Origin of the sequence: Bradyrhizobium sp. HKCCYLRH1034, from assembly GCF_051168375.1 — a bacterium.
Taxonomy (GTDB): domain Bacteria; phylum Pseudomonadota; class Alphaproteobacteria; order Rhizobiales; family Xanthobacteraceae; genus Bradyrhizobium.
In genome coordinates, this window is the sequence record NZ_JBNPUW010000007.1 from 400606 (window position 1) to 456093 (window position 55488).

The 55488-nt window shown below is 64.9% G+C and carries 53 protein-coding genes, 3 tRNA genes and 1 pseudogene (1 of these 57 only partly in view); 16 read left to right on the forward strand and 41 right to left on the reverse strand.

Translation table 11 applies throughout. The features are described 5' to 3' along the window. From nuoN to ACQR0W_RS19615, 17 genes are all read right to left on the reverse strand, one after another. On the reverse strand, positions 1 to 382 hold the start of the coding sequence (nuoN, locus tag ACQR0W_RS19535; protein ID WP_316170114.1) for an NADH-quinone oxidoreductase subunit NuoN. 1046 nt of this gene lie to the left of the window's left edge; 382 of the gene's 1428 nt are visible here — the first part of the coding sequence; it begins with the start codon at positions 380 to 382; its stop codon lies beyond the left edge, outside the window. 29 nt (positions 383 to 411) lie between these two features. Continuing rightward, on the reverse strand, positions 412 to 1920 hold the full coding sequence (locus ACQR0W_RS19540; protein ID WP_315711560.1) for an NADH-quinone oxidoreductase subunit M: 1509 nt from the start codon (positions 1918 to 1920) through the stop codon (positions 412 to 414). After that, positions 1917 to 3989, reverse strand: a complete 2073-nt coding sequence (gene nuoL / locus ACQR0W_RS19545; RefSeq protein ID WP_316170113.1) for an NADH-quinone oxidoreductase subunit L — start codon at positions 3987 to 3989, stop codon at positions 1917 to 1919. The genes ACQR0W_RS19540 and nuoL overlap by 4 nt, the downstream gene beginning before the upstream one ends. 65 nt (positions 3990 to 4054) lie before the next feature. Further along, the gene (nuoK, locus tag ACQR0W_RS19550) at positions 4055 to 4363 is read right to left on the reverse strand and encodes an NADH-quinone oxidoreductase subunit NuoK (protein WP_315711558.1); all 309 of its coding nucleotides are present in this window, start codon (positions 4361 to 4363) and stop codon (positions 4055 to 4057) included. Beyond that, positions 4360 to 4998: an NADH-quinone oxidoreductase subunit J gene (locus ACQR0W_RS19555; RefSeq protein ID WP_015666525.1), complete on the reverse strand. Its 639-nt coding sequence runs from the start codon at positions 4996 to 4998 to the stop codon at positions 4360 to 4362. The genes nuoK and ACQR0W_RS19555 overlap by 4 nt, the downstream gene beginning before the upstream one ends. A gap of 9 nt (positions 4999 to 5007) precedes the next feature. Continuing rightward, the gene (gene nuoI, locus ACQR0W_RS19560; RefSeq protein WP_006611003.1) at positions 5008 to 5496 is read right to left on the reverse strand and encodes an NADH-quinone oxidoreductase subunit NuoI; all 489 of its coding nucleotides are present in this window, start codon (positions 5494 to 5496) and stop codon (positions 5008 to 5010) included. Between the two features lie 7 nt (positions 5497 to 5503). Then, complete coding sequence (gene nuoH / locus ACQR0W_RS19565) at positions 5504 to 6574, reverse strand: NADH-quinone oxidoreductase subunit NuoH (RefSeq protein WP_315711556.1); 1071 nt, start codon at positions 6572 to 6574, stop codon at positions 5504 to 5506. 10 nt (positions 6575 to 6584) lie between these two features. Next, complete coding sequence (nuoG, locus tag ACQR0W_RS19570) at positions 6585 to 8654, reverse strand: NADH-quinone oxidoreductase subunit NuoG (RefSeq protein WP_315711555.1); 2070 nt, start codon at positions 8652 to 8654, stop codon at positions 6585 to 6587. 99 nt (positions 8655 to 8753) lie between these two features. Then, the gene (gene nuoF, locus ACQR0W_RS19575) at positions 8754 to 10079 is read right to left on the reverse strand and encodes an NADH-quinone oxidoreductase subunit NuoF (protein WP_315750890.1); all 1326 of its coding nucleotides are present in this window, start codon (positions 10077 to 10079) and stop codon (positions 8754 to 8756) included. A 22-nt stretch (positions 10080 to 10101) separates the two neighbouring features. Then, complete coding sequence (locus tag ACQR0W_RS19580; RefSeq protein ID WP_315711550.1) at positions 10102 to 10317, reverse strand: hypothetical protein; 216 nt, start codon at positions 10315 to 10317, stop codon at positions 10102 to 10104. After that, the gene (gene nuoE / locus ACQR0W_RS19585; protein WP_172109602.1) at positions 10314 to 10925 is read right to left on the reverse strand and encodes an NADH-quinone oxidoreductase subunit NuoE; all 612 of its coding nucleotides are present in this window, start codon (positions 10923 to 10925) and stop codon (positions 10314 to 10316) included. Before nuoE ends, ACQR0W_RS19580 begins: the two co-directional genes overlap by 4 nt. Positions 10926 to 10939: 14 nt before the next feature. Then, positions 10940 to 11899: an FkbM family methyltransferase gene (locus ACQR0W_RS19590; protein ID WP_315750889.1), complete on the reverse strand. Its 960-nt coding sequence runs from the start codon at positions 11897 to 11899 to the stop codon at positions 10940 to 10942. Beyond that, on the reverse strand, positions 11899 to 13095 hold the full coding sequence (locus ACQR0W_RS19595; protein ID WP_315711546.1) for an NADH-quinone oxidoreductase subunit D: 1197 nt from the start codon (positions 13093 to 13095) through the stop codon (positions 11899 to 11901). The genes ACQR0W_RS19590 and ACQR0W_RS19595 overlap by 1 nt, the downstream gene beginning before the upstream one ends. A gap of 55 nt (positions 13096 to 13150) precedes the next feature. Beyond that, on the reverse strand, positions 13151 to 13531 hold the full coding sequence (locus ACQR0W_RS19600; protein WP_316170112.1) for a four helix bundle protein: 381 nt from the start codon (positions 13529 to 13531) through the stop codon (positions 13151 to 13153). Positions 13532 to 13574: 43 nt separating this feature from the next. Next, positions 13575 to 14180, reverse strand: a complete 606-nt coding sequence (locus ACQR0W_RS19605) for an NADH-quinone oxidoreductase subunit C (RefSeq protein WP_315750887.1) — start codon at positions 14178 to 14180, stop codon at positions 13575 to 13577. 12 nt (positions 14181 to 14192) lie between these two features. After that, complete coding sequence (locus ACQR0W_RS19610) at positions 14193 to 14777, reverse strand: NuoB/complex I 20 kDa subunit family protein (RefSeq protein ID WP_173424458.1); 585 nt, start codon at positions 14775 to 14777, stop codon at positions 14193 to 14195. Further along, positions 14774 to 15139 (reverse strand): NADH-quinone oxidoreductase subunit A, encoded by a 366-nt coding sequence (locus tag ACQR0W_RS19615; RefSeq protein WP_008964559.1) that lies wholly within the window; start codon positions 15137 to 15139, stop codon positions 14774 to 14776. Before ACQR0W_RS19615 ends, ACQR0W_RS19610 begins: the two co-directional genes overlap by 4 nt. Before the next feature lie 589 nt (positions 15140 to 15728). Here ACQR0W_RS19615 and ACQR0W_RS19620 point away from each other — a divergent pair. Beyond that, positions 15729 to 15929, forward strand: coding sequence for a hypothetical protein (locus ACQR0W_RS19620; protein ID WP_315711542.1), 201 nt, complete (start codon positions 15729 to 15731; stop codon positions 15927 to 15929). 194 nt (positions 15930 to 16123) lie between these two features. Here ACQR0W_RS19620 and ACQR0W_RS19625 read toward each other — a convergent pair. Then, positions 16124 to 16200, reverse strand: a tRNA-Asp gene (locus tag ACQR0W_RS19625). Between the two features lie 685 nt (positions 16201 to 16885). Between ACQR0W_RS19625 and pepT the strand changes: the two genes are divergently transcribed. Next, positions 16886 to 18142 carry a peptidase T gene (pepT, locus tag ACQR0W_RS19630; protein ID WP_315750885.1) on the forward strand — a complete coding sequence of 419 codons (1257 nt, stop codon included), beginning with the start codon at positions 16886 to 16888 and terminating at the stop codon, positions 18140 to 18142. A 17-nt stretch (positions 18143 to 18159) separates the two neighbouring features. Here pepT and ACQR0W_RS19635 read toward each other — a convergent pair whose 3' ends face one another. Further along, the gene (locus tag ACQR0W_RS19635; protein WP_316235165.1) at positions 18160 to 19017 is read right to left on the reverse strand and encodes a class I SAM-dependent methyltransferase; all 858 of its coding nucleotides are present in this window, start codon (positions 19015 to 19017) and stop codon (positions 18160 to 18162) included. A 112-nt stretch (positions 19018 to 19129) separates the two neighbouring features. Then, positions 19130 to 19741: a hypothetical protein gene (locus tag ACQR0W_RS19640; RefSeq protein ID WP_316235166.1), complete on the reverse strand. Its 612-nt coding sequence runs from the start codon at positions 19739 to 19741 to the stop codon at positions 19130 to 19132. A 148-nt stretch (positions 19742 to 19889) separates the two neighbouring features. Between ACQR0W_RS19640 and ACQR0W_RS19645 the strand changes: the two are divergent. Next, a pseudogene (locus ACQR0W_RS19645) lies at positions 19890 to 20718 on the forward strand (metallophosphoesterase family protein). Here the strand turns inward: ACQR0W_RS19645 and ACQR0W_RS19650 are convergent. The 7 genes from ACQR0W_RS19650 to ACQR0W_RS19680 all read right to left on the reverse strand — a co-directional run bounded on the left by ACQR0W_RS19650 (position 20657) and on the right by ACQR0W_RS19680 (position 28757). Beyond that, positions 20657 to 21142 carry a Crp/Fnr family transcriptional regulator gene (locus ACQR0W_RS19650; protein WP_315827293.1) on the reverse strand — a complete coding sequence of 162 codons (486 nt, stop codon included), beginning with the start codon at positions 21140 to 21142 and terminating at the stop codon, positions 20657 to 20659. The pseudogene ACQR0W_RS19645 and the gene ACQR0W_RS19650 overlap by 62 nt on opposite strands. Positions 21143 to 21478: 336 nt before the next feature. Next, positions 21479 to 21555: transfer RNA gene (locus tag ACQR0W_RS19655), tRNA-Val, on the reverse strand. Between the two features lie 185 nt (positions 21556 to 21740). Next, the gene (gene lon / locus ACQR0W_RS19660) at positions 21741 to 24164 is read right to left on the reverse strand and encodes an endopeptidase La (protein WP_315711533.1); all 2424 of its coding nucleotides are present in this window, start codon (positions 24162 to 24164) and stop codon (positions 21741 to 21743) included. Positions 24165 to 24491: 327 nt separating this feature from the next. After that, on the reverse strand, positions 24492 to 25766 hold the full coding sequence (gene clpX, locus ACQR0W_RS19665) for an ATP-dependent Clp protease ATP-binding subunit ClpX (RefSeq protein WP_012044595.1): 1275 nt from the start codon (positions 25764 to 25766) through the stop codon (positions 24492 to 24494). Between the two features lie 444 nt (positions 25767 to 26210). Beyond that, positions 26211 to 26843, reverse strand: a complete 633-nt coding sequence (locus ACQR0W_RS19670; RefSeq protein WP_315711531.1) for an ATP-dependent Clp protease proteolytic subunit — start codon at positions 26841 to 26843, stop codon at positions 26211 to 26213. Positions 26844 to 27141: 298 nt separating this feature from the next. Further along, entirely contained in the window at positions 27142 to 28500 is a 1359-nt protein-coding gene (gene tig, locus ACQR0W_RS19675) for a trigger factor (protein WP_315711530.1), read from the reverse strand. A gap of 172 nt (positions 28501 to 28672) precedes the next feature. Beyond that, positions 28673 to 28757: transfer RNA gene (locus tag ACQR0W_RS19680), tRNA-Leu, on the reverse strand. Between the two features lie 174 nt (positions 28758 to 28931). Here ACQR0W_RS19680 and ACQR0W_RS19685 point away from each other — a divergent pair. Next, positions 28932 to 30236: a multicopper oxidase family protein gene (locus ACQR0W_RS19685; RefSeq protein ID WP_315751124.1), complete on the forward strand. Its 1305-nt coding sequence runs from the start codon at positions 28932 to 28934 to the stop codon at positions 30234 to 30236. A gap of 27 nt (positions 30237 to 30263) precedes the next feature. After that, positions 30264 to 31346: an enolase C-terminal domain-like protein gene (locus ACQR0W_RS19690; RefSeq protein ID WP_316175244.1), complete on the forward strand. Its 1083-nt coding sequence runs from the start codon at positions 30264 to 30266 to the stop codon at positions 31344 to 31346. A 177-nt stretch (positions 31347 to 31523) separates the two neighbouring features. On the opposite strand, the gene ACQR0W_RS19695 is transcribed toward ACQR0W_RS19690, so the two are convergent. Continuing rightward, a complete protein-coding gene (locus ACQR0W_RS19695) occupies positions 31524 to 33023 on the reverse strand; it encodes an NAD(P)H-hydrate dehydratase (RefSeq protein ID WP_316170106.1) in 1500 nt (499 codons plus the stop codon). 538 nt (positions 33024 to 33561) lie between these two features. Here ACQR0W_RS19695 and ACQR0W_RS19700 point away from each other — a divergent pair. From ACQR0W_RS19700 to ACQR0W_RS19710, 3 genes are all read left to right on the forward strand, one after another. After that, positions 33562 to 33900 (forward strand): P-II family nitrogen regulator, encoded by a 339-nt coding sequence (locus tag ACQR0W_RS19700; RefSeq protein WP_009027873.1) that lies wholly within the window; start codon positions 33562 to 33564, stop codon positions 33898 to 33900. Positions 33901 to 34122: 222 nt separating this feature from the next. Then, positions 34123 to 35532, forward strand: a complete 1410-nt coding sequence (glnA, locus tag ACQR0W_RS19705; RefSeq protein ID WP_006611030.1) for a type I glutamate--ammonia ligase — start codon at positions 34123 to 34125, stop codon at positions 35530 to 35532. Between the two features lie 218 nt (positions 35533 to 35750). Further along, complete coding sequence (locus tag ACQR0W_RS19710) at positions 35751 to 36143, forward strand: COG4315 family predicted lipoprotein (protein ID WP_315711527.1); 393 nt, start codon at positions 35751 to 35753, stop codon at positions 36141 to 36143. Positions 36144 to 36569: 426 nt separating this feature from the next. Here ACQR0W_RS19710 and ACQR0W_RS19715 read toward each other — a convergent pair whose 3' ends face one another. From ACQR0W_RS19715 to ACQR0W_RS19725, 3 genes are all read right to left on the reverse strand, one after another. Then, positions 36570 to 37145: a hypothetical protein gene (locus ACQR0W_RS19715; protein WP_410051243.1), complete on the reverse strand. Its 576-nt coding sequence runs from the start codon at positions 37143 to 37145 to the stop codon at positions 36570 to 36572. A gap of 58 nt (positions 37146 to 37203) precedes the next feature. Beyond that, positions 37204 to 37812: a hypothetical protein gene (locus ACQR0W_RS19720; RefSeq protein ID WP_315750875.1), complete on the reverse strand. Its 609-nt coding sequence runs from the start codon at positions 37810 to 37812 to the stop codon at positions 37204 to 37206. Positions 37813 to 37894: 82 nt separating this feature from the next. After that, on the reverse strand, positions 37895 to 38665 hold the full coding sequence (locus ACQR0W_RS19725) for a gamma-glutamyl-gamma-aminobutyrate hydrolase family protein (protein ID WP_316170105.1): 771 nt from the start codon (positions 38663 to 38665) through the stop codon (positions 37895 to 37897). Between the two features lie 234 nt (positions 38666 to 38899). On the opposite strand from ACQR0W_RS19725, the gene ACQR0W_RS19730 reads away from it, so the two are divergent. After that, entirely contained in the window at positions 38900 to 40048 is a 1149-nt protein-coding gene (locus ACQR0W_RS19730; RefSeq protein WP_315711522.1) for an AI-2E family transporter, read from the forward strand. Between the two features lie 18 nt (positions 40049 to 40066). On the opposite strand, the gene ACQR0W_RS19735 is transcribed toward ACQR0W_RS19730, so the two are convergent. The 4 genes from ACQR0W_RS19735 to ACQR0W_RS19750 form a co-directional block, all read right to left on the reverse strand. Beyond that, a complete protein-coding gene (locus ACQR0W_RS19735; RefSeq protein ID WP_315711520.1) occupies positions 40067 to 41236 on the reverse strand; it encodes a M20 aminoacylase family protein in 1170 nt (389 codons plus the stop codon). A 161-nt stretch (positions 41237 to 41397) separates the two neighbouring features. Beyond that, positions 41398 to 41946: an HD domain-containing protein gene (locus ACQR0W_RS19740; RefSeq protein WP_316170104.1), complete on the reverse strand. Its 549-nt coding sequence runs from the start codon at positions 41944 to 41946 to the stop codon at positions 41398 to 41400. A 37-nt stretch (positions 41947 to 41983) separates the two neighbouring features. Continuing rightward, positions 41984 to 42286, reverse strand: a complete 303-nt coding sequence (locus tag ACQR0W_RS19745) for an antibiotic biosynthesis monooxygenase family protein (protein WP_315711517.1) — start codon at positions 42284 to 42286, stop codon at positions 41984 to 41986. 68 nt (positions 42287 to 42354) lie between these two features. After that, a complete protein-coding gene (locus tag ACQR0W_RS19750; RefSeq protein ID WP_315711515.1) occupies positions 42355 to 43578 on the reverse strand; it encodes a GGDEF domain-containing protein in 1224 nt (407 codons plus the stop codon). Positions 43579 to 43968: 390 nt separating this feature from the next. Between ACQR0W_RS19750 and ACQR0W_RS19755 the strand changes: the two genes are divergently transcribed. Continuing rightward, positions 43969 to 46068, forward strand: a complete 2100-nt coding sequence (locus tag ACQR0W_RS19755; RefSeq protein ID WP_316170103.1) for a LamG-like jellyroll fold domain-containing protein — start codon at positions 43969 to 43971, stop codon at positions 46066 to 46068. A gap of 96 nt (positions 46069 to 46164) precedes the next feature. Here ACQR0W_RS19755 and rpsI read toward each other — a convergent pair whose 3' ends face one another. The 3 genes from rpsI to ACQR0W_RS19770 form a co-directional block, all read right to left on the reverse strand. Continuing rightward, complete coding sequence (gene rpsI / locus ACQR0W_RS19760) at positions 46165 to 46647, reverse strand: 30S ribosomal protein S9 (protein WP_172109671.1); 483 nt, start codon at positions 46645 to 46647, stop codon at positions 46165 to 46167. Between the two features lies 1 nt (position 46648). Next, entirely contained in the window at positions 46649 to 47113 is a 465-nt protein-coding gene (gene rplM, locus ACQR0W_RS19765) for a 50S ribosomal protein L13 (RefSeq protein ID WP_315711511.1), read from the reverse strand. A gap of 158 nt (positions 47114 to 47271) precedes the next feature. Continuing rightward, complete coding sequence (locus tag ACQR0W_RS19770) at positions 47272 to 47700, reverse strand: PaaI family thioesterase (protein ID WP_315827182.1); 429 nt, start codon at positions 47698 to 47700, stop codon at positions 47272 to 47274. Between the two features lie 70 nt (positions 47701 to 47770). On the opposite strand from ACQR0W_RS19770, the gene ACQR0W_RS19775 reads away from it, so the two are divergent. From ACQR0W_RS19775 to ACQR0W_RS19785, 3 genes are all read left to right on the forward strand, one after another. Next, positions 47771 to 48592 carry an enoyl-CoA hydratase gene (locus ACQR0W_RS19775; protein WP_315750868.1) on the forward strand — a complete coding sequence of 274 codons (822 nt, stop codon included), beginning with the start codon at positions 47771 to 47773 and terminating at the stop codon, positions 48590 to 48592. A gap of 239 nt (positions 48593 to 48831) precedes the next feature. Beyond that, complete coding sequence (locus tag ACQR0W_RS19780) at positions 48832 to 49416, forward strand: CoA-binding protein (RefSeq protein ID WP_315711509.1); 585 nt, start codon at positions 48832 to 48834, stop codon at positions 49414 to 49416. Between the two features lie 225 nt (positions 49417 to 49641). Beyond that, the gene (locus tag ACQR0W_RS19785; protein WP_315750864.1) at positions 49642 to 50925 is read left to right on the forward strand and encodes an O-acetylhomoserine aminocarboxypropyltransferase; all 1284 of its coding nucleotides are present in this window, start codon (positions 49642 to 49644) and stop codon (positions 50923 to 50925) included. 330 nt (positions 50926 to 51255) lie between these two features. Here ACQR0W_RS19785 and ACQR0W_RS19790 read toward each other — a convergent pair whose 3' ends face one another. After that, positions 51256 to 51450: a hypothetical protein gene (locus tag ACQR0W_RS19790; RefSeq protein WP_315827183.1), complete on the reverse strand. Its 195-nt coding sequence runs from the start codon at positions 51448 to 51450 to the stop codon at positions 51256 to 51258. A 318-nt stretch (positions 51451 to 51768) separates the two neighbouring features. Here ACQR0W_RS19790 and ACQR0W_RS19795 point away from each other — a divergent pair, with 318 nt between their 5' ends. After that, positions 51769 to 52107, forward strand: a complete 339-nt coding sequence (locus ACQR0W_RS19795; RefSeq protein ID WP_315750861.1) for a hypothetical protein — start codon at positions 51769 to 51771, stop codon at positions 52105 to 52107. A 111-nt stretch (positions 52108 to 52218) separates the two neighbouring features. Here the strand turns inward: ACQR0W_RS19795 and ACQR0W_RS19800 are convergent, their stop codons facing one another. Continuing rightward, the gene (locus tag ACQR0W_RS19800; RefSeq protein ID WP_315711505.1) at positions 52219 to 52851 is read right to left on the reverse strand and encodes an RraA family protein; all 633 of its coding nucleotides are present in this window, start codon (positions 52849 to 52851) and stop codon (positions 52219 to 52221) included. Positions 52852 to 52980: 129 nt separating this feature from the next. Here ACQR0W_RS19800 and ACQR0W_RS19805 point away from each other — a divergent pair, with 129 nt between their 5' ends. Both ACQR0W_RS19805 and ACQR0W_RS19810 read left to right on the forward strand, forming a co-directional pair. Continuing rightward, positions 52981 to 53880, forward strand: a complete 900-nt coding sequence (locus tag ACQR0W_RS19805; protein WP_315711504.1) for a LysR family transcriptional regulator — start codon at positions 52981 to 52983, stop codon at positions 53878 to 53880. A gap of 171 nt (positions 53881 to 54051) precedes the next feature. Beyond that, a complete protein-coding gene (locus ACQR0W_RS19810) occupies positions 54052 to 54960 on the forward strand; it encodes an amino acid ABC transporter substrate-binding protein (protein WP_315827184.1) in 909 nt (302 codons plus the stop codon). A gap of 174 nt (positions 54961 to 55134) precedes the next feature. On the opposite strand, the gene ACQR0W_RS19815 is transcribed toward ACQR0W_RS19810, so the two are convergent. Beyond that, entirely contained in the window at positions 55135 to 55458 is a 324-nt protein-coding gene (locus tag ACQR0W_RS19815; protein ID WP_316170102.1) for a transcriptional regulator, read from the reverse strand. Between the last annotated feature and the right edge of the window lie 30 nt (positions 55459 to 55488).

The following is a 55488-nucleotide window of genomic DNA, read 5'->3' on the forward strand; positions in this document are numbered from 1 at the left end:
TGATCAGGTCGCCGGTCGAGATCAGCACCAGCATGCCCAAGGTCGAGAGCAGCACGAGGATCGCATATTCGAAGATGCGACGATCGGGCTTCGACAGGAACTCCGCCGACATGATCAGGGTCGCGATCGAACCGATCAGCGCCAGGATCTTCAGGAAGCGCGCATAGCTGTCAGCGATGAAGCTGCCGCCGAAGGCCTGGCCGCCCGGCTGCCTGAGCACGAGGATGCCGACCACGATCAGCAGAGCGACCGCCAACCACGTGACGAGCCCCGTCGTCTCCTGCCCGCGAAACGCGCCCAGCATCAACAGCGCCATGGCCCCCACGGCCAACAACAGCTCCGGCAGCACCACCCAAAGCTGAGGCCCAAGATTCTCGATCATCGTCTGTGTCCCGACCCCTCAAGGTCTCATCATTGGAGCAGCGCGGCGGCCTTCACGGCCGTCACGGCGGTATTGTAGTTGTTGACGAGCTGCTGCACCGACGCCGCCGACATGTCGAGGATCGGCTTCGGATAAACGCCGAACAGGATGGTCAGCGCCACCAGCGGAAACAGGATCACGCCCTCACGCAGGGTGAGATCTTTGATGCTGGCGAGCGACGGCTTGGTCAGCGCACCGAACACCACCTTGCGGTAAAGCCACAACGCGTAGGCCGCCGAGAGGATGACGCCTGATGTCGCGAAGAACGCGGTCGGGATCGACACCTTGAAAGTGCCGAGCAGGGTCATGAACTCGCCGACGAAGCCGGACGTGCCGGGCAGGCCGACATTGGCCATCGTGAACACCATGAACACCAGCGCGTAGACCGGCATCCGGTTCACGAGGCCGCCGTAGGCCGCGATCTCGCGGGTATGCATGCGGTCATAGACCACGCCGACGCAAAGGAACAGCGCGCCCGAGACGATACCGTGCGAAATCATCTGGAACACGCCTCCGGCGACACCCTGCATGGTGCCCGCGAAGATGCCCATGGTGACGAAGCCCATATGCGCCACCGATGAGTAGGCGATCAGCTTCTTGATGTCCTCCTGCATCAGCGCGACCAGCGAGGTGTAGATGATCGCGATCGCCGAGAGCGTGAACACCAGCGGCGCGAAGTCGTGCGAGGCCAGCGGGAACATCGGCAGCGAGAAGCGCAGGAAGCCGTAGCCACCCATCTTCAAGAGGATCGCGGCCAGGATCACCGAGCCCGCGGTCGGCGCCTCGACGTGCGCGTCCGGCAGCCAGGTGTGCACCGGCCACATCGGCATCTTCACCGCAAAGGAGGCGAAGAACGCCAGCCACGCCCAGGTCTGCAAGGACCGCGGCACCGCCGTATGCATCAAGGTCGGAATGTCGGTCGTGCCGGCGTTCCAGTACAGCGCCATGATGGCGAGCAGCATCAGCACCGAGCCGAGCAGCGTGTAGAGGAAGAACTTGAACGAGGCGTAGACCCGGCGCGGACCGCCCCAGACGCCGATGATCAGGAACATCGGGATCAAGCCGCCCTCGAAGAACAGATAGAACAGCACGAGGTCGAGCGCCGAGAACGTGCCGACCATCAGCGTTTCCAGGATCAGGAACGCCATCATGTATTCGCGCAGCCGGTTGGTCACCGACTTCCAGCTCGCGATGATGCAGAACGGCATCAGGGCGGTGGTCAGGATCACGAACGGCAGCGAGATGCCGTCGACGCCCATGTGGTAGCTGATGCCGGCCGCCAGCCAGTTCGACTTCTCGACGAATTGGAAGTCGGTCTGGGCGGGATCGAAGCGCAGCACCAGGATCACCGACACCCCGAACGTGATCAGCGTGGTCCACAGCGCGATCCAGCGCGCATTGCGCCTAGCCGCCTCGTCGTCGCCGCGGACCAGATAGATCAGCAGCGCACCGACGATCGGCAGGAAGGTGACGACGGAGAGAATTGGCCAGGTGGTCATTGCTGGCCCCCCATGAACATGAACCAGGTGATCAGGCCGGCGACGCCGATCAGCATGGCAAAGGCGTAATGATAGAGGTACCCGGTCTGGATCTTGACGACGTTGCGCGTGATGTCGAGCACCCGCGCCGAGACACCGTCCGGACCGAAGCCGTCGATGACGAAGCCGTCGCCCTTCTTCCAGAGGAAGCGGCCGAGCCACTTCGCCGGACGGACGAAGATCACGTCATACAGCTCGTCGAAGTACCACTTGTTGAGCAGGAACTTGTAGAGCAGCGGCTGCTGCGCGGCGAGCTCCTCCGGGATGTCCGGACGTCTGACGTAGAAGATGTAGGAGACCACAAATCCCAGCACCATCATGACGAAGGGAAGCTGAGCGAGCCAGGCCGGCATGTGCTCCATGTCTTCGAGAATGTGCGGGTTCATCTTCATCGACTCGCCGAAGAAGTGCTCGACGCCATGGGGATCGGTGAACACGCCCTTGAACGGGAGGCCGGCCAGAATCGAGCCTGCCGCGAGCACGCCGATCGGGATGAGCATCCAGATCGGGCTCTCGTGTGCGGCATCATAATGATGCTGATCGTGCGGCGTGCCGAAGAAGGTCTTGAACACCAGGCGCCAGGAATAGAACGAGGTCAGGCCGGCGGCGACAATGGTGAGGAAATACGCGTAGGTCGCGAACGGATTGTGCGCGGCGTACGCGGCCTCGATGATCGCATCCTTGGAGAAGAAGCCTGCGAAGCCGGGGAAGCCGGTGAGCGCCAGGGTGCCGACCGTCATCACCGCGAAGGTGTATGGGATCTTGCGCCACAGGCCGCCCATGTTGCGGATGTCCTGCTCGTGATGCATCGCGTAGATCACCGAGCCAGAGCCCAAGAACAGCAGCGCCTTGAAGAAGGCATGCGTGAACAGATGGAACATGCCGACCGAATAGGCCCCTGCTCCCATCGCCACGAACATGTAGCCGAGCTGCGAGCAGGTCGAGTAGGCGACGATGCGCTTGATGTCGTTCTGCACGAGGCCGACGGTCGCAGCGAAGAACGCCGTGGTCGCGCCGAAGAACATCACGACGGCCTGGGCGTTCGGGGCGAGCTCGAACAGCGGCGACAGGCGCGCGACCATGAAGACGCCGGCGGTGACCATGGTCGCGGCATGGATCAGCGCCGAGACCGGGGTCGGACCTTCCATCGCGTCCGGCAGCCAGGTATGCAGCAGGAACTGTGCCGACTTGCCCATGGCGCCCATGAACAGCAGCAGGCAGGTCAGGGTCAGCGCGTCGGCATGCCAGCCGAGGAAGTTGATCGTCTTGCCGGCAAAGCTCGGCGCGGCGGCGAAGATGGTCTCGAAGTCGGTCGACTTCGCCAGCAGGAACACGGCGAAGATGCCGAGCGCGAAGCCGAAATCGCCGACGCGGTTGACGACGAAGGCCTTGATGGCGGCAGCGTTGGCCGACGGCTTCTGGAACCAGAAGCCGATCAGCAGGTAGCTCGCCAGACCGACGCCCTCCCAGCCGAAGAACAGTTGCACGAGGTTGTTCGCGGTCACCAGCATCAGCATCGCGAAGGTGAACAGCGACAGATAAGCGAAGAAGCGCGGACGGTTCGGATCCTCGTCCATATAGCCGATCGAATAGAGGTGGACGAGCGAGGACACGCTGGTCACAACGACCAGCATCACCGCCGTGAGCGTGTCGACACGCAGCGCCCAGGACACCTGCAGCTCGCCGGAATTGATCCAGGGCAACAGCTCTTTCACACCCGCCTCGTGGTGCATGAAGCCGACGCTGATCAGCATCGCCCAGGACAGGCCGGCCGACACGAACAGCAGCGCCGTCGTGATCACCTGCGCCGCCCAGGTGCCGGAGGCCGGCGGCTCGGCGACATGATGGTCGTCGTGTCCGTGGCCGTGATCGTCATGCGCGTGCGCGTCGGCGGCGCCGTGGTGATGACCGTCGTCGTGATGATGCTCGACCGTATCACCGCTCGGATGGCGCGCATGCGCGCCGAGCAGCGCGATCAGGCCGGCCAGGATCGCGCCCAGCAGCGGCAGAAAGACAATGGCCTGGATCATTCGCCCGTTCCCTTACGCATGACCTTGCCGGCGAGCCGGCCCCCATCTGTGCGGATCATGCGCCCTTAGCCCTTCATCATATTGACGTCTTCGACCGCAATCGAGCCGCGGTTGCGGAAGTAGACCACCAGCACGGCAAGGCCGATCGCGGCTTCCGCCGCCGCAACTGTCAAAACCAGCAGCGCGAACACCTGCCCGACGATGTCGCCCAGGAATGTCGAGAACGCCACCAGATTGATGTTCACCGCAAGCAGGATCAGCTCGACCGACATCAAGATGACGATGATGTTCTTGCGGTTCAGGAAGATGCCGAGGATGCCGAGCGTGAACAGCATGGCCGCGACGGCGAGATAGTGCCCCAATCCGATGGTCATTTCACCCACTCCGCCGCGTCCGTGTCCTGCAGCCCCTGCCCGACCGCGACCTTGCGGACCGCCATCGCCATCTCCGGCGTGCGCGCGTTCTGGACGTTGATGTCCTGGCGCTTGACGCTCGCCTTGTGGCGCAGCGTCAGCACGATCGCGCCGATCATCGCCACCAGCAGGATCATGCCGGAGAGCTGGAAGTAATGGATGTACTTCGTATAGAGCACGAGGCCGAGCGCCTCGGTATTGGTGACGTTGGTCGGGATCGCCGCGGTGATCGCCTTCGGCGTCGTCGGGTTGATGACCCAGTAGGACACCGTCAGCAGCAGCTCGAACAGGAAGATGCCGCCGATGACCAGTCCGATCGGCATGTACTGCAGGAAGCCCTCGCGCAGCTCCGTGAAGTCGACATCGAGCATCATGATCACGAACAGGAACAGCACCGCGACCGCGCCGACGTAGACGACCACGAGGATCATCGCCAGGAATTCGGCGCCCATCAGCACGAACAGGCCGGAGGCGTTGACGAAGGCGAGGATCAGATAGAGCACCGAGTGAACGGGGTTCTTCGAGACGATCACCATCACGGCCGAGGCCACGCAGACCGCCGCGAAGAGATAGAAGAAGAGCGCAGGAAGGATCATCGGACGGCCTCAGCGGTACGGCGCGTCGAGCGCGATGGCTTTGGAGATCTCGCGCTCCCAGCGGTCGCCATTCGCGAGCAGCTTGGCCTTGTCATAATACAGCTCCTCGCGGGTCTCGGTCGCGAACTCGAAGTTCGGTCCTTCGACGATGGCGTCGACCGGACAAGCTTCCTGGCACAGGCCGCAATAGATGCACTTCACCATGTCGATGTCGTAGCGCACCGTGCGGCGGGTGCCGTCGTTGCGGCGCGGACCGGCCTCGATCGTGATCGCCTGCGCGGGACAGACCGCCTCGCACAGCTTGCAGGCGATGCAGCGCTCTTCGCCATTGGGATAGCGCCGCAACGCGTGCTCGCCGCGGAAGCGCGGCGAGATCGGGCCCTTCTCGAACGGATAGTTCAGGGTCGGCTTCGGCTGGAAGAAGTAGCGCATCGCGAGGAAGAATGCGGAGACGAACTCCTGCAGCAGCAGCGACCGTGCGGTGGCGGAAATGTTCATGACAGCCTCATTTCGGCGCGATGCCGGCGAAGTGCAGCACGCCTGCGACGATGACCACCATGGCCAGCGACAGCGGCAGGAACACTTTCCAGCCCAGTCGCATCAACTGGTCGTAGCGGTAGCGCGGCACGATCGCTTTCGCCATCGCGATCAGGAAGAACATGAAGAACAGCTTGAGCGAGAACCAGATGACGCCCGGCACCCAGTTGAACGGCGGCAGATCGATCGGCGGCAGCCAGCCGCCCAGAAACAGGATCGTCGCCAGCGCGCACATCGTGGTGATCGCGACATACTCGCCGAGCATGAACAGCAGATACGGCGTCGAGCCGTATTCCACCATGAAGCCGGCAACGAGCTCCGATTCCGCCTCGACGAGATCGAAGGGCGGACGGTTGGTCTCGGCCAGCGCCGAGACGTAGAACACCACGAACATCGGGAACAGCGGCCAGACGTACCAGTTCAGGATCGTCAGCTGCGGCAGGCCGATCAGGCTCGCAAGCCCGCGGGCATGCTGCGCCTCGACCACCGCCGACAGGTTCAAGGTGCCGGCGCAGAGCAGCACGGTGATGATGACGAAGCCGATCGAGACCTCGTAGGACACCATCTGCGCCGCCGAGCGCAGCGCCGCCAGGAACGGATACTTCGAGTTCGACGACCAGCCGGCCATGATGATGCCGTAGATCGACAGTGACGAGATCGCGAAGATGAAGAGAATGCCGACATTGATGTCGGCGATCGCCCAGCCGAGATTGGTCGGAATCACCGCCCAGGCCGCCAGCGCCAGCACGCAGGAGACCAGCGGTGCCAGCAGGAACACGCCCTTGTTGGCGCCGGCCGGAATGATCGGCTCCTTGAGCACGAACTTCAGCAGGTCTGCGAACGACTGGAACAGGCCCCAGGGCCCGACCACGTTGGGACCCCGGCGGATCTGCACCGCCGCCCAGATCTTCCGGTCGGCCAGCAGGATGTAGGCGATCGCGACCAGCAGGACGACGAGCAGCAGGACGCTCTGCGCGACCATGATGATCAGCGGCCAGAGGAAGCCGGTCCAGAACGAGCTTGCGAAGAAATCAGCCATCAGGTCACGCTCACTCCGCTGCCGTCAGCATCTGCCCGGAAGCCAGACGGGAACATTCCGCCATGACCGCCGATGCGCGCGCGATCGGATTGGTGAGATAGAAGTCGTCGATCAGCGGCTTGAACGGTGCCTTCTCGAGGTTGCCGCCCTTGCCAGCCAGGGTCTTGATGTCGGCGATCTTGCCCGCCTCGATCTGGTCGACGCGGCCAAGATGCGGCACGGCCTTGATGATCGCAACGCGCAGCGCGGCCAGCGAGTCGTAGCCGAGCTTCCTGCCGAGCACGTCGGACAGCGCCCGGATGATCGCCCAGTCCTCGCGTGCCTCGCCTGGCGGGAATGACGCCCGGCCCGTCATCTGCACCCGGCCCTCGGTGTTGACGTAGAGCCCGGACTTCTCGGTGTAGGCAGCCCCCGGCAGGATGACATCGGCACGATGGGCACCGCGGTCGCCATGGGTACCGATGTAGACGACGAAAACGCCCTCGGGCACATCGACCTCGTCGGCGCCGAGCAGGAACATCACGTCCATGGTGCCGAACGTCGTCATCTGCGCAGCCGTGAGGCCGGTGCCGTTGAAGCCGATGTCGAGGGCGCCGACCCGCGAGGCGGTGTCGTGCAGCACGGCAAAGCCGTTCCAGTCGTCGCGCACGGCGTTGACGTCCATCGCGATCTTGGCGGCCAGCGACAGGATCGCGCCGCCATCGTGGCGCGCCGCGGCGCCGGCGCCGACCAGCACGATCGGGTTCTTGGCGTTGCGGAAGGTGGTCGCAAACGAGTGCTTGCCGGCGGCGACGTCGCTCAGCGAGTCCGTGCCCGCGCCGATGTGCTCATAGGCATAGGTCAGGTCGGCCTTGGGACCGACCACGCCGACCTTGAGCTGGCCCGAGCGCCAGCGCTTGCGGATGCGGGCGTTGAGCACGGCCGCTTCCTTGCGCGGATTGGCGCCAATGATCAGGATCGCGTCGGCCTGCTCGATACCCGCGATGGTCGGATTGAACAGATAGGACGCACGGCCGAGCTTGGCATCGAAGCTGTCACCGCCTTGCACCGCGACGTTGGTCGAGCCGAGCTTGGCGAGCAGATCCTTGAGCGCGAACATCTCTTCGACCGCGGCGAGATCGCCGGCGATCGCGCCGATGCGCTTGCCGTCGATGCGCGACAGCTTGGTGGCAATCGCCTTGAACGCCTCCGGCCAGGAGGCGGCGCGCAGCTTGCCATCCTCGCGAACGTAGGGACGATCGAGCCGCTGCGTGCGCAGGCCGTCGACGACATGGCGGGTCTTGTCGGAGATCCACTCCTCGTTCACGGCATCGTTGATGCGCGGCAGGATGCGCATCACCTCGCGGCCGCGGGTGTCGACACGGATCGCCGAGCCCACGCCATCCATGACGTCGATCGACTGCGTCTTGCCGAGCTCCCAGGGGCGTGCGGCGAAAGCGTAGGGCTTCGAGGTCAGCGCACCGACCGGACAGATGTCGACCAGATTGCCCTGCAGCTCCGAACTCAGCGCCTGCTCGAGATACGTCGTGATCTCCATGTCCTCGCCACGGCCGATCGCGCCCATTTCCGGCACGCCGCAGACTTCCGCCGAGAAGCGGACGCAACGCGTGCACTGGATGCAGCGGTTCATCGAGGTCTTGACCAATGCGCCGAGATACTTGTCCTCGACGGCGCGCTTGTTCTCGGCGAAGCGGCTGGTGTCCACACCATAGCCCATCGCCTGGTCCTGCAGGTCACACTCGCCGCCCTGGTCGCAGATCGGGCAGTCCAGCGGATGGTTGATCAGAAGGAATTCCATCACGCCTTCGCGCGCCTTCTTGACCATCGGCGACCGCGTCGAGATCTCCGGCGGCTCGCCCTTCGGGCCCGGCCGGCAGTCGCGCACGCCCCAGGCGCAGCTCGCGACCGGTTTCGGTCCGCCCTTCACCTCGACGAGGCACATCCGGCAGTTGCCGGCGATCGACAGCCGCTCATGATAGCAGAAGCGCGGGATCTCGGCGCCCGCCGCCTCGCACGCCTGCAACAGCGTGTACTCCGGCGGCACATCGATCTCTTTGCCATCGATGATGATCTTGGTCATTGCCTCACATCTCTCTCAAACCACGGACCACCGCGCCGCTGCGCACCGTGAGGGCGCGAGCGCGGGGAAAACGTTGCTGGCGAACCGGGCCGCCATCACCTACTCCGCCGCTACCATGCGCGCGGGATCGCGCACGCCCACGTCGTCGACATCGGCCTTGTGCGAATACTGGTCAATGCGCGCCTCGATCTCGTGACGGAAATGCGTGATCAGCCCCTGGATCGGCCAAGCTGCCGCGTCGCCCAGCGCGCAGATCGTGTGGCCCTCGATCTGCTTGGTGACTTCGAGCAGCATGTCGATCTCGCGCTTGTGCGCCCGGCCCTCGGCCATGCGCGTCAGCACGCGCCACATCCAGCCGGTGCCCTCGCGGCACGGCGTACACTGGCCGCAGCTCTCATGCTTGTAGAAGTAGGAAATGCGCGCGATCGCTCGGATCAGGTCGGTCGACTTGTCCATCACGATCACGGCCGCGGTGCCGAGGCCGGAGCGCAGCTTCGACAGGCTGTCGAAATCCATCGGCGTATCGATGATCTGCTCGGCCGGCACCATGCGCACGGACGAGCCGCCGGGGATGACCGCCTTCAGATTGTCCCAGCCGCCACGGATGCCGCCGCAATGCTTCTCGATCAGCTCGCGGAACGGGATGCCCATCGCCTCTTCGACGTTGCAAGGCCGCTCGACGTGACCGGAGATGCAGAACAGTTTTGTGCCGACATTGTTCGGACGGCCGATGCCGGCAAACCACGCGGCGCCGCGGCGCAGGATGGTCGGCGCCACCGCGATCGACTCGACGTTGTTGACGGTGGTCGGGCAGCCATAGAGGCCGACGTTCGCTGGGAAAGGCGGCTTCAGCCGCGGCTGGCCCTTTTTGCCTTCGAGGCTCTCCAGCAGCGCGGTCTCCTCGCCGCAGATATAGGCGCCGGCGCCATGCGCGACATAGAGATCGAACGGCCAGCCATGGATGTTGTTCTTGCCGATCAGGTTGGCCTCATAGGCCTGATCGATCGCCGCCTGCAGCCGCTCGCGCTCGCGGATGAACTCGCCGCGCACATAGATGTAGCAGGCATGCGCGTTCATCGCGAAGCTGGCCAGCAGGCAGCCCTCGACGAGATGATGCGGATCGTGCCGCATGATCTCGCGATCCTTGCAGGTGCCGGGCTCGGACTCGTCGGCGTTGACCACGAGGTAGCTCGGCCGACCGTCGGTCGATTCCTTCGGCATGAACGACCATTTCAAGCCGGTCGGGAAGCCGGCGCCGCCGCGGCCGCGCAGGCCGGAAGCCTTCATCTCGTTGATGATCCAGTCGCGACCTTTTTCGATCAGCGCCTTGGTGCCATCCCAGCTGCCGCGCCGGCGTGCGCCTTCGAGGCCCCAATCATGCAGGCCATAGAGGTTGGTGAAGATGCGGTCCTTGTCGTCGAGCATGATCAGACGGCTTCCTCGGGTGTCAGCGGTTCGACTGCATGGTGGCGATGAAGGCGGCGCAGCCGCCGAACACCAAGGCCCACAGCAGACTGGACTCCAGCGTCGCATTGAGCGCGAACCGCTGCAGCACGAAAATGAAAGCGGCGGCTGCGAGCGTATGCAGTGCCACGTAGCGCCAGTTCTTCATTGCGGCGCCCTCTTCGGTCAGGGCCGCAACGCGGGTGCGATTGCGGCTCATGTCTTCTCCTTCAGCGTGGTCGGCCCGCCCGCCGGCGCCGAGAACTGGCGGCCATTCTGCGGACCCGGCGTCGGCAGGTTGCCGGTCGCGAAGCCGTCGAGCACCTTGCCGAAGCTCTCCGGCGTCAGGTCCTCATAGGTGTCCTTCCAGACCTGCACCATCGGCGCGTTCACGCAGGCGCCCAGGCACTCGACCTCTTCCCAGCTGAAGTCGCCGTCCTTCGACAGGTGGAAGGGATCGTGATGGATGCGATGCTTGCAGACCTCGATCAGTTCTTCGGCGCCGCGCAGACGGCACGGCGTGGTGCCGCACACCTGCACATGCGCCTTCTTGCCGACCGGCTGCAGCTGGAACATCGTGTAGAAGGTCGCCACCTCGAGCACGCGGATGTAGGGCATGCCGAGCATGTCGGCGACGACGCGGATGGCCGCCTCCGACACCCAGCCCTCGTTCTGCTCCTGCGCGCGCCACAGGATCGCGATCACGGCCGAGGCCTGGCGGCCTTCCGGATATTTCGCGATCTGCGCTTTGGCGAAGGCAAGGTTCTCGTCCGTGAACGCAAAGCTCGCGGGCTGGACTTCCTTCGGGGCAAGACGGCGGACGGACATGGCTCTTCAATCTTTCATTGCATGCGGCGCGCGGCACTTGCATTGAGCGCTGCGACGCGATTCTGCCAGAAGGCACTTGCAGTTCCGAACACGTTATAGCCGACGTGGGCGGACGCCTTGATCCGGTCGAGGATCGACAGCTCCGTCACGGTCTCGAGGCGGCCGCTTGCGGGGTCGTAGACCATCAGTTGCATCGGCGTCTGATCGAGGATGTAGCGCGAGACCGTATGGTTGCGATCCTGGCCGTGCTCCTCGCACAGGATCATGCTGTCGGTCGCGAGCAGCCGCGCCCCGCCCTTGATCGCCTCGATCTCGACGCCCTCGACGTCGAGCTTGATCAGGTACTTGCCGGAAGCGGCGACCTTGCCGTCGTCGATCAGATCGTCGAGCGCCATCACCGGCACCTGCTCACCGCCAGCGCTGTCGCCAGCGATACTGAAGGCCTCGTGCTTGGTACCGGTGAGATGCGCGACGCCGCGGCGTTCGCCGATGGCGCACTTCATCACTTCGAAGCGGCCGCCGTTGATCTGCGCATTGTTCGCGAGCTTGGCGAAGTTCGCCGAGGACGGCTCGATCGCGATCGCCTTGTGCGCGCCGTAGGGCGTGCTCGACACCAGCACCGACCAGTAGCCGTAATTGGCCCCGCCGTCGATGAAGGTGTAGTCGACATCGACAGTGCCGAGAAAAAGGAACTCGAGTTCGTCCTCATAGTGATAGTCGCGGTTGAGCAGCTTGCTCCAATAGCCGTCGCCATAGGGAAACTCGAACACGGCGTCCGGGTTGAGCTTCACCGCGATGTCGCGTTCGGGCAGCGCCAGGCGCAGCAGATTGGCGCAGCGGTTGTAGCCGCGATGCGAGAAATGCGAGGAAATCTTCGAGCCGGTCGACAGCGCCAATGCAGCCGTGCGCTCCCAGAGGTTCGCTCCTTCGAGCGCTCCAGAAGCACGATCGAACTGGATCGGCGCATGGCCCATCAGCGGTCCACCTCTCCGAACACGATGTCGAGCGAGCCGAGAATGGCCGAGACGTCGGCGAGCAGATGGCCGCGGCAGATGAAATCCATCGCCTGTAGATGCGCGAAGCCCGGAGCGCGGATCTTGCACTTGTACGGCTTGTTGGTGCCGTCGGCGACGAGATAGACGCCGAACTCGCCCTTCGGCGCCTCGACGGCCGCATAGATCTCGCCTGCCGGCACGTGCACGCCTTCGGTGTAGAGTTTGAAGTGGTGGATCAGCGCTTCCATCGAGCGCTTCATCTCGCCACGGCGCGGCGGAGCGATCTTGTTGTCGGTGATCATCACCGGGCCCTGCCCGTCGGGTGCTCGCAACTTTTGGATGCACTGCTTCATGATACGCACCGACTGGCGCATCTCTTCCATGCGGATCAGATAGCGGTCGTAGCAGTCGCCGTTCTTGCCGATCGGAACGTCGAACTCCATCTCGGCATAGACGTCGTAGGGCTGCGACTTGCGCAGGTCCCAGGCCGCGCCCGAGCCGCGCACCATCACGCCGGAGAAGCCCCACTCCCAGGCCTGCTTCAGGGTCACGACGCCGATGTCGACGTTACGCTGCTTGAAGATGCGGTTGCCGGTGAGAAGCCGGTCGAGATCGTCGACCACCTTCAGGAACGGATCGCAGAATGCGTCGATGTCGTCGATCAGCTTCGGCGGCAGGTCCTGGTGGACGCCACCGATGCGGAAGTAGTTGGCGTGCATGCGCGAGCCGGAGGCGCGCTCATAGAACACCATCAGCTTCTCGCGCTCCTCGAAGCCCCACAGCGGCGGGGTCAGCGCGCCGACGTCCATCGCCTGGGTGGTGACGTTGAGCAGATGCGACAGCAGCCGTCCGATCTCGGAGTAGAGCACGCGGATCAGCTGGCCGCGGCGCGGAACCTCGATGCCGAGCAGGCGTTCGGCGGCGAGGCAGAAGGCATGCTCCTGATTCATCGGCGCGACGTAGTCGAGCCGATCGAAATAGGGCATCGCCTGCATGTAGGTCTTGGTCTCGATCAGCTTCTCGGTGCCGCGATGCAGCAGGCCGATATGCGGATCGACGCGCTCGACCACCTCGCCGTCCAGCTCCAGCACCAGACGCAGAACGCCATGGGCCGCCGGATGCTGCGGGCCGAAATTGATCGTGAAGTTGCGGAGGGCCGGGCTCTGCTCGTTCATGCTGAAGCTCCCGCTTCCTGGCGAGTAGCGAATGGCGAATAGCGAATAGCGAACGTCATTTCGGCGACTTGTCCTGTAACGACCGGATGAGCGCGCGAACCATCTTGCCCAAGTTCTCGCATTGCGTGAGCGAGGCTTTCAGGTCCGACGACGGCAAAAGGCCAACACGCTCCGCCAAGATCAGATGTGTTTCGAGTTCTTTCAGTGAGCCTTGCGCGATTCGCAAAGACTGGACGAAGCTGCCGGTGTTCTCTCGCCCGTGCCCCTCGGCGATGTTGGCGGCAATCGAACCTGATGACCGCCTGATCTGTGACGTCAGTCCGAACTGCTCCTCGCGAGGAAATTGGCGCGTCAGCCGATAACACGCCTCCGCAAGGGACATGGCATCCTGCCAAACCCGGAGGTCGCGATATGAATTTATCGGCTGCGAGGTCAACCATCATCCCTATTCGCTACTCGCTATTCCCTATTCGCCCAATTCACTTCGTCGCCTTCTCGTCGCCGGGCAGCGGATAGTCCGCACCTTCCCAGGGCGACAGGAAATCGAACTTGCGGAATTCCTGGTTGAGCCGCACCGGCTCGTAGATGACCCGCTTCTCCTGATCGTCGTAGCGCACCTCGACGAACCCCGTCGTCGGGAAGTCCTTGCGCAGCGGATGGCCGTCGAAGCCGTAATCCGTCAGCAGGCGGCGCATGTCCGGGTGGCCGACGAAGATCACGCCGTAGAGGTCGTAGGCCTCGCGCTCGAACCAATCGGCGCCCGGAAAGACATCGATCAGCGACGGCACCTGCGTCGTCTCGTCGGCCTCGGCCTTGAGCCGGATGCGCGCGTTCAGCGTCGGTGACAGGAAGTGATAGACAACATCGAAACGTTTGGCGCGCTCAGGATAGTCGACCGCCGTGATGTCGGTGATGTTGACGAAGCGGAGAGCCGGATCGTCGCGCAGATGTGTCACGACCTCGACGATCCGGGCGGACTCCACGTTCACCGTGAGCTGATTGAAAGCGACCGTATGGCCGATCGCGGCGCCCGGGAGCGCGCTTACGATCGTCTGCCCAAGGGCGTCGAGCCTGCCGTCGTCCATAACGAAAAACCTTCAGCGTTCGATGGTGCCGGTGCGCCGGATCTTCTTCTGCAGCAGCAGCACACCGTACAGCAGCGCTTCGGCGGTCGGCGGACAGCCGGGCACGTAGATGTCAATGGGAACGATGCGGTCGCAGCCGCGGACCACCGAATAGGAATAGTGATAGTAGCCGCCGCCATTGGCGCACGACCCCATCGAGATGACGTAGCGCGGCTCCGGCATCTGGTCGTAGACCTTGCGCAGCGCCGGCGCCATCTTGTTGGTCAGCGTGCCGGCGACGATCATCACGTCGGACTGGCGCGGCGAGGCGCGCGGCGCGAAGCCGAAGCGCTCGACGTCGTAGCGCGGCATCGAGACCTGCATCATCTCGACGGCGCAGCAGGCCAGGCCGAACGTCATCCACATCAGCGAGCCGGTGCGGGCCCAGGTGATGAGATCGTCAGCGGTGGCAACGAAGAATCCCTTGTCCGACAGTTCGTGCCTGACCTCGAGGAAATACGGGTCGTTGGCACCGATCGGCCTGCCGGTCGCGGGATCGAGAATGCCCTTCGGGGCCGGAGCGATCGCCGGCCCGGTCGAGGACGTGGTCGGGCTCAATCCCATTCAAGCGCGCCTTTCTTCCATTCGTAGGCAAACCCGACCGTCAACACGGCCAGGAACACCAGCATCGACCAGAAGCCGGCCGCGCCGAGCTTGCCGAATGCGACTGCCCAGGGGAACAGGAAGGCGACTTCGAGGTCGAAGATGATGAAAAGGATGGCAACCAGATAGAAGCGGACGTCGAACTTCATGCGGGCGTCGTCGAACGCATTGAAGCCGCACTCGTACGCGGAGAGCTTCTCGGGATCGGGCTGCTGGTAGGCGACCAGGAACGGCGCGATCAGCAGCACCACCCCGATGATGGCTGCGACACCTATGAAAACGACGAGGGGGAGATAGTTCTGAAGGATGCCGGTCATCGGCGCCACTTTCCTCTGCGGTTTCGGTGCAAACCGCAGACTCGTTGCATTGGAATTGGTCGAAGCCTTAGCGCAGCGCACCAAGCCGCGCAAGACAAGCCGTCTCGCCGGTGTCATCCCTCCCCACATTGCGGAAACCCGGACACACCGAGCAACGGCGCCGCGGATGACGCGTGCAGGAGCCGCATTGCAGACCCGCAGCATTACGGTGCCGCACGGTCCAACGCAGGACGCTGAGGCGATCAGCAATCGCGAGGACGCACGCCGGTGTGCGCAGGCTGGCTGGTCGGAGACGGATGCGGATCAGCGCTCGATCGGGAGATCCAAACGAGGAGACGGGACCGTCACCCGATAGGCTTCCGTTACCGCGGGAGATGGTCACGAAGGGCCGCCGGATCAAGATCATCCACGGCCGCCGTCGATACCGGCACCGCCGCGCGCTGTTAGCCCCGGCCGCATACTCCCGATTGCCGCCGCGGCGGCTGCAACCGATGAAACCATTTTGAGGAAACGAAGAAACGGGATCGAAACAAAGCGGGGGTACATGTCCAGGCAACAAAGTGGCGCTCTGAGACGCCGGGAGGCTGACATGAACCACTCGCTGCATTCCGCAGACCGATCGACCCATCTGAAGATCGTCGTCGTTGCCCTGGTCGCCGGCATCGCGGTGACCGCTTTCGGCATCGCGACCCGCGCCAACGTCGACTACAGCCAGACGGCATCGCACGTCGTGAAGGCAGGCAAGCCGGTGACCATGACGAGTTCCAGCGACTCGATGGTCGTCCGCTGAGGCCACTGCTCCGCTGCCATCTGACAGCAATCGCAGGCCACCCGCCGGGTGGCCTTTTTCATGCCCGATCGGAAAATCGGCGACGGAGCACTTGCAGTCCGGCGGAGCGCCAGGTCGTAGACGGGAAGGGATCGCGCGGCAGCGCTGCTTGCGCCAGCGGACAGATCACATCAAAAGCTAAGCCATTGAAAACATGGCGCGAGAGACGGGGCTCGAACCCGCGACCTCCGGCGTGACAGGCCGGCGCTCTAACCAACTGAGCTACTCCCGCGTGATCGCGAAATCCGCGGAGGAGTGCGACTTAAAGGGGCGATGTTTCGAAGTCAAGGACAATGAACCGACAGCTGTGCGAAGTCCTTGATGGGGGAGCAATGCAGGACGCCCGATCTCCTTGGCTGGGCCCAGGCAGCCAACGTTAGTCGCCGCACGATGATGGGCCAAATCGACCTGTCCTGCGTCTCTCCTTCCGGACCGCGGCAACCCCGCCCCGCGGCGGCGCTGGCGGTCGCTTCGCGACGACGTCGCAGGCCGGATATGGCAAAATGGGCGCCAAGTCCGACCGCGCATGCTTCCGACCGGGCATATTGAAATTTCCGGCCGCGGTCCCCGCCGAGGCGCACTTGCTGACCAGGAAGCGAGTGAGAGGAGATTCCTCGCGGACGCTGCCCACGAATCGCCCGCCACCGGTGCGAGGAAGATGAGCTTCGAATCGCCGGAGTCGGTATCCTGCAGGTGGCGCGCGCCGGAGTGCGCAATCCTGCTGTCGGCGAGGCGGTGCTGATCAACGCCGGCCCGCGACCCCGCCGTATTCCGCACGGGAGCTGGCGGACGATCTTTGATCAGAGCGGAAACCATTGATAACCTGCCACCCCCTGGTATCTGGCATGCAATAACTGATATATTAGTATACTGATACCTCCGGTAACATCTCCCTCTCTCCCTCTCTCTTGGTGCCCATGTCCGACCCGCTTCGCAGCTACACCCACTCCGTCACCGAGCGCCTGCTCCGCTACGCCGCGATCGACACCCAGTCGGACCCGACGTCGCCGACCTGTCCTTCGACGCTCAAACAGAAGAATCTCGGCCGGATGCTCGCAGGCGAGCTGCAGGCAATGGGCCTCTCGGACGCCCACCTGGACGACCATGGCTACGTCTATGCGACCATCCCCGCCACCACCGACAAGGCCGTGCCGGTGATCTGCTTCTGCTCGCACATGGACACGTCGCCCGATTGCTCCGGGGCCAACGTGAAGCCGCAGATCGTGCGCAACTACCAGGGCGGCGACATCGTGCTGCCGGGGGACCCGAGCCAGATCATCCGTGCGGCTGAGCATCCTGCATTGAAGGACCAGATCGGCAACGACATCGTCACCACCGACGGCACCACCCTGCTCGGGGCCGATAACAAAGCCGGCATCGCCGAGATCATGGACGCGGCGCAGTTCCTGATCAGCAATCCGCAGATCAAGCACGGCACCATCAAGATCCTGTTCACGCCGGACGAGGAGATCGGCCGCGGCGTCGACCGGGTCGACCTGAAGAAGCTCGGCGCCGACTTCGGCTACACGATGGATGGCGAAACCGCCGGCAACATCGAGGACGAGACCTTTGCCGCCGACGGCGCCACCATCCTCATCAACGGCGTCAGCGCCCATCCCGGCTTTGCCAAGGGCAAGATGGAGCACGCGATCAAGATCGCGTCCGCAATCGTCGATCGGCTCCCGAAGGATGGCTGCTCGCCGGAGACGACGGAGGGCAAGGAAGGCTTCCTGCATCCGGTCGGGATCTCCGGCGCGCTCGAACAGGCGCGACTCGACTTCATCGTGCGCGATTTCAGCGAGCAGGGCCTGCGGCAGAAGGAAGCGCTGCTCGAGGACATCGTCAGGGATGTCCTGAAGGACTATCCGCGCTCGAGCTATCGGATGGAGGTTCGGCAGCAATACCGCAACATGAAGGAGGTCATCGATCTGCATCCGGAGATCGTGACCTATGCCGAGGAGGCGATCCGCCGCGCCGGCCTGACGCCAGTCAGGACATCGATCCGCGGCGGCACCGACGGTTCACGGCTGTCGTTCATGGGCCTGCCCTGCCCCAACATCTTTGCCGGCGAGCATGCCTTCCACTCGCGTCTCGAATGGGTCAGCGTCCAGGACATGGAGAAGGCGGCGCAGACCATCGTCCATCTGGCGATGATCTGGGAAGAGCGATCCTGAGCGTCGTCCGGCGCGCGTCAGACGCGCGCCGTCACCAGCCAGATCGAGCCGGCGAGCGTCACGCTGTCGCCGCGTACATACTGCGTCAGCAGCTCGCGGACCGACTGCCGCGCCGCCTCGCGCGTCTCCTGGGGATGCCCCTCCAGCGCGCGGCTGGCGGGGCCGATTTCGAAGGCCGACTCCACTGCCGCCTCGAGACCCTGCCCGCGGGCGATGTCGAGTGACAGCGCATGCGCCTCCAGCGCGACGTCGCTGAAGCCGGCCTCGCCCAGGATCCGCGCCACTCTCGCTTCGGATGCGAAGGCGAACGGGCCGGGATCCTCCGGCGCCATCTCCGGCAGCTTCGGGACGTGACGATAGACCGCCTGCAGCGGCGCGATCATCCAGGGATTGGCCTTCGGCTCGCGCCAGCAGGCGAACACGACCCGGCCGCCCGGCTTCAGCGCACGGCGGATGTTGGCGAACGACGCCACCGGATCGGCAAAGAACATCACCCCGAACCGCGACACCAGCAGATCGAAGCTCGCCGGCGCGAACGGATGCACGGTGGCGTCGGCCAGCACGAACTCGGTGGCAAGTCCCGCCGGCGCCACGACGCGCGCCCGATCGAGCATCGGTGCGGAGATGTCGACGCCGAGAACGGAGCCGCCGGGCGCCACCTGCCCGGCCAGCGCGATCGACAAACCACCACAGCCGCAGCCGATGTCGAGAATACGATCACCCGGCTTCGCGGCGATACGCTCGATCAGGATCTGCGACACCGGCGCGAGCAGGATGTCCTGGGCCTCCTGGCGATCGGACCAGCGCTGGCCGCCGGGCCCGTTCCAATAGGCGATCTGGTCGGCGTTGCGGTCGTCCCCTGCCGGCAATTGCATGATGTGCCCTGTCTGATTGAGGTCATCGCAAGAGCCGGCATGGCGCATGCAGCCGCCTGTCCTGTCAAGGCACGAGGCCGCGATGCGCTTGAGGAAGAAAATGGGCCGGTCCTCACCACGGTTCGGAGAGACTCTCGCCGATGGCGAGAGCGCTCCAACGTCGGCTCAGACGCGCGAACTCCTGTCGGATGGCGTCGCGCCGCGCCGGCGTGTAGGCCGCGCGCTCCTCCGCTGACATCCCGTCCAGCAGGCTGCGCGCCGACGGTGCCATCTCGGCCCCGCGCGCCCGCAGCGCCGGATCGTCAGCCTGCTGCAGCCAGTCCTGCCAGCACACATATGTAGCGCGCTCGGAGCGGGCATAGTCCTCGCTGCGCTCCGGCATCAGGCGCTGGTCCCTGGTCTCATGCCTGCGACGCAGCCGCGCGGCCTCGCGGGACGAGGTCGCATGCGGGACCAAATGAAAGGTCCCGGCCGTGCCGCCGGCCGCGAGCCGCCCGAATACGGCGCCGTCAATCCCGAGATGCTTTTCGACGATGAAGTGTTGCAGATCATGCGGCATCCAGGGATCGAAGCCAGGCGCCGGGCTCATTTCGAGGGTGTGTCCGTCGCCGAGCGTCGCGCGCACCGCGTAGCGGCGTTCGCCGGTGCGGACGAAGGAAACAGTCATTGGCGGTCGCGGACGACGAGACATGGACACTCGCAATTGGCAGCTGCGGCTGAACAACGGCCCCATCATACCGCCGCGAGTGAGGGATCGATAGATGCGCGCGGACCTGCTGGCGAGCGCAGCAGCGCAATGCAATAGCGGGACAGCCTCCGGTGTCCCTGGTTCTGGTCTCGCTCTTGCTTCGATCAGGCGCGTCAGGAGCCACATGCGCACTCTCATCGTTGCCGATCTTCATTACTCGCTGCCGCAGTTCGACTGGCTGGTGGCGGCTGCCGATCATTTTGATGCGGTGGTGTTCGCCGGCGATGCGCTCGATCTCGCCTCGATCGTCGACATTCGCGCCCAGATCGTGGTCGTGAAGACATATCTCGCGCTCCTGGCGGCCAAGACGCGGGTCATGATCTGCTCGGGCAATCATGACCTGGAGGAGCGCAACCCGGATGGCGAGAAGATCGCGGCCTGGATCAGGACGGTCCGCGAGCTCGGCATCGCAGCCGACGGCGATGACCTTCTGATCGGCGACACGCTGTTCTCGGTTTGCCCGTGGTGGGACGGTCCCCTCGTCAAGGCCGCCGTCGCAAGCCAGCTCGATGCCGCCGCGAGGCGCGACACAGCCCGCTGGATCTGGGTGCATCATGCGCCGCCGGCCAACTCGCCGGTGAGCTGGGGCGGCAAGCGCTTCTTCGGCGACACCGAGCTCGAAGGCTTCATCGCGCGGCACCGCCCGGCGATGGTGATCTCCGGCCACGTCCACCAAGTCGCCCTTCATCACGGATGGGTCCTGGTTCGATCGCGTCGGTGAGACTTGGGTCTTCAACACCGGGCGGCAACCCGGGCGACCGCCGACCTACATGGTGCTCGACACCGACGAAGGCCGCGCCTTCTGGTTGGCGGCGGGGCAAGCCGAATGGATCGATCTCGCCGGCCCCCTGCAACGCCCGGCGCAGCCCGTGACGGCGGCGCCGGACTGGCTCAGAGTCGTGGATCGGATGCCAGATCCGTTCCTGGCGAAACCTGCTGCGGCGGCAGGTTGATCATGCTCTGCAGCACCTCGCCGACCATCGAAAGATGGGTGCCATGGCCGGCATATTGCCGCTTCAGGTCGGCGAGATAGCTGTTGGCGACGTTGAGGCGCTGCGCAAGCATGCGCGCAATCGCGAGCGTCGCCTCGGGATTTCCACTGAGGAAGCGTGGCGCATCCGGGATCTCGTAGATCCGGCAATCGACGAGCGCCCGCACGGTCGCCGTGTGCGGCTGCTCAAGCAGCAGCGACATTTCACCGAACAGCGCGCCCGGCTCCGACACGACCGCCACCGTGGCGCCGGCCTTGATCACCTCCAGCTCTCCGTCGAGCAGGATGTAGAGATGCCCAGTGCTGTGCCCCTCCTCGAGCAGCATGGTGCCCGCTGGAATGGCGCGCTCATGTCCGCCGGTGCAGTGGCGCAGGAAGTCGGTCATCGGTTCGCCCGCGATGTTCACGCCGCGCGCTAGGCTAGCCGAAGAACGGTTCATCGCCACGCGAAATCGTCCGGGCGCTTCGCACCAGCTGACGCAAAGGATTTTGAACCCTTGTCCGAATTGAGCACTCGGCGGCGCCATCATCGTGATCGGGGCGTGGGTTTGGCTCAGCCGCCGAGGCTCGATGGCAAGGTGGCTCAGCTTGACGAGAGCAGCAGATCGATGAAACCCGACGCACAAACGCGCTTCTGGAGAGGATCGCCATCAGCTTGGATAATCGACGCGCACCACAATCGCAGCGTCACCATTGCGAGGGTGCGTCCCAGCGGATGCTAATGGTAGGCGGCGAGAGATTCGAACTCCCGACCCTCTCGGTGTAAACGAGATGCTCTAACCAGCTGAGCTAGCCGCCCTCACGTCGCGCTTCTTTACCCCCTGCCCGATCCTCAATCAACGCCGGAACCACGCGGCGGCAGCGAGAAACCGCCGCAGCGGGACCGGTGGGGGCAGACCACGCACGCTCGAAGGGTCGGTGGCTCGATCCCCCAAACGAAAACGGCGCCCTTACGGGCGCCGTTTCCTTGGATCAGTTCGGACCTCAGTGGGCGGTCAGGCCGCCGGCGGCTTCGTCGCCATCGGCCTTCACCGGGACCTTGGTATCCTCTTCCCAGACGATCGGCACCGGCTTGCGGACCAAGGCCCGGGCGACGACGTCGTCGAGACGGGAGACCGGGATGATCTCCATGCCGCCCTTGATCGCATCGGAAATCTCCGTGAGATCCTTGGCGTTGTCCTCGGGGATCAGCACCGTCTTGATGCCGCCGCGGGCCGCGGCCAGGAGCTTCTCCTTCAGACCGCCGATCGGCAGCACGCGACCACGCAAGGTGATCTCACCGGTCATCGCGACGTCGTGACGGATCGGAATGCCCGTCATGACCGAGATGATTGCGGTTGCCATCGCGACGCCCGCCGACGGACCGTCCTTCGGGGTCGCCCCCTCCGGAACGTGGACGTGGATGTCGCGGCGGTCGAACATCGGCGGCTCGATGCCGTAGACGATCGCCCGCGAGCGGACGTAGGACGCCGCCGCCGAGATCGACTCCTTCATGACGTCGCGCAGATTGCCCGTCACCGTCATCTTGCCCTTGCCGGGCATCATGACGCCTTCAATGGTGAGCAGCTCACCGCCGACATCGGTCCATGCCAGACCCGTGACGATCCCGATCTGATCGTCGCTCTCGATCTCACCGAAGCGGAACTTCGGAACACCCAAGAATTCCTCGACGGTCTTCTCGGTGATCTTCACCGACTTCTTCTTGGACATCATGAGCTCCTTCACGGCCTTGCGGGCCAGTGTGGAAATCTCACGCTCCAGATTACGTACGCCCGCTTCGCGGGTGTAGCGCCGGATCACGAGCAGCAATGCGTCGTCGTCGATCGACCACTCCTTCGAGTCCAGTCCGTGCTTGGAGATCGCGCTGGGGATCAGGTGCTTGCGGGCGATCTCGAGCTTTTCGGTCTCGGTGTAGCCTGCGATGCGGATGATCTCCATGCGGTCCATCAGCGGCCCGGGAATATTCAGCGTATTCGCGGTCGTGATGAACATGACGTTCGACAGGTCGTAGTCGACCTCCAGATAGTGGTCGTTGAACGTCGTGTTCTGCTCGGGGTCCAGAACCTCCAGCAGCGCCGACGACGGGTCACCCCGGAAGTCCGAGCCCATCTTGTCGATCTCGTCCAAGAGGAACAGCGGGTTCGAGGTCTTGGCCTTGCGCATCGACTGGATGATCTTGCCGGGCATCGAGCCGATATAGGTCCGGCGATGACCGCGGATCTCCGCCTCGTCGCGCACTCCGCCCAGCGACACGCGAACGAACTCGCGGCCGGTGGCCTTCGCGATCGACTTGCCGAGCGAGGTCTTGCCGACGCCGGGAGGTCCGACCAGGCACAGGATCGGGCCGGTCAGCTTGTTGGCGCGCGACTGCACCGCCAGGTACTCGACGATGCGGTCCTTGACCTTCTCCAGCCCATAGTGATCCGCATCCAGAACCGCCTGCGCGGCCTCCAGATCCTTCTTCACCTTGGACTTCTTGTTCCACGGGATCGACAGCAGCCAATCCAGATAGTTGCGCACGACGGTCGCTTCCGCGGACATCGGCGACATCTGGCGCAGCTTCTTCAGCTCGTGCTGGGCCTTCTCGCGCGCTTCCTTGGAGAGCTTGGTCTTGTTGATGCGCTCTTCCAGATCGGCGAGCTCGTCGCGGCCGTCCTCGTCGCCCAGCTCCTTCTGAATGGCCTTCATCTGCTCATTCAGGTAGTACTCGCGCTGGGTCTTCTCCATCTGGCGCTTGACACGCGAGCGGATGCGCTTCTCGACCTGCAGCACCGAGATCTCGCTCTCCATCAGGCCCAGCACCTTCTCCAGGCGCGTGGTGACGGACAGCGTCTCCAGGATGCCCTGGCGATCGGCGATCTTGACGGCGAGATGCGAGGCGACGGTGTCGGCCAGCTTACCGAAATCGGTGATCGACTGAACGACGCCGACGACCTCTGCAGAGATCTTCTTGTTCAGCTTCACATAGCTCTCGAAATCCGACACGACGGAGCGCCCGAGTGCCTCGGCTTCGACCGACTTGGCGTCGGTGTCCTCGAGCGCAACGGCAGTGGCTTCGTAGTAGTCGGCACGATCGGTGTATTTCTCGACGCGCGCGCGCTCCAGGCCCTCGACCAGCACCTTCACGGTGCCGTCGGGCAGCTTCAGGAGTTGCAGCACGCTGGCGAGCGTCCCGGTCTCGTAGATCGCATCCGGAGCTGGATCGTCGTCGGACGCGTTCTTCTGCGTCGCGAGCATCACCAGCGCGTCGTTCTTCATCACCTCTTCGAGGGCGCGGATGGATTTCTCGCGGCCGACGAACAGCGGAACGATGTTGTGCGGGAAGACGACGATGTCGCGGAGCGGCAGAACCGGATAGGCGTGGCTCTCGCCGTAAACGATGGTCGGCCGGGGTTTGGGGGTCGTCATGGCCTGTTCCTTTTGTTTAGCCCCCTTGCACGCAGTCCGCCATCGTGCGCAACCGCCACAAGGTGCGATCTGATCCGGACATCACTGACGCGTCGATATCGCCCGCTTGTTTCGGATCGTTGTTGAGGCGAATCCCGGGATTGAGATTTGTATCGCCACGCGACATTAGGTGGCTATCGACCCGGGGGGTGTCAAGTATCGGTAAACACCCGCCAAAAATGGCTTTACGCGGCGGGACGCTGAAACGCTGCGATGCCGCGGACATGACGTCCGCGGCGATCGCCGATCTAATAAATCGAGGTCTTCTGTCTCTCGTACCAGCGCGCCTCACGCGCTGGCGCTGCTTTCCACCGCGCGATCGGAGCGATCGGCGTAAATGTACAGCGGGCGGGCGGTGCCCTCGACCACTTCACGCGAGATGACCACTTCCTCGACACCCTCGAGACCCGGCAGGTCGAACATCGTCTCGAGCAGGATGCTCTCGAGGATCGACCGCAGACCACGCGCGCCGGTCTTGCGCTCGATGGCCTTGCGCGCCACCGCGCCCAGCGCCTCGTCGGCGAAGGTGAGCTCGATGTTCTCCATCTCGAACAGCCGCTGATACTGCTTCACCAGCGCGTTCTTGGGCTCGGTCAGGATCTTCTTCAGCGAGTTCTCGTCGAGGTCCTCGAGCGTCGCAACGACCGGAAGACGGCCGACGAACTCGGGGATCAGGCCGTACTTCAGGAGATCCTCAGGCTCGACGTGACGGAAGATCTCGCCGGTGCGGCGGTCTTCCGGCGCCAGCACCTGGGCGGCGAAGCCGATCGAGGTCGACCGGCCGCGCGCCGAGATGATCTTCTCGAGGCCGGAGAACGCACCACCGCAGATGAACAGGATGTTGGTGGTGTCGACCTGCAGGAACTCCTGCTGCGGATGCTTGCGGCCGCCCTGCGGCGGAACCGACGCAACCGTACCCTCCATGATCTTGAGCAGCGCCTGCTGGACGCCCTCGCCCGACACGTCGCGGGTGATCGAGGGATTGTCCGACTTGCGACTGATCTTGTCGATCTCGTCGATGTAGACAATGCCACGCTGCGCGCGCTCGACATTGTAGTCGGCCGCCTGCAACAGCTTCAGGATGATATTCTCGACGTCCTCACCGACATAGCCGGCCTCGGTCAGGGTCGTCGCATCCGCCATCGTGAACGGCACGTCCAGGATGCGGGCGAGCGTCTGGGCGAGCAGCGTCTTGCCCGAGCCGGTCGGACCGATCAGCAGGATGTTCGACTTCGCGAGTTCGACGTCCGAGTGCTTGGTCTGGTGATTCAGCCGCTTGTAGTGGTTGTGGACCGCGACCGAGAGCACCTTCTTCGCATGGTTCTGGCCGATGACGTAATCGTCCAGGACCTTGCAGATCTCCTTCGGGGTCGGAATCCCGTCGCGCGACTTGACCAGCGAGGACTTGTTCTCCTCGCGGATGATGTCCATGCAGAGTTCGACGCACTCGTCGCAGATGAAGACGGTTGGACCTGCGATCAGTTTGCGGACTTCGTGCTGGCTCTTGCCGCAGAACGAGCAATATAGCGTGTTCTTCGAGTCGCTCGTGCCGACCTTACTCATTCCTGTCTCCGTCCGCGGTTCGCTCTTGTCCGCTCGTTCGTCCCGATCCGGCACGGGCCGGACCAGACTGGTGAAAGAGCAAATTTCGTACCAAAATTAACACCTTGTTCTTCACCTGTCGTGCACCCACGACCTACGCGAATCCCCCACGATCCATAACTCGACACTCTAGCCAATCATGCTGTCATCCGACTATCAAGAATTCGCTAATCGGAGCACAGACCCTAGACCGTGACATTACCGTGATTTTGGGGCTTGACACGGCAATAACACGCGAAATCAGCGGAGCGTTGCGTGTTTGCCACGCCTATTTGCCGGCCGCACGGCAAGGTTGCGGCTCTTTTGGGACCCTACCTCAGCACCTTTGCCGACCGAAGCCGGTAAAGGAGCCGCCGTTACATCCCCGAGGCCCGTCCATCGGGCCCCGCGTCGCTTACTGTTGGCTCACTTGCCCATCGCCGCCGGATCTTCCGGCCGCTTGTCGATGACCTTGTCGATCAGGCCGAACTCCTGGGCGGCTTCCGCAGTGAGGAACTTGTCGCGCTCCAGGGCGTCCTCAATCGCCTTGTAGGGCTGGCCGGTGTGCTTGACGTAGATCTCGTTCAGCCGCTTCTTCAGGTTCAGGATCTCCTGGGCGTGCAGCATGATATCGGTCGCCTGGCCCTGGAACCCGCCGGACGGCTGATGCACCATGATGCGCGAGTTCGGCAGCGAGAAGCGCATGTCCTTGTGGCCGGCACAGAGCAGCAGCGAGCCCATCGAGGCCGCCTGGCCGGTGCACAGCGTCGACACCGCCGGACGGATGAACTGCATCGTGTCGTAGATCGCGAGGCCCGACGTCACCACGCCGCCGGGCGAGTTGATGTACATCGCGATTTCCTTCTTCGGGTTCTCGGCCTCGAGGAACAGGAGCTGAGCGACGATCAGGGTCGCCATGCCGTCCTCGACCGGACCGGTCACGAAGATGATGCGCTCCTTCAGGAGGCGCGAGAAGATGTCGTAGGCGCGCTCGCCGCGGTTGGTCTGTTCGACCACCATAGGCACAAGGTTCATATAGGTTTCGACGGGATCGCGCATGAATCACCCAAGGGTTGGACCAGCAGTTGAGACGACCGGCCGCCGCAGGTGAGGCTCATTTCAACGAGCAGCGACGGACAGGTGTCCCGTGATGCAGAACTTCAAGACCGAGCCCACAGATATGGACCAATTTGCCGGTGACAAGACCGGGTGCCCTGGCCCGCCGCAAGCGAGGTCGTTGCCCTGTTCAAGCTGATTCCCGCGGCGGCGGCCAGCGCCGGAACCTGGACGACCGGCGCTTTCGCCGGTCAACCTTAATCTCGCGCTTATGTCGCGAACCCTACGATGGACAGCCTGATCAGGCCGCCTTGTCGCTGTCGTCGTCCTTGAACAGCTCGTCCTTGGAGACCTTCTTCTCGGTCACGTTGGCGAGTTCGAGGATGAAGTCGACGACCTTGTCCTCGTAGATTGGCGCGCGCAGCTGCGCGAGCGCCTGCGGGTTGCTGCGATAGAAGTCCCAGACCTCCTTCTCGCGGCCCGGCATCGAGCGCGCACGCTCGATCACGGCGCGGCTGACCTCGTCGTCGGTCACGGTGATCTTGTTCTTCTCGCCGATCTCCGACAGCACGAGGCCGAGGCGCACGCGGCGGTCGGCGATGGTGCGGTACTCCTCCTTCGCCTTGTCCTCGGTGGTGTTCTCGTCGGCGAAGGTCTTGCCGCTGGAATCCATCTCGGCCTTGACCGAGTTCCACATCAGGTTGAACTCCTCGTCGATCAGCGACGGCGGCGCATCGAACTTGTGGGTCTCGTCGAGACGGTCGAGCAGCGCGCGCTTGACGCGCTGGCGGGTCGCCTGGCTGAACTCGCCGGCGAGACGATCGCGCATCAACTGCTTCAGCTTGTCGAGCGATTCGAGGCCGAGCGTCTTGGCGAACTCATCGTCCACCACCTTGTCTTCGGGCGCCTCGATGGCGGTGGCGGTGGTTTCGAACTCCGCCGCCTTCCCGGCCAGCTCGTTGTTGAGATAATTGGTCGGGAACGTGACCTTCAGCGTGCGGGTCTCGCCGACGCCGATACCGATCAGCTGGTCCTCGAAGCCGGGAATGAAGGTGTTCGAGCCGATCACGACGTCGATGCCCTCACCCGTGCCGCCCTCGAAGGCGACGCCGTCGATCGTGCCCTTGAAGTTGATCTTCACGCGGTCACCGCTCGCGGCCTTCGCGCCCTCGGCCTTCGCCGCGTAGCTGCGGTTGGCATCGGCCAGGCGCTTGATCGCCTCGTCGACATCGGCATCGGTGATGTCGGCCACCGGCTTCTCGACCGAGAAGGTCTTGAAGTCGGCGAGCGCAATCGCCGGCACGACCTCGACGGCCACGGTGTAGGTCAGGTCCGACTGGCCAGAGAGAATCTTCTCGACCTCGGCCTCCTCCGTCGGCATCGTCACCTTCGGCTCGGTGGCGAGGCGGAAGCCGCGCTCGGTGAAGATCTGCGTGTTGGTGTCGCGGATGGTCTGGTCGATGGTCTCCGCCATGACCGACTTGCCATAGATCTTCTTCAGATGCGCGACCGGCACCTTGCCGGGGCGGAAGCCGTTGATGCGGACCTTGTCCTTGAGATCGACCAGCTTGGCGTCCGCCTTGGCGTCGAGATCCGCCGCCGGAACGCTGATCTGGAACTCGTGCTTCAAGCCTTCCGACAAGGTTTCTGTGACCTGCATGGCGTCAATCTTCTTCCGCTTCGGTCCGAACCCTTGCGATCCGGACACATCTGACTCAATTGTGGACGACGCGCAGCAAAAGGCTTTGCGCCGGTGGGATCGGCGGCCCCGCTTCTCTGTCCGAGAGAGCGGGTCTGCCGGTAAAACTTGGGGCAAACGCCGGAGAAGCGCTTGGTGCGGGCGGAGGGACTCGAACCCCCACAACTTTCGTCACTGGAACCTAAATCCAGCGCGTCTACCAGTTCCGCCACGCCCGCGTGAACTGCATCGATAGCCCGGCCGCGGTGCCGCGGGCGGCGCGGCTTATACCACGCACGAAACCGTCCGCAGCAAAAAAATGGGCTGTCGAAAGCACCACCGGCAGGCCGATCGACCGTGTCGCACGCACAGATAAGGGAAAACAGCATGATCCGCATCCCCCTCGTCGCACGATGTTTTGTCGCATGACGGAACCGTCGGAGGGGCTCAGCCGCCGCGCCCTGCTCGGCGGCCTTGCGGCAGCCGGCGCGGCCTCGTTTACCCGCTCGGCTCGGGCCGGTGGCCGAATCTCGGTTTCGTTGAGCGCTCGCGGCGAATCTCTCGTGCTGGCCCAGGGACGCTCGGCCAGCCCGCTCTGGCGGCTGGCTGCACCGGCCCCGGTGGTCCGGCTCGCCCGCGGCACGGCGCTCGACCTTGACCTTTCGAATGGCCTTTCGATCCCGGCCGCGTTGTCCAGCCGCGGCCTCACTTTGCCCGCACCGCTGCTGGCGCAGGCGGAGATCGGCCCCGGCGGCCGGGCCACCATTCCAGCCCTGGCGTCGCGGGCCGGGACCGGCCTGCTCGACCTGCGGCTGCTCGCCGACGCCGTGCCGATCCGCCCGCAGCCTGTCATCGTCGATGAGGCCGCGACGGTAACTGTCGACCGCGACGAAATTTTCCTGGTCGAGGATTTCAGGCTCAAGGCGGACGGTACCGCGGTTGCGCCAGGAACCGAAGCGCAAGACACCGAGCTCATCTACACCGTCAATGGGCACATCCAGCCGGAGATCGCGCTGCGGACCCATGCACGGGTCAGGCTGCGGTTCATCAATGGCTGTCAACGCGCTGTGATCGCGATCAAAATCGCCGACCTCGACGCCGTCCGCGTGATGGCCATCGACGGCCAGCCGGCCGAGCCTTTCCTGGCTCGAAATGGCGCGGTGGTGCTGCCGCCCGGCGGCCGCACCGACGTCTTCATCGACATGCCCGCCGCCAAGACGGTGCTGGCCGTGCTGCTGCACGACGGCAGCAATCCGCGTCCCCTCGCCCGGCTGGTGGCGTCGAGCGAGCCGCCGCTCCGTGCCGCCCCACCGCCGCCGGCGCCGCCTTTGCCGTCGAACGGGTTGCCGGACAAGCTGGACCTGAGGACCGCCGCTCGGGCCGAGCTCGCGCTCGACGGCGCCGGCTGGCAACCGCCCGCCGCGTTCAACGCCGCCGGCGCCCCCACCTTCCAGGCCAAGGCCGGCCAAGTGGTCGTGCTGGCATTGGCGAACAAGACCGCCGGCACCCATGTGGTCCACCTTCATGGCCAGCCGTTTCGGCTGCTCGACCGGCTCGACGACGGCTGGAAGCCCTATTGGCTCGACACGCTGGCGCTGGAGGCCGGCCAGACCCAGCGCATTGCATTCCTTGCCGAGCAATCCGGCCGGTTCCTGGTCGAGAGCATGGCGACCAACTGGGCGGCGCCGCGGCTGCTGCGGTGGTATGAGATCAGGTGAGGAAACGAACCTGAGGGAACAGTCCCCATGACCACTGCCGCCATCACAGGGGTCACGGCGCGCGCCGTGATCACGCCCATGAAGCGCCCCCTGCGCAACGCGTTCGGGATCATCGACTCCGGACCGCTGGTGCTGATCGACGTCGCAACCGATCAGGGGGTTACCGGCCATTCCTACCTGTTCGCTTACACCAGGCTCGCCTTGAAACCGCTGCTGCATCTGGTCGAGGAGATCGGCCGAGAGCTCAAGGGCCAAGCCCTGGTCCCGTTCGACCTGATGAAACTCATGGACGCCAAATTCCGCCTGCTCGGCTGGCAGGGCCTCGTCGGCATGGCCGTCTCGGGCCTCGACATGGCGTTCTGGGATGCGCTCGGTCAGCTCGCGGGCAAGCCCGTCGTCGAGCTGCTCGGCGGCACGGCGCGGCCGATTCCGGCCTATGACAGCTATGGCGTGCTCGATGCCAAGGACGACGAGCGCACCTTGCGCGCCGCGCGCGACGAGCACGGCTTCCGCGCCATCAAGACCAAGGGCGGTCATGGCGATCTCGCGACCGACGAAGCGATGACCAAGGGCCTGCGCGCCCTGCTCGGCCCGGACATGGCGCTGATGCTCGACTTCAACCAGTCGCTCGATCCCGCTGAGGCGACACGTCGAATTACCAACCTTGCTGCCTACGACCTGACCTGGATCGAGGAGCCGGTGCCGCAGGAAAACCTCTCCGGCCATGCCCGGGTGCGCGAGCGCTCGGAGATCCCGATCCAGGCCGGCGAAAACTGGTGGTTTCCGCGCGGCTTTGCCGAGGCGATCGCCGCCGGCGCCTCCGACTTCATCATGCCCGACCTGATGAAGGTCGGCGGCATCACCGGCTGGCTCAACGTCGCGGGGCAAGCCGACGCCGCCTCGATCCCGATGTCGAGCCACATCCTGCCCGAGGCGAGCGCCCATGTGCTGGCAGTGACGCCGACGGCGCACTGGCTCGAGGTGCTGGACTTCGCCGGCGCCATTCTCGCCGAGCCGCTGCGGGTGGTGGATGGCAAGGTGACAGCCAAAGGTCCCGGCCTCGGCCTCGCCTGGAACGAGAGCGCGGTGGCGAAATATCAGGTGACGTGAGCACAGCCAAGAGCAGGACGCGCCGTCGCCGCCTCCCCCTCAACTGTCATCACCCGTACCCGCGACCGGGCGATCCGGTACGCCGAGACATCGGTGGCTAAATCGATAGGCCGCGGCGTACTGGATGCCCGCCTTCGCGGGCATGACAGCGTGGTTGAGGCGACGACTCGCCCCTAATCAATACTCGACGCCGAACCGGTCATAGAGCCGCCGGAACACCGCAGGCAAGGTCTCCGTCAGATCCTCCGCGATCAGCCCCGGTCCCGCCTCGTTGCCCGCCTCGCCATGCATCCAGACGCCGATGCAGGCGGCCTCGAACGCCGGCACACCCTGCGCCAGCAAGCCGGCGATGATGCCGGCGAGCACGTCGCCGGCGCCGGCGGTGGCGAGCCAGGGCGGCGCGTTGGCGGCGATCGCGGCGCGGCCGTCGGGCGCGGCCACCGTCGTGTCGGCGCCCTTCAACAGCACCACGGCGCCGCAGCGCACGGCCGCCGCGCGGACGCGCTCCAGCTTGGAGCGGCCGGGATGCTTGTTGCTGAGATCCGAGAACAGCCGCGGGAATTCGCCCTCGTGCGGCGTCAGCACGATCTGCGCCTCGGTCATCGCCCTGATCTGCTCGAACAACCGCTCCGGCGCATCGGCGAAGCTCGTCAATGCGTCGGCATCGAGCACGAGATGACGCTGCGCCGACAGCGCGGTGAAGACGAGGTCGCGCGTGCGCTCGCTGACGCCCGTTCCGGGCCCGATGATGCAGGTGTTGTAGCGCTTGTCGCCGAGCAGCTCGCCGAACTCGATCGCGGTGTCGGCGGCGCGCACCATCACCGCCGTCAGCGCCGCAGCATTGACCGCCAGCGCATCGCGCGGCGAGGCCAGCGTGACCAGGCCGGCGCCCGCCCGCAATGCGGCCCGCACGGCCATCCGCGCCGCGCCCGTGGCGGTGACGTCGCCGGACATCGCCAGCACGTGCCCGCGGGCGTATTTGTGGCCGTCGATGCGTGGCACCGGAAAATGGCCCTGCCACAGCTCGGGATCGTTCTCGAAGGCCTGCGGCCTGATCTCGGCGAGCACCTGGGGATCGATGCCGATGTCGGCGAGCCGGACGCGCCCGCAATGCTGGCGGCCCGGCAGCAGCAGGTGCGCCGGCTTCTTGCGGAAGAAGGTCACCGTCTCGGTGGCGCGGACCGCGATGCCCATCACCGCGGCCGTGGTGCCGTTGATGCCGCTCGGCAGGTCGACGGCGAGCACCGGCGCGCCATTGCCGTTGATCGCTGCGATGACGTCATGGGGCTCGCCGGTGACGGGCCGGCTGAGACCTGCGCCGAACAGCGCGTCGATGATCAGCGCCGGCTTGCCGATCGCCTGCGGCGTGAACGGCAGCACCGGAAACTTCCAGCCCTTGGCGGCGGAGGCCGCGTCGCCGTGCAGCGCGTCGCGCTCGCACATCAGGATGACCGACACGTCCCTGCCCTGCGCGGCGAGCTCGGCCGCGGCAACGAAGCCGTCGCCGCCATTGTTGCCCGGCCCACACACGACCACGATCGGCCCGGTCTCGACCAGGTCCATGGCCGCCTCGGCCACCGCCTGTCCGGCGCTCAGCATCAGCGAAAAGCCCGGCGTGCCGGCCGCGATGGTCAGCCGGTCGGCGCGCTCCATTTCGCCCGTGGTCAAGATGTCCATTACCGCTCTCGTCCCCAGCCGCCGTCTTGCGCCGGCTGCGTGATGTCGTCCCCGTCGCCTCGCAGCGGACGTCGGCGCCCCGTCCCTCGGAGCCGGTGCGGGCGAATCCCGCGCTCCCTATTGCCGCGGCAGCCCGCAACTTCCAAGGGCGCTGCACATCTGGCAAGACGCAACGAAACCCGGCACGTCGCCTTTTCCCTGGGCATTTCGGACAACGCGCGGCTCCGCCGTCAAGACCTGCACAATGTTTGATCTGTTTGCCTAATCTCAAGGCTCCGGTATTCTAGACGTTCCTTGAGGGAATCGTCGGGTGCTGGTGAAATGCCTGAATATCGGCTCCATTTGGGCCCGTTAACGACTTGGCATAGACCCTGCTTTTGTGGAGCCACTTCGGCACGGGGCAAGTCGGGCAATCAATCACCGGGCCTCCGCCGGAGAGTGTTGGGCCCGGTAACGAAATGATCGAACGACTTGCGCGTGGGCGCAGCCTGACGATGACCCACATGTTGTTTATAGCGGAATGCCCGGGAGGCGCTCAGTGAAGAAGATCGAAGCCATCATCAAGCCGTTCAAGCTCGACGAGGTGAAGGAGGCGCTTCAGGAGGTGGGACTTCAGGGCATCACCGTTACCGAAGCGAAGGGTTTCGGCCGGCAAAAAGGCCATGCCGAGCTCTACCGGGGCGCCGAATACATCGTTGATTTCCTGCCCAAGGTGAAGATCGAGATCGTGATCGGCGACGACCTGGTCGAGCGCGCGATCGAGGCGATCCGCCGCGCCGCCCAGACCGGCCGCATCGGCGACGGCAAGATCTTCGTGTCCAACATCGAGGAAGCCATCCGCATCCGAACCGGAGAATCCGGGCTGGACGCGATCTAGCCTGACCGGGGGGCCTCAACGGACCGTCCGCTCCGGGCCCCCCACGGAACGTTTGCTGCGCCAGCAGCCCCCACGGCAGCTCGAGTGTCCTCTGCGAGGCGCTTGCACGCGGCCGTTTTGCCGTTTCCGATGTTGTCTTGGCTCCCGCACGAGGCTATGGAGCATGACCCGCGGACGCCGTCCCGCGCCGGGCCGTGACGTTATAAGCCAAGAGGGGTATTCATGAAGACCGCCAAGGACGTCTTGAAAGCAATCAAGGACAATGACGTCAAATACGTCGACCTCCGCTTCACCGACCCGCGGGGCAAGTGGCAGCACGTCACCTTCGACGTCAGCATGATCGACGAAGACATTTTTGCCGAAGGCACGATGTTCGACGGCTCCTCGATCGCCGGCTGGAAGGCGATCAATGAATCCGACATGTGCCTGATGCCCGACCCGGTGACCGCGACGATCGATCCGTTCTTCGCCGAGACCACCATGATCATCACCTGCGACGTGCTCGAGCCGACCACCGGCGAGCCGTACAACCGCGACCCCCGCGGCATCGCCAAGAAGGCTGAGGCGATGGTGAAGTCGATGGGCGTGGGCGACACCGTGTTCGTCGGCCCCGAAGCCGAGTTCTTCGTATTCGACGACGTGCGCTACAGCTCGTCGCCGTACAACACCGGCTTCCGCCTGGACTCCTCGGAGCTGCCGACCAACTCCGACACCGAATATGAGGGCGGCAATCTCGGCCACCGCATCCGCACCAAGGCGGGCTATTTCCCGGTGCCGCCGCAGGACTCGGTGCAGGACATGCGCTCGGAGATGCTCGGCGCCATGGCGCGCATGGGCGTCAAGGTCGAGAAGCACCATCACGAAGTGGCGTCGGCCCAGCACGAGCTCGGCATGAAGTTCGACACGCTGACCTTGATGGCCGACCAGATGCAGATCTACAAATACTGCATCCATCAGGTCGCGCACATCTACGGCAAGACCGCCACCTTCATGCCGAAGCCGGTCTATGGCGACAACGGCTCGGGCATGCACGTCCACCAGTCGATCTGGAAGGACGGCAAGCCGGTGTTCGCGGGCAACAAGTACTCCGACCTGTCGGAGACCTGCCTGTCCTACATCGCCGGCATCATCAAGCACGCCAAGGCCATCAACGCCTTCACCAACCCGTCGACCAACTCCTACAAGCGTCTGGTCCCGGGCTATGAGGCGCCGGTGCTGCTCGCCTACTCCGCGCGCAACCGCTCGGCGTCCTGCCGCATCCCCTATACCTCGTCGCCGAAGGCCAAGCGCGTCGAGGTCCGCTTCCCCGATCCGCTCGCCAATCCCTATCTCGGCTTTGCCGCGATGCTGATGGCCGGCCTCGACGGCGTGAAGAACAAGCTCGATCCGGGCCCGGCGATGGACAAGGACCTCTACGACCTGCCGAAGGAGGAGCTGAAGCAGATCCCGACCGTCTGCGGCAGCTTGCGCGAGGCGCTCGAGAACCTCGACAAGGACCGCGCCTTCCTGAAGGCCGGCGGCGTGTTCGACGACGACTTCATCGACAGCTACATCGCGCTGAAGATGACCGAGGTCGAGCGCTTCGAAATGACCCCGCACCCGGTCGAATTCGACATGTACTACTCGGGCTGACAGCCCGATTGATCGGCGGATGACGACACCAGGGCGCCCCTCACGGGGCGCCCTTTTCATTGGTGTCGCAGTGCCGTGCTGCGAATGCCAAGGCCGGCATGAGCGCCAGAACGGCGGTACGACATTCCTCCCAATGACGAATAGGGACAGGCGCAAGGAATAGATCGGGCCGGAATGAGTTTCTATCCCTGTGATCCACATGCATTGGGAGATTTCGAATGACCAGGCTTTCGATCTCGCGCCTCTTCCTGACCGCCGCAATCTCACTCGCGGCGATCTCGTCCGCCAGCGCGGCGCCTCCAACCAAGAGCGGCAGCAGCACGAAGGGTGACATCCTCACCGACAACAAGGGCATGACGCTCTACACGTTCGACAAGGACGTCGACGGCAAATCAGCCTGCAACGGTCCCTGCGCGACCAACTGGCCGGTCCTGAAAGCCGAAGCCAGCGACAAGGCCGACGCCAACTACACCATCATCACCCGGGACGACGGCTCCAGGCAGTGGGCTTACAAGGGCAAGCCGCTCTACACCTTCGCCAAGGATCAGAAGCCCGGCGACATCACAGGCGACGGCTTCCTGAACAACGCCTGGCATCTCGCAAAGCCCTGAGCGGAGCTGCGCTCTCGCCACGCGCGGGACGAACTGCACGGATTGGGCTTGGCCGTAGGAGACGGCCGCTCTCGGAGAATCCGCCGGACGCGCCTGCGACCGGCGCCCATTGACGAGCGCTGCGTTGTCGTGGCTATCGAGAAACGCGGCAAGCTTTCCTGATGGAGATCTTGCCGCACCACCCCTGCCCCCAGCGCCCTTCACCGGGCGCCTTTTGTTGGTGGCTGCTCATCTACGATGATCCAACGGGACTCGTCCTTCGAGACGCTCGGCTATCGCCAAGCTCCTTAAGGATGAGGAGATGGAGGTCGCGCGAGGCCGCGGTTTCTCCTCATGGTGAGGAGGCGCGCGCCCATGAGTCAATGAGATCATCCGACAGAAGTGCGCGCCGTCTCGAACCATGAGGCCCGAGGGCGCATTCAGCCGCTATTTCTCGGGAAACCTCACCACGATCTGCTCGACCACCGGTCCCCATTTGCGCAACTCCGCCTTGTCGGATGCGATGCGATCACCGATCGGGTTTCCCTCGTGGTCGTCACTGCCGAAGCGAACGCTGACGGAGCATCCACCCGGCAAAGGACGGCTCAGCGTGCCGCCTTTCCAGTCGACAACGAAGCCGCCACCATCGGTGAAGAACTCGCGGATCAGAAACGGCCTGCCATTGATCTTCTGCACCTCGGCCAAAGTGGAGCCGAGCGTCACGCCGGCAACGTTCCAATGACTCGTCTTGGAGTCGATCAAGGTGAGACGTGACACCCGCCGCATCGTCTCGTCAGCAAAGCCGATCTCGATACGCCAGTCCGGCACTTTTGGCGACAGCACGACGCCTTGATAGGTGATGTCCTCCACCCCGGTGAACAACTGGTCGTCTACCACCGCCTCCTGGCCGTAGCGCTGCATCAGGCTCTTGGCGGAGTCCGTGACCGACACCGGCGAGGTGCAGGTGATCGGCCCATCGGCAGGCGGCGCGGTCTGTGCCCATGCCGGCGCAGCCAGAAGCATCAACAACAAGCTCGTTCGGCGCATGCTCATCCCGGTCAGTCCTGCGACTATGAAGCCATCACTTCGCGGCGAAATTGATGCCGATCTCGGTGACGACGGGCGCGAATTTCACCAGCGCCGGATTGTCGGACGACACCTTCACGCCATCGCCCGAGAGCGCTCGCGGTGGGTCCTTGTCCTTGCCGAAGCGCACGGTGATCGAGCAGCCGCCCGGCAGGATGCGTCCCAGCGCGCCGTTCTTGAAGTCGGTGACGAAGCCGCCATAGTCCCAGCCGAAGCCGCTCACGACGAACGACTTGCCATTGGCCTTCTGGACCTCGACGAGGCTGGCCCCGATGGTGATGCCGGCCACGCTCCAGCGGCTCGTCTTGGCCGTATCGCGCAAGGTGAGCCCGGACACCGTCGCGACCTTATCGTCGATGAAGCCGACCTCGATGCGCCGGTCCATCGCCCGCGGAAACAGCACGAGGCCCTTGTAGGTCTCGCCCTCGGCGCCCGGCAGATCCTGAACCACGGCCTCGTCGCCATAGCGCTGCTTGAGGCTGTTTGCCGAATCGGTGGCCGCGACCGGCGACGAGCAGGTGATCGGGCCTTCCATCGGCGGCGTGCCTTGGGCCAAGGCCGGAGCGGCGAGGAGCACAATGGCGACAGTCAGGACGTGGCGCATCACGGATTCCTTGTGACGAGCTCACGATGAGCCGTCTCTGCAGCTTCGTCTGCCGTTTTGGAAACCCGGTTCAGCCCCGACGTCAGGATGACAGCTGCCGCTTCCTCACCGCCTCACCGAACGCCTCGAACAGCTTGCGATTGATCGGGTTCTTCTGCGGGTCATATTCGGCATGCCATTGCACGCCGAGCGCAAAGGATGGCGCGTCCGCGATGCGGATGGCCTCGATGGTGCCGTCCTCGGCGATGCCCTCGATCACGACGCGGTCGCCCGGCTCCAGGATGCCCTGACCATGCAGCGAATTGACCTTGATGCTGTCGCAACCGAGGATGCTGGCGAAGGCACCGCCCGGCGCGAGCCGCACCTCGTGGCGATCGGCGAACACGACGTTGGGATCGGGATGGATCTCGCCGTTCTCCAGCCTCGGCATGCGGTGGTTCATGCGGCCGGGAATTTCGCGAATCTCCGGATGCAGCGAGCCGCCGAAGGCGACGTTCATCTCCTGCAAGCCGCGGCAGATGCCGAACAGCGGGATGCCTCTGGAGACGCAGGCTTCCGACAGCTGCAGCGCGACCTCGTCGCGATGGACGTCGTAGGGCTCGTGCTTGAGGCTCGGCTCGGTGTTGAAGCGGGTCGGGTGCACGTTGGCGCGGGCGCCGGTCAGCACCACGCCGTCGACGACATCGAGCAGCGCGGCGATGTCGGTGATCTCGGGAACGCCGGCAAACATCAGCGGTAGCGCGCCCGCGACCTCGGCCACGGCGCTCAGGTTGCGCTCGCCCACCATCTGCACGGTGAACCTGTTCTCGACGCGATGGCTGTTGCCGATCACGCCGACCACCGGACGTTTCATTGTTTTTGTTTCTCTCCCCTCTTATGTGGCCGTTGGCGGCCGCGTCCGCCAGTGTGGCAGGCACAAATCATGCCTGCGTCGCACGGCAGGATCAACATATGGCCACGCGGGTCCCCAATGCCAATTCCGACACCCCCGCAAGCGTCCTGCAGCACCCCGCTTCCCCAAGCCTGTGCTTGATCCGCCAGCCGTTTTCGCCAATGTGTGGGGGCCGATCAGCACAGAGGATGCCTCATGACCGCCCCCGCCGACCCACGCCTCCAGGCCCGCAGCGACCTGGCCTGGGCCATTGCCGTGGGCGGCATCGGGGTAACCCTGTTCATGGCCGGCATGGCCTTCACCTGGTATTACGCGGCTGCGATCTTCCTGTTGTTCGCGGGCATGCTGCTCGGCGTCGCGCTCAACGCGATGACCAGCCTGCTCGGCCGCGTCCTGCCCTGGCCGCATCCGGCGCGGCTCGTCATCGTCTGCCTGGCGCTCGCGGCCGTGCTCGTCGGCATCGTCTTCCTCGGCGGCACCACCATCGCGGACCAGGCCAAGGTGCTGAGCGATACGATCAAGTCGCAGCTCGGCAACATCAAGGGCTTCCTCGACCGCAACGGCATCGACACCAGCTTCTTCGACTTCAACGCCGCGAGCACGGCCACTGCCGCGCCTGATGGCGGCTCGACCACACCGACCCAGACGCCGTCCCATGGCCTGCCGGGCGGCCTGCCCTCGCCGAGCGCGCTGGCCTCCTCCGGCGGCGCCATCGTCAGCCAGACCTTCAAGCTGCTGCTCGGCACCGTCAGCGCCGTCGGCAACTTCTTCATCGTGCTGTTCCTGGGATTGGCCTTCGCGGCCCAGCCGGCGGTCTACCGCAGCGGATTGCTTTTCCTGGCGCCGGCGAAGTACCGGGACCAGGCCACCGTGATCGTGGACCGCATCAGCTACACGCTGGAACGCTGGCTGATCGCCCAGATCACGACGATGTTCGCAGTCTTCCTCGTCACCTGGATCGGCCTCGCCATCATCGGCGTGCAGAGCTCGTTCATCCTGGGCATCCAGGCCGGCCTGCTGGCGTTCATTCCGACCGTCGGCGCGATCATCGCCGGCGTCATCGTGGTGCTGGCGAGCCTCGCCTCCGGCTGGGTCGCTGCGGTCAGCGCCTTCGTGCTGTTCCTCGGCGTGCACGCGATGGAGAGCTACGTGCTGACGCCGCTGATCCAGCGCCAGGCGCTGGACATCCCGCCGGCCACGCTGTTTGCGTTCCAGATCCTGCTCGGCATCGTGTTCGGCGTCTGGGGCCTGACCCTGGCGCTGCCGCTGATGGCGATCGCCAAGGTCATGATCGACTATTTCAAGAGCGACCGCCGCACCGAGGACGCCGCGGCCGCGATCTGAGGCCCGGTCAGAGCCCGCTCAGCCGGCCGGCATCGCGGTCTCGACCAGCTTGGCCCAATAGCTGATGCCGTGCGGGATCACGTCGTCGTTGAAATCATATTCCGGGTGATGCACGCCGGCCCCATCGCCGATGCCCATGAAGACGAACGCGCCGGGCCGCGCCTGCAGCATGTAGGCGAAGTCCTCGCCGCCGAGCCGGGGCGGCATGTCGGTGATGACCTGTTCCGGCCCGACGACGCTGCGCGCCACGTCGGCCGCGAACGCAGTCTGCTCCGCATGGTTGATGACGACCGGATAGCCCCATTCGTAGTCGATCTCCGCCTCCACGCCCATGCCGCTCGCGAGCGCCGTCACCAGGCCCTTGAAGCGTTCGTCCATCAAGCGGCGGATGTCCTCATCGAGCGTGCGCACGGTGCCGCCAATGACAGCGGTCTGCGGAATGATGTTGTCGGCGGTCGTCCCCGCGTGAAAGCGCGTGATCGACAGCACCGCGCTTTCGACCGGATCGACGTTGCGCGCCACGATCGTCTGCAGCGCGGTCACGATCTGCGCGCCGGCGATGATCGGATCGACGCATTTGTTCGGCCGCGCGGCGTGGCCGCCGAGGCCCTTCAGACGCACCTCGAAGGTGTCGGCCGCGGCCATCACCGCGCCGGTGCGCGTCGCGACCGTTCCGAGCGGCAGGCCCGGCGCATTGTGCAGGCCGTAGACCTCCTCGATGCCGAAGCGCTCCATCAGGCCATCCTCGACCATCGCACGGCCACCGGCCCCACCCTCCTCGGCTGGCTGGAAGATGACGATGGCCGTGCCGGCGAAGTTGCGCGTCTCGGCGAGATAGCGCGCCGCGCCCAGCAGCATCGCGGTGTGGCCGTCATGGCCGCAGGCGTGCATCTTGCCGGGAATGGTGGACTTGTGCGGGATGTCGCTGACCTCCTGCAGCGGCAGCGCGTCCATGTCGGCGCGCAGGCCGATCACCCGCGGCGACGACTCGCGGCCGCGGATGACGCCGACGACGCCGGTCCGGCCGATGCCGGTGACGACCTCGTCGACACCGAACGAGGTCAAGAGCTCGGCGACGCGCCCGGCCGTCCGATGCACCTCATATTGGAGCTCGGGATGCTGGTGGAAATCGCGGCGCCAGACCTTGGCGTCTTCCGCCAGCTCGGCGGCGCGGTTGATGATCGGCATGACGGAGTTCCAGAAAATGGGGAGCGCGTCATGGCGACGCGCATGTCATCTCATTGCATGTCGGGCCACGGCAAAAGACAAGCGCTATCAGCACATGCAATGCTGCACGGGCTGCATTGCCGCGGCGACGCGGCCGCGCGAAACGCCTGAGCTGATCCTGCTTATGATCGAAGGCCGCGCAGCTCGCGCGCGAGGTTGGCCCGCGCCTTCTGGTCGAGCGCAGCGGCAAAGCCCGCATCCGGATAGATCACGGGGCGCCGCGCGAACCGCTCCAGCACCGCCGCGCGCCCGGCGCGGTAGGCGTCGTCCGGCACATCAGCATATTCGCGCCGGATCGCATCCGCATAGGCGTCGTAGCTGGCCTCGTCGGCGCCGAGAATGGCGAGATCGATCGAGACGAGCAGCGCGCCCAGCCGATCGTCGGGCGCGACATCGTGCGTCCGGGTCAGCCGGATCAGGCGTCCGACCTCGTCGCGCAGCTCGGGCGCGACGTGACGCTCGGCAAGGATGGCGCTCTGCTCCTCATTGTCGGACCGCGTGGGATCATACACGGCGTCGTGCCACCAGATCGCCAGCGTCAGGATCTCGCGCTCGCGGACGCTGAGGTCCGCGACGCGATCGAGCTGGTCCAGGCAATCCTGGACGTGGCGAAGATCGTGGTAGTGCCGTCCCCCGGCAGAGTAGGCTTCGACCAGATCGTCATGCGTCATGTTGTGTTCCGTGGCGGAGCAGCGCTGACGCGCGGCCTCAGCCGGCCGAGGTCAGCACCGTCTCGGTGTGCTCGACATCCGGAGGATTGGCAAAATACTGCCCGACCAGGCCACGCCATTCGGTGAAGTTCTCCGAGCCGCGGAAATCGACCGTGTGGTTCTCGAGCGTTTCCCACTTCACCATCAGGCGGTAGCGCTGCGGCTTCTCGATCGATTTGTGCAGCTCGAAGCCGTGAAAGCCCTTGGAGCGGCCGAAGGCGGCGCGTGCTTTCGCGACCGCGGCCTCGAAATCCTTCTCCGTGCCCGGCTTGACGTCGATCTGGGCGATTTCCGTGATCATGTTCTGTCGGCCTCCCCTGGTGTGGGCCGCTTGTCTAGCCCAGACCTCGGGAGAGCGAAAGCCGCACCTCAGCTGGACAACACCGCCTCTCCCGACTGCGGCAGGCTGGCAGCCGCGGCAGCGCGCTGGCGGCGGTAGCGGTCGAGCGACAGCGGCAGCTCCGCCGAGGCCTCGACCCGGTTGCGACCGGAGCGCTTGGCCTTGTAGAGCGCGGTATCGGCGGCCGCGAGCAGCACGTCGAGATCGGTCCCGCCCGGCCCGCCGGCAACGCCGATGCTGACGGTGGTATCGACCGGCTTGTCCTCGCACACCACGCCGGAGGCCGCGAACGCCTCGCGGACACGCTCGGCGGCGACCATGGCCTCTTCGATGGAACAGGGCAGAAGTGCTGCGAACTCCTCGCCGCCGATCCGGCCCGAGAGATCGGTGAGGCGCAGATTGTTGACCACGACGTTTGCGAACAGCTTCAGGACCTCGTCGCCCTCGGCGTGACCGAAGCGGTCGTTGATCGACTTGAAATGATCGATGTCGAAGATCAGCACGCTGACCGGGCGCTGCTCGCGCGCCTCGCGCTCGATCAGCTGCGCGCAGGACTCGGCAAAGCCGCGGCGGTTGAGCAGGCCCGTCAGCGGGTCGGTGGTCGCCGCGCGCTTGTGGGCGCTGACGATTCGCTCCGACACCAGCATGAAGATCACGAACACGGTGCCGACCGCATAGAGCACGAGTTCGATCGAGAAGATCGTGACCCAGGCCGCGGCGAAGGCGCCGTCGGAATCGCGCAGCATGTTGCCGAGCAGGATCGGCAGCATCAGCACGAAGCCGTGCATCACCGGCACGATCAGCGCCGGCCAGCGCTTGTGCAAGGTCCGCCGCCTCTCCTGCCACAGCTCGGCCGCGGTCAGCATGGCGTAGATCACGACGATCGCGGCGCCGATCGTCAGCCGCAGCGCCTGCGCCGACGCATCGAGCAGCATGCCGCTGGCGATCCAGACCGTCGCGCCGAGCACGAGCCCGGGCACGCTCGCCGGCTTGCCGTGGAACACGCGCGCGGCGTTCCACACCATGGCGGTGGCGATCAGGCCGATGGAGCTCAGGAACAGCGACACCACCTCGCCGTAGAGCTCGCCGATCAAGGTCCACAGCGCGATCGCGACCGCGCCGAGGACGTAGGCCGCGCCCCACCAGCGCAGCGCCGGCGTGTTCTCCTGCCGGCCGAAGTGGAGCAACATAGCGCCAAGCAGCGCTGCGACCATGGTCGCTACGATGTCGAGCGTCATGCTATCAAGCGCCATCGATCACCTCGGTTGCTGCGGCGGCGCGGGAATTCAGGGTTAGCGCGGCCTTATCGCGATCAACCTAGCGGGCGGTTTGTTGGAAAGAGGTTTGCCTGGGATACCAAGTTTTCTCGAAAAGCTCGGCACAACTCGTCAGCAAATTGCTGCGCAAGAAATCTGCAAACAGGATTCAAAAATGCCGGGGCAATCCGCGCGACCGCCCGCCCTGATTGTACACGGCACAGCGTCATTCATTGATAGTTGTGCGCCCCATCGTGCGGAATCAATGGTTTCCCGTCCTGCGGCGAACACTCATCGAAACGATAAGAAACCTTCTCAAATTTGAGATCATCTCTCCCTAACACGTCCCGACCGCGGCGCGATCCGCCGCTCGAGGTGGGGACAAGGATGTCTTTCGAAGACGATTCATCGAACAACAAGCCGGCCGCAGGCGATCATCCGGCGCGTGATCCGCAGCCGGCGCAGGGCGTCGATCGCCGCACCCTGCTGCGCAATGCCATGGGCGTCTCGGCGCTCGGCCTCGGCGCCAGCCTGCTGCCCGGCCAGGCGGCGCACGCGCATTGGCGCATGCACCATCACCATCGTCACGTCACGACCAGCTTCGCGCTCGCCGTCCTTCCCGATACGCAGTTCTACTCGCGCTATGCGACGTCAGAAGAAGGCCAGTCCTATCAGCGCCAATATGGCAGCACGCCCTACCCCGCGCAGACGCAGTTCATCGTCGACAACGCCGCGAAGTACCACATCCCGTTCACGATCCACCTCGGCGACGTCGTCGACCAGTCCAAGCATCCGCAGCAATGGGCGGTCGCCGATGCCGCGATGAAGCTGCTGGAAAATGCCGGCCGGCCCTATTCGGTGCTCGCGGGCAATCACGACGTGCTGTCGGCGCTGGAGTTCGAGAGCGCGGCGAGCCAGGGCGCGGGCACCGATGCGCAGCGCGGCGCGTCCGAGCCTTATCTCACATGGTTTCCGGCGAGCCGCGCGGCGAAGCAGCGGACCTTCCTGGAGCGCCATCCGAGCGGCTGGCACGAGGCGCATGTGTTCCACGCCTGCGGCGTCAGCTTCATGGTGCTGTCGCTGTCGTGGCGCGCCTCGGACGATGCCATCGCCTGGGCGCGCAGCATGATCGCGCGGCATCCGATGCTGCCGGTGATCCTCGCCAACCATCAGCTTCTGAACATCGCCAATGACGGCACGAGCCCGCTCGAGGTCGCCTACGGCCAGTACCTGTGGGAGAAGCTGATCCGCAGCAACGACCAGATCTTCATGACCCTGAACGGCCACTATCACGGTGGCGCGCTGCTGACGAAGATCAACGACTTCCATAACCCCGTCCATCAGATGGTGGTCGACTATCAGATGGCCTATCAGGGCGGCAACGGCCTGATGCGGCTGTACGAGTTCGACTTCACGGCCAACAAGATCGACGTCGCCTCGTTCTCGCCCTGGGTGGTCGAGAAGCCGAAGGACAGCCTGAAGCAGTTCGACCGCGCCTGGCTGTCCGAGGACAATCACGCGTTCTCGATTCCCGTCGACTTCCGCCGGCGTTTTTCACGCTTCACCAATTTCTGCCATCTGCCGGCCTTCGCCGGCACGCCGATCCTGCCGCGCCTCAAGCAGGATCTCTACGTCAACTACACCGAGGCGCCCGAACCGGTGGTGGTGCCGCCCGCGAACGAGCAGGACTATCCGCTCGTGGCCGAGACCGTTGCGCATTGGCGGATCACGTCGTCGGCGATCGGCAAGGCCGTGGCCGCCGGCACCGCGCTGTCGGACCTCACCGCCGCCAACCCGATGCAGCGCGCCACGCTGGCGGGTGCCGCCCAGGTCGCCGACGTCGTCTTCACAGCCGACAAGCATCGCCTGTCGTCGGCGCCGGGCAGCGTGCAGTTCCTCAACACGACCAAGCAGGGCGCCGGCCGCTTCAGCTGGTTCACGACCGCGGCCAACGCGCCGATCAACGCGGCAACGTTCGCATCCGGCTACACCGTCGAAGCCTTCATCAAGATCGATCCGAACTGGAAGGCCGCCGACCACGCCTGGTGCAACATCCTGACCCGCTTCGGCAACCGCGGCTGGCTGCCGGGCTATGCCGGCGGCGATCCGGAGTCACCGCCGATCCTGTTCGCCATCTCCAACCTGCGCGAGGTGCAGTGGGAGGTCGTGCCGTCGAGTTCGACCCGGCAGCCGCAGACCGACTGGTCCGGCGAGATCATGCTCGACACCTGGTATCACCTCGCGATCGTCAACGATCCCGCCGACAATTCGACCGTGCTCTACATCGAGGGCGCGCCGGTCGTGCGCAGCGTCATCGGCGGCAACGGCATCGCCTCGACGGCGGCGTCGCAGCCCTGGGCACTCGGCTGCGGCTGGTGGGACCGCGCCCCGTCGGACGGCTTCATCGGCAGCATCGGCGAGGTCCGCGTGGTGTCGAAACCGCTGGCGCCGAGCCAATGGCTGACCGCGCGCCGCGCCAGCGCCTGACCCGCGCAAGCCTGCGTCAAAAGCAAAACGGGCGCCCGCGAGGGCGCCCGTTCGTATTTGAAGCTGATGGATCCGGACGGAGCCGGAGCCAGGCGATCAGCGCTTCGAGAACTGGAAGGAGCGGCGGGCCTTGGCCTTGCCGTACTTCTTACGCTCGACGACGCGCGAGTCGCGGGTCAGGAAGCCGCCCTTCTTGAGGACGCCGCGCAGCTCCGGCTCGAAATTCGTCAGCGCCTTGGACAGGCCGTGACGGACCGCACCGGCCTGGCCGGACAGGCCGCCGCCGGCGACCGTGCAGATCACGTCGTACTGGCCCTTGCGGGCAGCGACGACCATCGGCTGCTCGATCATCATGCGCAGCACCGGACGGGCGAAGTAGACCTCGATGTCGCGGGTGTTGACGGTGACCTTGCCGGAGCCCGGCTTGATCCAGACGCGGGCGACCGCGTCCTTGCGCTTGCCGGTGGCATAGGCGCGGCCGAACTTGTCGACCTTCTTCTCATACTTCGGAGCGTCGGGAGCCGTGACGGCCCCCTTGAGCTGCGACAGCTGATCGAGAGACTGGATGCTTTCGGCCATCTTATGCGGCCCTCGTGTTCTTGCGGTTCAACTTGGCGATGTCGATCTTCTCGGGGTTCTGCGCTTCGTGCGGATGATCGGGTCCGCCATAGACACGCAGATTGCCCATCTGCACGCGGCCGAGCGGCCCGCGCGGGATCATGCGCTCGATGGCCTTCTCGATCACGCGCTCGGGGAAGCGGCCCTCGAGGATCTGGCGCGCGGTGCGCTCCTTGACGTGGCCGACATAGCCGGTGTGCTTGTAGTACACCTTCTGCTCGCGCTTGCGGCCGGTCAGCACGGCGTGCGCGGCATTGACGATGATGACGTTGTCGCCGCAGTCGACGTGCGGCGTGTAGATCGGGAGGTGCTTGCCGCGCAGCCGCATGGCGACCAGCGTGGCGAGACGGCCGACGACCAGACCCTTGGCGTCGATCACGACCCACTTCTTCTGGACCTCGGCCGGCTTTGCCGAAAAGGTTTTCATGAGAGATATCCGTGACAGGGAGAATGCGGCGCGGGTGACGCACCGAACTGGTCGCAGCTTCTAGAGAAGCGGCCTGCATTCGTCAACGCCATCGGCGTCAAATTAATGCAACAAAAACAGTAGCTTGCAAATATGGTGCAATAATACCCTCGAAAACCCTACGCATTCGGAATGGAATAGGTCGCCGTGACATGGGCGATCGGATCGGGCGATTCCCCTGACAGCAGCGTGACTTCGCCGACCGCGAGCCGCTTGCCGAGCTTGAGCAGCCGCGCCTCCGCCAGCACATCGGCGCCGGCCGCGCCCTTGCGCAGGAAGTTGATGTTGAGATTCGTGGTCACCGCAAGACCGACCGGACCGATCGCCGACAAGAGCACCACGTACATCGCGAAATCGGCCAGCGCCATCAATGTCGGCCCGGAGACGGTGCCGCCGGGGCGCAACATGCGCTCATTGAAGCGCTGGCGCATCCGGCAGCTCTTGCCGTCGGCGCTCTCGATCGAAATGTCACCGCCGGTGCGGAACGCCTGGGGAAATTCCGCGTGCAGGAACGTTTCCAGCTCCGCGATGGTCATCTTCGCCGTCATCTCTCCCCCTGCTCTCGTCGTTGCTCATCTGTTACATTAGCTGCATCGATGCGCCCATATGGAAATCGCAATGTCCGTCCCTGCCCTCGCCGACGCCGCCGATACGCCGATTCTGTTGCGCGAGATGGCGGGCCCCGTCGCCGTGCTCACGCTCAACCGCCCGGCACAGCGCAACAGCCTGTCGGAGCCGCTGATCGCAGAGCTGCATCGGGCCCTGGCCGAGATCGGCGCCGACAAGGCCGTGCGCGCCGTGGTGATCGCAGCGAATGGCCCTGCGTTCTGCGCCGGCCATGACCTCAAGGAACTCACCGCGCATCGCAGCGAGGCCGACCGCGGCCGCGCCTTCTTCGCCCGGCTGATGAACGCCTGCAGCGCGATGATGCAGGCGATCGTGCATCTGCCCAAGCCGGTTGTCGCGTCCGTGCAGGGCATCGCCACCGCCGCCGGCTGTCAACTGGTCGCGAGCTGCGATCTCGCCGTCGCCTCCGAGCGCGCCTCGTTCGCCACGCCCGGCGTCGACATCGGCCTGTTCTGCTCGACGCCGATGGTGGCGCTGTCGCGCAACGTACCCCGCAAGCAGGCGATGGAGATGCTGCTGACCGGCGAGCCGGTTCCCGCTGTCCGCGCCCGCGAATTGGGCCTCGTCAACCGCGTGGTCACGGCCGGCACGGAACGCGACACCGCGATTGCGCTGGCACAACAAGTGGCGCGCAAATCGGCCTATACGATCAAGCTCGGCAAGGAGGCATTCTACCGCCAGGCCGAGATGAGCCTTGCCGACGCCTATCGCTATGCGGCAGAGGTGATGACGCAGAACATGCTCGCCCGCGACGCCGAGGAAGGCATCGGCGCCTTCATCGAGAAGCGGACGCCGAATTGGCGGGACGAGTGAAGCTCGCCCTGCTCTCTCCTTCGTCATTGCGAGCGCAGCGAAGCAATCCAGAGTCCCGCTCGAGCCCCTGGATTGCTTCGTCGCAAGTGCTCCTCGCAATGACAGAAACTGAAACTGGCTCGTCATTCCGGGGCGCCCGGAGGGCGAGCCCGGAATCCATAACCACGATCGGGAGTATGGATTCCGGGCTCGTGCTGCGCACGCCCCGGAATGACAATAACTAATAGAAGCGTCCCGCCATGAATCACGACACCTATCCCGACGACTACATCCGCGGCATTCTCAACGGCGTGAAGGTGATCGCGATGGTCGGCGCCTCGCCGTCGGAGATCCGGCCGAGCTTCTTCGCCTTCAAATATCTGGTGCAGCGCGGCTACGACATGATCCCGGTGAACCCCGGCCATGTCGGCAAGAGCCTGATGGGCCGCCCCTTCGTCGCCTCGCTCGCCGACATTGGCCGCCCGCTCGACATGGTCGACATCTTCCGGAGCTCGCAGCACATCATGCCCGTCGTCGACGAGGCGCTGAAGCTCTCACCTTTGCCGAAGGTGATCTGGATGCAGCTCGGCGCGCGTGACGATGCGGCGGCCGAAAAGGCCGAGGCCGCTGGACTGAAGGTCGTGATGAACCGCTGCCCCAAGATCGAATATGGCCGGCTGTCGTCGGAGATCTCCTGGATGGGCGTCAACTCGCGCACCATCAGCGCCAAGCGCGCGCCGATCCCGACGCAAGGCATGCGGCTGTCGCTGAACCGTACCAGCGTCGGCGGCGGCACGACGGCCGCGGCCGACCGCGCCGCGAAGGACAGAAGCGATCCCGCCTGACGCATCTGCGAAAGGAACGTGTCGCGACGACGGCGCGACACAGCAGCGCATTTCAAATCGGAGCGATCGGCGCCGGCAGCCTTGACGCCATCCTGGCCGCTGGCAAATGTCCTCCGCCGGGATGACGCGGAGGCGCACGATGCGCGCTATCGACACCGTCTCCCATCATCGATCCCTGCGCCAGCCGGCGCCGGCGCGCAACGGATCAAGCCAAGAGGAAACACCATGACCGAACGTCCCCCGGGATTTGCCACCCTTGCCATTCACGCCGGCGCCCAGCCCGACCCGACCACCGGCGCGCGGGCGACGCCGATCTACCAGACCACGTCGTTCGTGTTCAACGATGCCGACCACGCCGCCTCGCTGTTCGGGCTGCAGGCATTCGGCAACATCTACACCCGCATCGGCAACCCGACCAACGCCGTGCTGGAGGAGCGCGTCGCCGCGCTCGAGGGCGGCACCGCCGCGCTTGCCGTTGCCTCAGGCCATGCCGCGCAGGTCGTGGCACTGCAGCAGTTGCTGTCCCCCGGCGACGAGTTCATCGCCGCGCGAAAACTCTATGGCGGCTCGATCAACCAGTTCACGCATTCGTTCAAGAGCTTTGGCTGGAACGTGGTGTGGGCCGACACCGATGACGTCGCGAGCTTCGAGGCGGCGGTGAGCCCACGCACCAAGGCTGTATTCATCGAGTCGATCGCCAATCCCGGCGGCACCATCACCGACATCGAGGCGGTCGCGCAGGTGGCGCGCAAGGCGGGCGTGCCGCTGATCGTCGACAACACCTTGGCTTCGCCCTACCTGATCCGCCCGATCGATCACGGCGCCGACATCGTGCTGCACTCGCTGACCAAGTTCTTGGGCGGCCACGGCAACTCGATCGGCGGCGTCATCGTCGATGCCGGCACCTTCGACTGGGCCGGCAGTGGCGATAAATATCCGATGCTGACGCAGCCGCGACCGGAATATCACGGCATCCGGCTGCACGAGACGTTCGGCAATTTCGCCTTCGCGATCGCCTGCCGCGTGCTGGGCCTGCGTGATCTCGGACCGGCGTTGTCGCCATTCAACGCCTTCATGATCCTGACCGGCATCGAGACCCTGCCGCTGCGCATGCAGAAGCACTGCGACAATGCCAAGGCGGTCGCCGAATATCTCAGCAAGCATCCCGGCGTGGCCTCGGTGAACTACGCCGGCCTGCCCGAGGACAAGTATTACACGCTCGCCCGCAAATACTGCCCGAAGGGCGCCGGCGCCGTGTTCACCTTCTCGCTCAAGGGCGGCTACGACGCCGGCGTCAAGCTGGTGTCGAACCTGAAGCTGTTCTCGCATCTCGCCAATGTCGGCGACACCCGCTCGCTGGTGATCCACCCGGCCTCGACCACGCACAGCCAGCTCGACGACGCCGCGAAGATCAAGGCCGGCGCCGGCCCCGACATCGTCCGCATCTCCGTCGGCATCGAGGACAAGGAAGACCTGATCGCCGACCTCGAGCAGGCGCTGAGCGCGTAAGGCGCGTTTCGCTCCACGGATCGCGCCGCGCGTCGACATGCGGCATGACGAGCGCATCTCTCGCCACGTCATGGCCGGGCTTGTCCCGGCCATTCATGTCTTTGCCCCGGCAATGACGACGTGGATGCGCGGGCCGTCGCCGCGCCGAAGGGGCTTCGGCCCCGCAGGCGGGAAAAGCCCGCGCATGACGAACAACTGACAGCTGAGGCAGCAAGCGGCCCCGAAAACAAAGAGAGCGCGGGCGGCCCCCTTGGGCTTCCGCGCTCTCCTTCGTCCCACGGCCGGGCCGTTGCCGGCTTCTCGGACCGCGCCCTCGTTAACTCCAGGTGATCATCTCATCAGCTGCAACAGGCGCGCGTGCATCTGGCCGGCCAGAGGCAGCGCGGAGGCCGCGATCAGCCGGCTCGCCGACAGCGCCTGCAGGCCGGCGGCGCGCTCGTCGATGGCAGCGAGTTCAGCGTTGACTAAGCCGGTCCGTGATTGGAGATTTTGGCGCGCCGACGCCGAAAACATGATCACCGACATGCTCGAAACCTTCTGGTCTGAGACTCTGATGAAATGCAGCAGAGATTTTCGCGCCCGGACGCAGCGGCCGGGCTGCATTCGGCCGACCTTCAAAATCGCCGGCGGCAGTAAGCTTGCACCCGCAGAACTTAACAAAAGCTGAAAATGCCCGTCCTTCTACGGATGATTGCAGCCAACCGTCGGATGCCGGAAGGATTTCGTTAACCATACCCGGCTCATCCTGCCACCCGTGGAATCGCCTTCCGGACCCGCGTGAAAGCAGCGGTGGATGTATCGCGAAGCGCCGATACCACCCGAACAGAAGTCGAGGAGAGCAGGATGCGAACGTTGGTGATCATGATGCTGCTGGCGGCCATCGCGGCGAACGGCGTCGTGCTCGCAGCCGACCTGCCGGCCGTCCACGACAAGATCGTGCACACCAAGGCCCGCCGCGCCGTGAGAGCGCCGCCGCCGACGGTCGTCGTCGTCAGGGACCAGGACTCGCTGATCTCCCCGATGTGGCCCTCGACGCCGCTGCTGTTCGGCCGCCAGGAGCTGCCCGGCTATTACGGCCGCGCCTTCTCCTACGACTACCAGGGCCCCTATTACGGCGGCGAAGGCTATACCAACTACATGTTCCGCCTGCCCTACGCGTGTGGCGTGTATGGGTATTGCTGAGCGGGGTGCCGTTGGCATGCAAGTAGCCCGGATGGGCGAAGCGACATCCGGGACGACGAGGACGAGGTCCCGCATACCGCCAAGGCTCGTACGGATGACCGCAATAGACGCCTATTTTGCGTAGGCACCGCCATAGCGCCCTGCGCGGATGCTCGCCAGGATTTCGGCTTCACGCTGCTCCTGCGCGCGGGCGGAGGCGAGCAGTTCGGGTGCGATCGCCGGCGCGAAAGCGACCACTCCGTCGGCGTCGGCAACCACGATATCGCCTGGCGTGACGATCATGCCGCCGATCGACACCGGCACGTTGATCTCGCCGGGACCGTTCTTGTAGGGGCCGCGGTGATTGACCGCACGCGCGAACACGGGGAAGTCGGACTTCATCAGCACGCCGGAGTCCCTGATCGCACCGTCGACGACGATCCCGGCCGCGCCGCGTTCCCTCGCGATGGCGGCGATGATCTCGCCGACCAATGCCCGCGTCTCGTTGCCGCCGCCATTGACGACGAGGACGTCGCCAGGCGTGATGAGATCGAGCGCGCGATGAATGAAGAGATTGTCCCCCGGCGCCGTATTCACGGTCAGCGCGATCCCGGCCATCGGCGAGCCCGTATAGAATGGCCGTAGACTGGCTGCACCAGGCAGCCGCTGAAGGTTGTCACTGATCACGGCCGTGGAAACGCTCTTGAACGCGGCGACGACCGCCGCATCGATCGGCGCACCAGGCTGCGCTTGTCCCTCACCCATTCTCGCTCCCCGTCTTGCACAGTCCAGAGCGTCGCTCGATGGCGCGCCGCCTCGGCGGTGTAGGACTCGCCTTGAATTCAGAAAACCGATAAATGGAGATATCGATCCATCTCTTTTTTGAATGCGAACATGGTCACCCTGAAGCAGCTGGAAGCTTTGAACTGGATCGCGGAGCTCGGCACGTTCGAACGCGCCGCAGCCAAGCTGAACACGACGCAATCGGCGATCTCGAAGCGCATCCAGGAGCTCGAGGCCTCCGCGCGCGTTCCGCTGTTTGATCGCAGCCAGCGCGGGGCTCGCCTGACCGAACGTGGCGAACAGATTCTTGCTCTTGGCCGACAGATGTTGGCGTTGCAGGACCAGATCCTGGAGTTGAAGGACGGCCGGCAGTCACCGGCCCGCCGCCTGCGGCTTGGGGCGACGGAGCTGTCAGCGCTGACATGGCTGCCGCGTCTGGTTTCGGCGATTCGCGAAGCCCATCCGGCGGTGATGATCGAGCCTGAAGTCGAAACCTCCCGAAGCCTCTACGATCGGCTGATCGAGGGCAGCCTCGATCTCGTCGTCATCCCGGACGTCTTCTCCGACCCGGAGGTGACGTCGGTGCGGCTTGCCGAAGTGCAGAACGTGTGGACGGCGCGCCCCGGCCTGGTCAGAGCGCGCCGGAGCCTCGATTTCGACGAGCTTGGTCATCATACGATTCTGATGCAGGGCCGTCGCTCGGGCTCCGGCCTCTTCGTCAACAAATGGCTCGCGGCCAACGGCGTCTCGTTCAAGCGCGCCATCTCGGTCGACAATCTGACCGCGCTGGTCGGGCTCGCCGTGGCCGGCCTCGGCATCAGCTATCTTCCGCAACGCTGTTTTCGTCCTCTCTTCGAGCAGAAGAAGCTGGTCATCCTGCCCGTCAAGCCGACGCTGCCGGCCGTGCCCTATGCGGCCATGTATCGCAACGACAGACCCTCGGCCTTCGCGGCCGCCGTAGCGGAGCTGGCGCGCCAGACCTGCGATTTCGGCCGTCAACTCGAAGGTTAGACCGGGCAGGTGAACCCGGCGACGACGCCCGGCGCGGCGATCCATCACTTCCAGGAATGAGAAATAAGGCGGTTTTATCCCTTTTCATCCAGGCCGGACGCAGCGAGGCTGCATCACCGCTGCGCGGGCAACGCTGCACGCGCGAAGAGGGTTGCTGCGAGGAGAGGCTTGATGCGCATTTGGGGACTTCTGCTGACGGCAGCGCTCGCTGCAAACGCCGCCGGCGCCGAGGAACTGACGGGCACGCTCCAGAAGGTCAAGGAGACGAACAGGATCTCGATCGGCTTCCAGGAATCGTCGGTGCCGTTCAGCTATCTCGACGGCAACCAGAAGCCGGTGGGCTACGCGCTCGACATCTGCGCCCGGATCGCGGATGCGGTCAAGAAGGAGCTGGGGCTTCCTAACCTCACGATCGAAACCGTTCCGGTGACGTCCTCCAATCGCATACCACTGATGACGAACGGCACGATCGACCTCTTGTGCGCCTCCACCACCAACAACACCGAGCGCCAGAAACTCGTGACCTTTGCCAATACGCACTTTCTCAGCGCCACACGCTATGCGGCCAAGAAATCGCTCTCGCTCCAGACGATCGACGACCTCAGGGGAAAGACGGCCGTCGCGATCGCCGGATCGACCAACATCGCCCAGCTGAACAAGGTCAATGTCGAACGCAAGCTCGGCATCAACATCGTTCCTGCCAAGGACCAGGCCGAAGCGTTCCTGATGCTGGAGACCGACCGGGCTCAGGCCTATGTGCTCGATGACGTCCAGCTCGCGGTCGCCATCGCGCGGTCGAAGGACCCGGCGGCGTACATGATCAGCGCCGACGCATTCTCCAAGCCCGAACCTTTCGGCATCATGCTGCGCAAGGACGATGCGCCGTTCAAGGCCATCGCCGATCGCGTCACGGCCGAGCTCTATCAGAGCCCCGCCATCGACGTGCTCTACAAGAAATGGTTCGAGTCACCCGTGCCGCCCACCGGGATCAACTTCAACTACCAGATGCCCGCCGCTTTACGCGCGGCGTTCAAGTCGCCCAGCAGCAGTCCCGACCCGGACGCGTATGCGCCCGATTGAAGCCCGCGGTATCCGTGCCAACGGCAACGGCGGAGACAGCCTCATCCGCCGCGGTCGCCTGCGACGGACGGCCCTCGGCTATTGCCAAGATCAGCGGCGGCGTTCGAGAAGTCGTATTCGTTCTTCATTGGTTGAGAGCAGCTGTGATCTTGTTGATCCGCGCGCGCCAGTAACTCACTCCGCGGCCACGACGCGCACGTCGAACTGCACGCCTGTCTCTGCCCGCAACACGCCGATCACGCCAAGCAGGTTCTCGGCCGTGGGATTGCCGGATGGCCCTAACATGCGCATCGGGCTCTTCGACGGCCGGCCAAGCGCCTTGCTCGGTGCCTCGAAGCCGATCGTTGCGTTGATATACGCACGCAGGCCGGCGCGGCCGTCATCGACCTCTCCGCGCGGCAGCGCACTCACGGCTTCCTGGAACAACGCCTCGCGAAACGCCGGATCGCGGTCCGCGCGCGCCCGAACCGTGTCGCGGAAGTCTGGTCGCGAAGGCATCATGAGGTGCTCGCATAAACTCCCAAAGAG

Excerpts from the sequence above, each read along its gene's own strand:
- ACQR0W_RS19540 (WP_315711560.1), bottom strand. The coding sequence starts at position 1,920 with ATGACCACCTGGCCAATTCTCTCCGTCGTCACCTTCCTGCCGATCGTC.
- nuoL (WP_316170113.1), bottom strand. The coding sequence starts at position 3,989 with ATGATCCAGGCCATTGTCTTTCTGCCGCTGCTGGGCGCGATCCTGGCC.
- nuoK (WP_315711558.1), bottom strand. The coding sequence starts at position 4,363 with ATGACCATCGGATTGGGGCACTATCTCGCCGTCGCGGCCATGCTGTTC.
- ACQR0W_RS19555 (WP_015666525.1), bottom strand. The coding sequence starts at position 4,998 with ATGATCCTTCCTGCGCTCTTCTTCTATCTCTTCGCGGCGGTCTGCGTG.
- nuoI (WP_006611003.1), bottom strand. The coding sequence starts at position 5,496 with ATGAACATTTCCGCCACCGCACGGTCGCTGCTGCTGCAGGAGTTCGTC.
- nuoH (WP_315711556.1), bottom strand. The coding sequence starts at position 6,574 with ATGGCTGATTTCTTCGCAAGCTCGTTCTGGACCGGCTTCCTCTGGCCG.
- nuoG (WP_315711555.1), bottom strand. The coding sequence starts at position 8,654 with ATGACCAAGATCATCATCGATGGCAAAGAGATCGATGTGCCGCCGGAG.
- nuoF (WP_315750890.1), bottom strand. The coding sequence starts at position 10,079 with ATGCTCGACGACAAGGACCGCATCTTCACCAACCTCTATGGCCTGCAT.
- ACQR0W_RS19580 (WP_315711550.1), bottom strand. The coding sequence starts at position 10,317 with ATGAGCCGCAATCGCACCCGCGTTGCGGCCCTGACCGAAGAGGGCGCC.
- nuoE (WP_172109602.1), bottom strand. The coding sequence starts at position 10,925 with ATGTCCGTCCGCCGTCTTGCCCCGAAGGAAGTCCAGCCCGCGAGCTTT.
- ACQR0W_RS19590 (WP_315750889.1), bottom strand. The coding sequence starts at position 11,899 with ATGGGCCATGCGCCGATCCAGTTCGATCGTGCTTCTGGAGCGCTCGAA.
- ACQR0W_RS19595 (WP_315711546.1), bottom strand. The coding sequence starts at position 13,095 with ATGAACGAGCAGAGCCCGGCCCTCCGCAACTTCACGATCAATTTCGGC.
- ACQR0W_RS19605 (WP_315750887.1), bottom strand. The coding sequence starts at position 14,180 with ATGGACGACGGCAGGCTCGACGCCCTTGGGCAGACGATCGTAAGCGCG.
- ACQR0W_RS19615 (WP_008964559.1), bottom strand. The coding sequence starts at position 15,139 with ATGACCGGCATCCTTCAGAACTATCTCCCCCTCGTCGTTTTCATAGGT.
- ACQR0W_RS19620 (WP_315711542.1), top strand. The coding sequence starts at position 15,729 with ATGAACCACTCGCTGCATTCCGCAGACCGATCGACCCATCTGAAGATC.
- pepT (WP_315750885.1), top strand. The coding sequence starts at position 16,886 with ATGTCCGACCCGCTTCGCAGCTACACCCACTCCGTCACCGAGCGCCTG.
- ACQR0W_RS19635 (WP_316235165.1), bottom strand. The coding sequence starts at position 19,017 with ATGCAATTGCCGGCAGGGGACGACCGCAACGCCGACCAGATCGCCTAT.
- ACQR0W_RS19650 (WP_315827293.1), bottom strand. The coding sequence starts at position 21,142 with ATGACCGACTTCCTGCGCCACTGCACCGGCGGACATGAGCGCGCCATT.
- lon (WP_315711533.1), bottom strand. The coding sequence starts at position 24,164 with ATGACGACCCCCAAACCCCGGCCGACCATCGTTTACGGCGAGAGCCAC.
- clpX (WP_012044595.1), bottom strand. The coding sequence starts at position 25,766 with ATGAGTAAGGTCGGCACGAGCGACTCGAAGAACACGCTATATTGCTCG.
- ACQR0W_RS19670 (WP_315711531.1), bottom strand. The coding sequence starts at position 26,843 with ATGCGCGATCCCGTCGAAACCTATATGAACCTTGTGCCTATGGTGGTC.
- tig (WP_315711530.1), bottom strand. The coding sequence starts at position 28,500 with ATGCAGGTCACAGAAACCTTGTCGGAAGGCTTGAAGCACGAGTTCCAG.
- ACQR0W_RS19685 (WP_315751124.1), top strand. The coding sequence starts at position 28,932 with ATGTTTTGTCGCATGACGGAACCGTCGGAGGGGCTCAGCCGCCGCGCC.
- ACQR0W_RS19690 (WP_316175244.1), top strand. The coding sequence starts at position 30,264 with ATGACCACTGCCGCCATCACAGGGGTCACGGCGCGCGCCGTGATCACG.
- ACQR0W_RS19695 (WP_316170106.1), bottom strand. The coding sequence starts at position 33,023 with ATGGACATCTTGACCACGGGCGAAATGGAGCGCGCCGACCGGCTGACC.
- glnA (WP_006611030.1), top strand. The coding sequence starts at position 34,123 with ATGAAGACCGCCAAGGACGTCTTGAAAGCAATCAAGGACAATGACGTC.
- ACQR0W_RS19710 (WP_315711527.1), top strand. The coding sequence starts at position 35,751 with ATGACCAGGCTTTCGATCTCGCGCCTCTTCCTGACCGCCGCAATCTCA.
- ACQR0W_RS19715 (WP_410051243.1), bottom strand. The coding sequence starts at position 37,145 with ATGCTTCTGGCTGCGCCGGCATGGGCACAGACCGCGCCGCCTGCCGAT.
- ACQR0W_RS19720 (WP_315750875.1), bottom strand. The coding sequence starts at position 37,812 with ATGCGCCACGTCCTGACTGTCGCCATTGTGCTCCTCGCCGCTCCGGCC.
- ACQR0W_RS19725 (WP_316170105.1), bottom strand. The coding sequence starts at position 38,665 with ATGAAACGTCCGGTGGTCGGCGTGATCGGCAACAGCCATCGCGTCGAG.
- ACQR0W_RS19730 (WP_315711522.1), top strand. The coding sequence starts at position 38,900 with ATGACCGCCCCCGCCGACCCACGCCTCCAGGCCCGCAGCGACCTGGCC.
- ACQR0W_RS19735 (WP_315711520.1), bottom strand. The coding sequence starts at position 41,236 with ATGCCGATCATCAACCGCGCCGCCGAGCTGGCGGAAGACGCCAAGGTC.
- ACQR0W_RS19740 (WP_316170104.1), bottom strand. The coding sequence starts at position 41,946 with ATGACGCATGACGATCTGGTCGAAGCCTACTCTGCCGGGGGACGGCAC.
- ACQR0W_RS19745 (WP_315711517.1), bottom strand. The coding sequence starts at position 42,286 with ATGATCACGGAAATCGCCCAGATCGACGTCAAGCCGGGCACGGAGAAG.
- ACQR0W_RS19750 (WP_315711515.1), bottom strand. The coding sequence starts at position 43,578 with ATGGCGCTTGATAGCATGACGCTCGACATCGTAGCGACCATGGTCGCA.
- ACQR0W_RS19755 (WP_316170103.1), top strand. The coding sequence starts at position 43,969 with ATGTCTTTCGAAGACGATTCATCGAACAACAAGCCGGCCGCAGGCGAT.
- rpsI (WP_172109671.1), bottom strand. The coding sequence starts at position 46,647 with ATGGCCGAAAGCATCCAGTCTCTCGATCAGCTGTCGCAGCTCAAGGGG.
- rplM (WP_315711511.1), bottom strand. The coding sequence starts at position 47,113 with ATGAAAACCTTTTCGGCAAAGCCGGCCGAGGTCCAGAAGAAGTGGGTC.
- ACQR0W_RS19770 (WP_315827182.1), bottom strand. The coding sequence starts at position 47,700 with ATGACGGCGAAGATGACCATCGCGGAGCTGGAAACGTTCCTGCACGCG.
- ACQR0W_RS19775 (WP_315750868.1), top strand. The coding sequence starts at position 47,771 with ATGTCCGTCCCTGCCCTCGCCGACGCCGCCGATACGCCGATTCTGTTG.
- ACQR0W_RS19780 (WP_315711509.1), top strand. The coding sequence starts at position 48,832 with ATGAATCACGACACCTATCCCGACGACTACATCCGCGGCATTCTCAAC.
- ACQR0W_RS19785 (WP_315750864.1), top strand. The coding sequence starts at position 49,642 with ATGACCGAACGTCCCCCGGGATTTGCCACCCTTGCCATTCACGCCGGC.
- ACQR0W_RS19790 (WP_315827183.1), bottom strand. The coding sequence starts at position 51,450 with ATGTCGGTGATCATGTTTTCGGCGTCGGCGCGCCAAAATCTCCAATCA.
- ACQR0W_RS19795 (WP_315750861.1), top strand. The coding sequence starts at position 51,769 with ATGCGAACGTTGGTGATCATGATGCTGCTGGCGGCCATCGCGGCGAAC.
- ACQR0W_RS19800 (WP_315711505.1), bottom strand. The coding sequence starts at position 52,851 with ATGGGTGAGGGACAAGCGCAGCCTGGTGCGCCGATCGATGCGGCGGTC.
- ACQR0W_RS19805 (WP_315711504.1), top strand. The coding sequence starts at position 52,981 with ATGGTCACCCTGAAGCAGCTGGAAGCTTTGAACTGGATCGCGGAGCTC.
- ACQR0W_RS19810 (WP_315827184.1), top strand. The coding sequence starts at position 54,052 with ATGCGCATTTGGGGACTTCTGCTGACGGCAGCGCTCGCTGCAAACGCC.
- ACQR0W_RS19815 (WP_316170102.1), bottom strand. The coding sequence starts at position 55,458 with ATGCCTTCGCGACCAGACTTCCGCGACACGGTTCGGGCGCGCGCGGAC.